Below are 57,671 nucleotides of genomic sequence, written 5' to 3'. Positions count from 1 at the left end.
CCGTGACGATGCGGCAGGCGAAGCACTCGACAAAGCCGGCAGAACCATGGGACTTGAATATCCCGGCGGTATCAGTATTGACAAGCTGTCGCCGAGCGGAGATGAAAACGCTTTTAAGTTCCCCGTGCCGAAAATTCACGATGCACCTTACGATTATTCGTTTTCGGGTCTTAAAACCGCCGTTATCAATATAATACATAACGCAAAACAGAAAAATGAAGAAATCAATATTGCAGATTTGGCGGCGTCTTTTCAAAAAAGTGTTGTTGACCTTTTACTTTCGCATTTTGAGAGTGCGGCGGAAAATTTCGGTTATAATAAACTTGTAATTGCCGGCGGAGTTTCGGCAAACAGCAAGCTCAGAGCCGAAGCAAAGAAAAACTGCGATAAGCACGGTTGGAATTTATATTTGCCGGAACTTAAATATTGCGGCGACAATGCAGCAATGATTGCTTCACAAGGCTATTATGAATATAAAGCAGGTACCGTTGCAAAGGAAAACTTAAACGCTTATGCCACTATGCCGCTTGATGATTTACAATATTGACAAAAAATTGTCAATTTGAAACGGATTAATGTGACAAATTAATGAATTTTGCTTTTTTCTATTGAAATTTAATTCAATTATAAGTATAATCATACTAACAAATCAGTATGCGTTACTGTAACTGATTTTAGGCTGAAAAGCCACAGACCAAATGTAAATTATATAAAGGAGAATAGATTATGGAATCAAAACTCACAAAGAATCCATCTTTACTTGCTTGGCTCGACGAAAAAGTTGAACTTTTGAAGCCTTCAAAAATTGTATGGATTGACGGTTCAAAGGAGCAAATCGACGCTCTTAAGGCTGAAGCTGTTGAAACAGGCGAAATGATTAAGCTTAACGAAGAGCTTCTTCCTGATTGCTATCTTCACAGAACAGCAGAGAACGATGTTGCCCGTGTAGAGGACCGTACTCTTATCTGTACAACAAAGGAAGAGGATGCCGGTCCTACAAACCACTGGATGGCTCCTGACAAGGCATACGATATGCTTTACAAAATTGCGGCAGGTTCTTACGAAGGCAGAACAATGTACATCATCCCTTATTCAATGGGTCCTGTAGGTTCTCCTCTTGCTAAAATCGGTATCGAAATCACAGACTCAATCTATGTTGTTCTTAACATGAACATTATGACAAGAGTCGGTGCAAAGGTTCTCGATGTATTGGGCGACAGCAACGACTGGGTTCGCGGTATGCACTGCAAATGTAATGTAGACCCTGAAAACAGATGGATTGTTCAGTTCCCTGAAGACAATACTATTATCTCTGTTAACTCTGCATACGGCGGTAATGTACTTCTCGGTAAGAAGTGCTTCGCTCTTCGTATTGCTTCATATCTCGGTAAGAATGAAGGCTGGCAGGCAGAGCATATGCTCATCCTCGGTCTTGAAAAGCCAAACGGCGAAATCAAGTACATCTGTGCAGCATTCCCGTCAGCTTGCGGTAAGACAAACCTTGCAATGCTTATCCCACCTGAAGGATACAGAAATAAGGGCTACAAGATTTGGACAGTAGGCGATGATATCGCTTGGATTAAGAAGGGTCCGGACGGAAGACTTTATGCTATCAACCCTGAAAACGGCTTCTTCGGCGTTGCTCCGGGTACAAATATGAAGTCAAATCCTAACGCTCTTAAGTCAACAATGAAGGGCACAATCTTTACAAACGTTGCTCACAACCTTGACAACAACACTGTTTGGTGGGAAGGTCTTGATAAGAATCCGCCTGCAAATGCTATTGACTGGAAGGGTAATCCTTGGAACGGTCAAACATCAACAGAAAAGGGTGCTCATCCAAACTCAAGATTTACTGCTCCTACAGCAAACTGCCCTTGCCTCTCATCAGAATTCGACAATCCAAACGGTGTTCCGATTTCTGCTTTCGTATTCGGCGGTCGTCGTGAAAAGCTCACTCCGCTTGTATATCAGTCAAAGAGCTGGAACAACGGTGTATTCGTAGGTTCAATTATGGGTTCTGAAACAACAGCTGCCGCTACAGGTGCTGTCGGCGTAGTTCGTCGTGACCCTATGGCTATGCTTCCTTTCTGCGGTTATAATATGGGTGACTATTGGAAGCACTGGATTGAAATCGGCGAAACTCTCGATGAGGATAAGGCTCCTAAAATCTTCAATGTTAACTGGTTCCGTAAGGATGAAGACGGCAACTTCTTGTGGCCTGGATTCGGTGATAACTTCAGAGTTCTTGACTGGATTATCGACCGTTGCGAAGGTAAGGTTGACGCTCAGGAAACAGCTATCGGTTATCTTCCTTATGCTAAGGATATCAACCTTGAAGGTCTTGATATGACTGAAGAAGAAGTTGACAAGATTCTTGATGTTGATAAGGACGCTTGGGAAGAAGAACTCAAGGGTGTTGATGAACTTTACGCTAAGTTTGGCGATAGGCTTCCTAAGGAGCTTGCAGACGAACTTGCATCTGTAAAGGCTGCACTCAAAGACTAATTCCTAATCGAAAATATTGATTAATTGAAATCCCCGGAGTAATCCGGGGATTTTGTGCGTTTAAAAATATATTCTTACATTATTGTAATTGAACATGTCACCAAAAATTAATTTCCGTGTTGTATTCTTAATATTAAAGAAAAGGTGAAATTTGTTTATTCTTTTTTAAGATTCTTTATAAGTTTTTTCCTTTTCTTTAACACAATATGAAAAAAGCAATGTTAAACTTTAGAACATAAAGGGTAATGACTTTTCTGCCGATTTAGGTGGCTTTATTCTTATTTATTTGTGAATTGAGGAGATGTGGATATGAATATGTTAGTAACTCTTAACAGCGGTTATGTTTTGCCGTTGTGCACAATGCTTAAATCAATTGCTTGTTCAAACGAGGGAACAAGGATTGATTTGTATATTGTTCATTCTTCGCTTACCATTGCGGATTTTAGGGAAATTAACTCGGTGACAAAAAATACAAATATCAAATTTCATCCTATAAAGGTTGACAATTCGTTGTTTGATTCTGCTCCGACTTGCAAACGAATTTCTAAAGAAACTTATTATAGGATTTTTGCAAGTGAGCTTTTGCCAAGCAACCTTGATAGAATTTTGTATATCGATCCCGACACCGTGGTTATCAACCGTCTTGATGATTTTTATAAATCCGATTTTAACGGCAATGTTTTGATTGCCGCAAAGCATTTTGATGGTGCTATGGATTCGTGGAACAGAAAAAGACTTGGTATCAAAAAATCAAAAAGATATGTCAACGCCGGTATAATGCTGTTTAATCTTGACCTTATGCGAAAGGTTTTTTCGGCAGACAGGGTGTTTGAAATCATCAAAAAGAAAAAATCAATCTTGTTCCTTGCCGACCAAGATGTAATCAACATTATGTATGATGGCTTAATCGGTCTTTATGATGAATATGTAATCAATCTTGATGAGCGTTGCTTTGCACGACTTTTGAAGAAAATGCCTCTTGAAAGAGCAATGGAATATGCAAATGAACATACGGATATTATTCACTTCAACGGCAAGTACAAACCGTGGAAAAGCGGATACAAAGGTATGTTGGACGGCTATTGGCATTATTATAATCGTATGCCAATCCTGCAACCGAGGAGGTATTATGATGAAACTGCTTAAAAAATACTTCAAAGTCCCTCCGAAAAATGTTTGCATAATTTATGGTGTGGCATTTGCTTTTCTTGTCGCTTTGTTTTTGGCGGTGTATTTTACCGTTGGCAAACAGCTGACCGAATTCGTATCCGATACAAAAAGTTTTGACGCTTGGCTGTCACAATACAAGAGTTTCAGTGCGGTTGTGTTTATCTTTATTCGTGCATTTCAAACAGTGATTAAGATTATACCTGCCGAACCGTTGGAGATTGCGTCAGGCTACGCTTTTGGCACTTGGGGAGGGCTTCTTTATTGCTCAATCGGCACATTTATAGGTTCGCTTGTAATCGTCTTTCTTTCAAAAGTGTTTGGACAAGCGTTCATCGGTGCTTTTGTAAATGAAGAGCAAATAAAACAGCTAAGGGTTTTGAGTGATACAGATAATCAAAATCTCTTTTTGTGGATATTTTATCTTATCCCCGGAACACCAAAAGACATTTTTACATATATCGTTTCGGCAACCGATATTAATTTGTTCAGGTTCTTTGCAATAACAACAATTGCACGAATTCCGTCAATAATCACATCAACTGTTTGTGGCAACGAATTGATGAACAACAACATAAAATCCGCTGTGATTATATTTGTTTTGACAGCGGCTGTTTCGGGAGTGTGTGCAATCATTTATAAAAAACATAATGACAAAAAGCAAAAAATTAATGTATAAATAAAAAAGTCAGCCCTTTTGAATCTTTTGAGGACTGACTTTATTATTTGGAGTTTTACTTGTCGTTTTTGTCAAGCATTCTGATTATGTTGAGATTCGTTTCAAATACTTGTCTGTGCTGTTTGCGGAGAACCGAAAGTACAACGCCTGCAAAGAAGTTCATTCCCGATACAATACCGAATGTAACGGAAGCGAGGAATGTCGGAATTCTCGGTACCAATCCCGTTTCAATATATTCAATAAATACCGGGATAAAAAATGCAATCGCCACCGCCATAAGTATAGCGGCTATAATCGAGAAAAACGAAAGTGGTTTGGTATCTCTGAACAGCATTCCGATGGTTTTGAGCACCTTAAAGCCGTCGGAATATGTATTGAGTTTGCTCTCGCTTCCTTCCTCACGGTCTTGGTAATCAATAGGTATTTCAACTATTTTAAAGTTGTTGTCAAGTGCAAAGATGGTCATTTCCGTTTCAATTTCAAAACCTTTGCATAAAACAGGAAATGATTTTGCAAAATCACGGCTGAATGCCCTTGCACCTGTCATAACATCGTTGATTTTTGAATGAAAAAGAAAGTTAATCATATCCTTTACAAGCACATTTCCGAAGTTGTGAAAGCGGCGTTTGTTCATTTCAAAATATGTAGAACTGAGTCTGTCACCGACCGCCATATCGGCTCTGCCTTCAAGTACTTCTTTTTCAAGCACGGGTGCAAATTTTGCCGGATATGTGTTGTCACCGTCTGCCATAATATAGCAGTCTGCGTCTATATCTCTGAACATTGAGCGTACAACATTGCCTTTGCCTTGGCGAACTTCTTTTTTTACGGTTGCACCGGCTTTTTTTGCAATCTCATATGTGCCGTCGGTTGAGTTGTTGTCGTAAACAAAGATTTCGGCATGCGGTAAATGCTCTTGAAAATCTTTGATTACTTTTTCTATTGTTTTTGCTTCGTTGTAGCATGGAATTAATACTGCTGTTTTCATTGTTTACTTCCTAATTTTATTTTATTTTTTTAAATGCGGCATAATATTTGTTTTTGTATATTAATTGATAATCGTCATCGTTGATAAGATTAATATATATCGGCTTTTCGGATGATTTATCAATAATGGCATAGTTAAAGCCGTATTTGTTAAATACTTTTTTGTAATTCTTTTTGCCGTTTGACATCTTCATATATTCCGTTAAGTAATCGTATTCGTGATTTGCTTCTTTAACAAACGAATCCGCACGGGCATCAATGTAGGTAGTATATCCTTTGAATTCAAGGTATCCGCCGGTGTTAAAGCCGTTGTATAGCCTTAAATCCTTAACATTGTTTTTGTCAATGTCCTCCTGCATTTTGTCTATTGTTTTGTCCAAGGCTATTGTTGTTTTGTTTCCGCCGTCATACTTTATGTAAGTTGAAGCCTGCTTGTAAAAGCTGTTTGCAAGTATTCCGATAATGCCTACACAAAATACAATTATTAAAGCAACGGTTATTTTAATAAGACCTTTGGAGTTTTGATTACTTTCCGTCTTTTGATTTTCCCGGTCTTTTTGTATCATTTTTTTGAATATTGCACGAAAATCAACATTGTCAATATATTTAAGTGTTGACGGAATTGCACAGATTATAAAATACGGTATAAGCTTGATGTACATCATCATCATTAAAGCGGTTCCGACAGTCAGCAAAACATATCTTAAATTTGTTTTACCTTTTTTGTAGAAAAGGTAAATTGCAAGGATTACACCAAGCTCAAAGAAGTCGGAAACAGATGAAAAATCAAGTGAAAATGTAAGCGGCTGAAGTTCACCTATGGAGCTGTTTACCTTGTCGCCGATTGAGGTTGTGAATAAGAATGAAAGACCTTTTATTCCGTATGGAGTTATAAGCCCGAACACAGCCATTATTATTGCAACAATTATGAGCGGCATCAGCTTGCAGCAGGCGATTGATTTGCCTTTGATTTTTATAGGCAAAGCGTTTGCCATATACGGCAACAACACTATAAACAGCATTGTCCACATTGAGGCGTGCAGATTAACCACAAGTACTGATAAAATCGGAAGAGGTATCAAGTGCTTCCAATTGTTGTTTTTTACGAATTTTTCAAGGCAAATAAGTTCAATGAGAATTAGTGAATATGTAAAAATCTGAGGTCTTGTAACAAAAAAGTCACCCATTGCAAGAGCGGCGGCAAATGTTGCAAAACTTGCCACAATCGGCTTGTTTGATATTTGCAGGCACAGCTTTTTGAACAAAACTATAAATACGCAATACATTATAAGCACGAGGAGCATAGGACCGAAAAATCCCATAAGGCTGTACAGCTTGTAATATATTATATCCGACAACCATTGTTGAACAACAAGGTCCATATCGGTGTGAAAAGTCAAAAAGTCTTTTGTAGGAATTCCGTTGTTGCAGATGTATTCACCTGTTTTGATAATCCAATAGGTATCGTTGTCAGTTGACCACCTTGCCATAAATAATGATAAAAAAGGCAATACCGATATAACTGCCGTTATTATTTTTATTATTCTGTCGGTCAACTTTTTATCGTTTGTTGCACTTGTCTTTTCCATATTTTCTCCTTTGTAATACTCTTAATGTTAATTATACACATATTAAGACTGTAAATCAATGCTATATTTGTACAAATTGAATACTGTTTTACTGTGTAAGTTTACATATATAATACGATAAGTTTTTCTTGCACATTCGGTTGTAATTTGGTACAATAAAAACGATAATAAAGATTTTTAAAGGAGCTTTTTTATGGATTCATTATGTAAAAAAGAACTTGAGATTTATGCCACAAAAATTCGTATGGGCATAATTGAGGGTACTTATAATGCAAAAGCAGGACATCCGGGCGGCTCGCTTTCTGCGGCAGATGTTTTTGCTTATCTTTATGAAAAGGAAATGAGAGTAGACCCTAAGAACCCTAAGTGGGACGATAGGGACAGACTTGTTCTTTCAAAGGGCCATTGTGCACCGGGTTTGTATGCTGCTCTTGCATACAAGGGATTTTTCCCGGTTGAGGATTTGAAAACACTTCGTCACATTGATTCTTATCTTCAGGGTCACCCTAATATGAATACCGTTCCGGGTGTTGATATGAGCACGGGCTCTCTCGGTCAGGGCATCAGCGTTGCTGTCGGTATGGCAAAGGGTGCAAAGTATCTCGGCAAGGATGTAAATATTTACTCTGTTTTGGGTGACGGTGAAATCGAAGAAGGTCAGGTTTGGGAGGCAATGATGTTTGCTAACCAATACAAGCTTGACAATCTTTGCATTATCATCGACTGCAACGGTCTTCAGATTGACGGTCCTTGCAGTGAGGTTATGTCTGCAGAGCCTATCGACGAAAAAGTTAAGGCTTTCGGCTTTGATGTTATCACTATCGACGGCAATGATTTTGACGAAATCGAAAAAGCTTTTGATGCTTTCCATAAGTCAAGAAAGCCTTTTGCAATTATTATGAACACTGTAAAGGGCAAGGGCGTTTCTTATATGGAAAATCAAGTCGGATGGCACGGCAAAGCTCCTAACGAAGAAGAATATAACATTGCTATGGCAGAACTTAATGCCAAGCTTGCAGAATTGGAGGCGTAAGTATGAGCGAAGTAAAATGTATTGCTACCCGTGACAGCTACGGTAACGCACTTAAAGAACTTGCGGCAAGCGGAGCAGATAAACTCGTTGTTCTTGACGCCGACCTTGCGGCTGCAACAAAAACCGGCATTTTCAAAAAGGATTATCCCGACAGACATTTTGATTGCGGTATCGCAGAAGCAAATATGATTTGTGCCGCAGCAGGTATGAGCACTATGGGACTTGTTCCGTTTGCTTCATCATTTGCAATGTTTGCGGCAGGCAGAGCTTTTGAGCAGGTTCGCAACTCAATCGGTTATCCGCATCTTAATGTAAAAATCGGTGCAACTCACGCCGGTATTTCCGTAGGTGAGGACGGTGCAAGCCATCAGTGCTGTGAAGATTTTGCACTTATGCGTTCAATTCCGGGCATGGTTGTTATTTGTCCGGCGGATGATGTTGAAGCAAAGCAGGCTGTTAAGGCTGCTTATGAATACGAAGGTCCTGTATATTTGAGATTCGGCAGACTTGCCGTTCCTGTATTCCACGATGACAGCTATAAGTTTGAAATCGGCAAGGGTGAGATTATTAAAGAGGGCAAGGATGTAACAATCGTTGCAAACGGTCTTATGGCTGCCGAAGCTGTTGAAGCGGGCAAGACTCTCGCAGAGCAGGGAATAGATGCCGAAATCATTAACATTGCAACTATTAAGCCTCTTGATGAGGAACTCATTGTTGCCTCGGCAAAGAAAACAGGCAAGGTTGTAACCGTTGAAGAACACAATATTATCGGCGGTTTGGGCGAAGCTGTATGCTCTTGCCTTTCGGAAAAATGCCCTACTCCGGTTAAGCGTATCGGCGTAAATGATGAGTTCGGCCATTCGGGCCCTGCAAAGGATCTTCTCAAGCAGTTTGGCCTTTCGGCAGAAAACATTGTAAAGGTTACAACAGAATTTGTTAAATAATTAACATTTATTATTGATTTATCAATAAAGATACTGTATAATACTATTGTTAAAAATTCATAAAGGAGATAAAATCATGGAAGCACTTAACAAAAAGACTATCGAAGATATTGATGTAAAGGGCAAAAGAGTTCTTGCCCGTTGCGACTTCAATGTTCCTCTTATGGACGGCGAAATCACAAATGATAAAAGAATTGTAGCGGCTTTGCCTACAATTAAGTATTTGATGGAACACGGTGCAAAGGTTATCCTTTGCTCACACCTTGGCAGACCTAAGGGAGAATATAAGCCTGAATTCAGCCTTGCTCCTGTTGCAAAGAAACTTTCCGAGTACCTCGGCACAGAGGTTAAACTTGCAGAAGATCCTGAAGTAGTAGGCGAAAATGCAAAGAAGCTTGCCGCTGAACTTAAAGACGGCGAAGTTATGCTTCTTGAAAATGTAAGATACAGAAAAGAAGAAACAAAGAACGAAGAGAACTTCTCAAAGGAACTTGCTTCTCTTGCAGACATCTTTGTTAACGACGCATTCGGCACAGCTCACAGAGCACACTGCTCAACAACAGGCGTTGCGGCTTATCTTCCTGCTGTTTGCGGTTTCCTCATCCAAAAGGAAATCAAGTTTATGGGCGGTGCTCTTGCAAATCCAAAGAGACCACTCGTTGCAATCCTCGGCGGTGCAAAGGTATCGGATAAAATCGGTGTAATTTCAAACCTCATCGACAAGTGCGATACTATCATCATCGGCGGCGGTATGGCTTATACATTTATGAAGTATCTCGGCCACTCAATCGGTGATTCTCTTCTTGAGGCTGACTGGGTTGAAAAAGCAGGTCAAATGATGGCTGACGCAGAGGCAAAGGGCGTTAAGTTCCTTATCCCTGTTGATAACAAGGTTGGTAAGGAATATGCCGCAGATACAGAAGCTAAAATCGTAAGTTCCGATGAAATCCCTGACGGTTGGATGGGTCTTGATATCGGTCCTAAGTCAATGGAAGTTTTCGTTGACGCTATCAAGGGTGCAGGTACAGTAATTTGGAACGGTCCTATGGGCGTATCCGAATGGGATAACTTTGCAGCAGGTACAATCGCAGTAGCAAACGCTGTTGCAGAATCAGGTGCAGTATCAATCATCGGCGGCGGTGACTCTGTTGCAGCTGTTACAAAACTTGGCTTTGCAGACAAAATGAGCCACATTTCAACAGGCGGCGGTGCTTCACTTGAATTCCTTGAAGGTAAGGAACTTCCGGGTATCGCTGCTCTTCAGGATAAAGACTAATTTAATACAAAAGAGGTAATTATAATGAATAAAGCAAAGAGAAAAGCTATCATTGCCGGCAACTGGAAGATGAATAACACTCCGGCACAGACAACAGCTTTGATTAACGAAATGAAACCACTTGTTGCAGATGCAGATTGCGAAGTTGTACTTTGCGTACCTTTCGTAGATATTCCTGCGGCTGTTGAAGCAGCAAAGGGCTCAAATATCAAAATCGGTGCAGAAAATGTTCACTTTAAGGACAGCGGTGCTTTCACAGGCGAAGTTTCGGCTGATATGCTCAACGAACTCGGTGTTGAATATGTTGTTATCGGCCACAGCGAAAGAAGAACATATTTCGGCGAAACAGACCAAACCGTTAACCTTCGTACACTCAAGGCTCTTGAAAAAGGCCTCAAGCCAATCGTTTGCGTAGGCGAAACTCTTGAACAAAGAGAACTCGGCTATACAGAAACTCTTTTGAAGTTCCAAACAAAGATGGCTCTTACAAATGTAACAGCAGAACAACTCAAAAATGTTGTTATCGCTTACGAACCTGTATGGGCAATCGGCACAGGCGTTACGGCAACTGCTGACCAGGCTGACGAGGGCAACGGCTATGTTCGTGCCGCTATCGCAGAAGCTTACGGCGACGATGCCGCACAGGGTGTAACAATTCAGTACGGCGGTTCAATGAACGCAGGCAATGCCGATGAACTCACATCAAAGGAAAATGTTGACGGCGGTCTTATCGGCGGTGCTTCACTCAAAGCTCACGATTTCTCTGTAATCGTAAAGGCAGCTTCAAAATAAGATAATTATTGCAGGCGGTATCGCCTCATCGTAGGGGCGACCTTTGGTCGCCTCTTTTCGTAGGGGAGGATACTCCCGTAAATGTACAAATACCATTGGGCGGATAATATCCGCCCCTACAAGGGGTGCAATAATTCCGTAGGGGAAGATATCATCTTCCCGCAAAATCCGTAGGGGAGGATACTATCCTCCCGCAAAATATACAAATGTCTATCGGGTGGAGGTTATCTGCCCCAATTTTCAAACCAAGGAGATTTAATATGAAAAAGACTAATGTTCTTTGTATAATGGATGGCTTCGGCCATAACAAGAGTGATTACGGCAACGCTGTTGCGGCGGCTAAAAAACCTAACCTCGATATGCTTATGGAAAAATATCCTTACACCTATATCGGCGCTTCGGGTATGGATGTAGGCTTGCCTGACGGTCAAATGGGCAACTCTGAAGTTGGTCACACAAATATGGGCGCCGGCAGAGTTGTTTATCAGGAACTTACAAGAATTACAAAGGCTATTGATGACGGCGAGTTCTTTGAAAACGAAGCACTCAAAAACGCTGTTCAAAAGTCAATCGATTCAGGCAAGGCACTTCATCTTATGGGTCTTATGTCGGACGGCGGCGTTCACAGCCACAATAAGCACATCTTTGCTCTTGTGGAACTTGCAAAGAGAATGGGTCAGGATAAGGTTTATCTTCACTGCATTATGGACGGCAGAGATGTTCCGCCTACATCGGGCAAGGATTATGTTGCCGAAGCTATTGAAAAGATGAACGAAATCGGCGTAGGCAAGGTTGCTACTGTAATGGGCAGATACTACGCTATGGACAGAGATAACAACTGGGACAGAGTTAAAAAAGCTTATGACGCTGTTGTTTTCGGCGAGGGTAATAAGAATACAGACCCTGTTGCTGCAATCGAGGCTTCTTACGAAACTGTAGACGGTGACGGCAAAAACCTTACAGACGAGTTTATTCTTCCAACCGTTACTCTTGAAAATGAGGGCAGAGTTACAGAGGGCGACTCCGTTGTGTTCTTCAACTTCCGTCCTGACCGTGCAAGAGAAATCACCCGTACTTTTGTTGACCCTGATTTTTCGGGATTTGAAAGAAAGTATTTCCCGGTTAACTATGTATGTATGACTCAGTACGATGCAACAATGCCTAATGTTGATGTTGCTTTCAAGCCACAGTCACTCAAAAATACATTCGGCGAATATCTTGCAAACAACGGTATGACTCAGCTCCGTATTGCCGAAACAGAAAAATACGCCCATGTAACTTTCTTCTTCAACGGCGGTGTTGAAGCCGTTAACGAGGGCGAAGACAGAATTCTTATTCCGTCACCAAAAGTTGCAACCTACGACTTGCAACCTGAAATGTCGGCTTATCTCGTTTCTGAAAAACTCAACGAGGCTGTTCGTTCGGGTAAATACGATGTTGTTATCGTAAACTTTGCAAACTGCGATATGGTTGGCCACACAGGCGTGTTTGATGCGGCAGTTAAGGCTGTTGAAGCTGTTGATGAGTGCGTCGGCTCTCTCTATCAGGCTGTTATGGATAACGGCGGCACTCTCTTTATTACCGCCGACCACGGCAACGCCGACCAAATGAAAGAAGAGGACGGCTCACCGTTCACCGCTCATACAACAAACGAGGTTCCGTTTATCGTTTGCAACTGCGGCGATGTAAAACTCCGTGAGGGCGGCAAACTTTCAGATATAGTTCCAACTATGCTCAAGGTTATGGATATGCCACAGCCTGCCGAAATGACCGGTAAGTCAATTATTGAATGATTTTTAAAATTTCGTAGGGGCGACCTTTGGTCGCCTCTTTTTTCTCGGGCGGATAATATCCGCCCCTACAAGGTATACGGTTTTATTGCAATAATCCCGTAGGGGAAGATACCATCTTCCCGTAAAATTCGTAGGGGAGGATACCATCCTCCCGCAAATATACAAACCGCACAAAAACCGTAGGGGAGGATAACATCCTCCCGCAAAAATCTTAAAGAAAAGTGCCGCAAACATCGAATTTGCGGCACTTTTGGTGTTTTTAATTTTTTTTGCCCACAAGCGGTACCGTCGTACAACAAAGTACGCCGCTTGTCTTTGGTGTTGACACAAATGTTAAGATATAATATAATGTCTTTTGGATAAGAAAAACTACCAAACGGTATAGGCGGTCAATCTTGCTCCCGAAAGGGGGCGTTGCCAATGGAACAGTTTGCTTATATTATTCTCGTATTAATTTTTGCAACAGGATACATATTGGTGCTTAAAAAGAAATAAACCGCCACGCTTCCAACATGCGGTTTATTTCTTAAACTCAAATAAGGGAGCGGCCGTCTATCGGCAAGCTTCTTATCTGTTTTTATTATATGCCTTATTTATATTTTTGTCAACAGGTATTTATGTAAAGCATTTCTTTGCCATTTATTAACCTTTTGTTATTATGCCCAAACTTTTGTTTATAATTTTGTTATATTTTATTTATTCTTCCAACAGAAAAGGGTTGAAATGTTTACCTTTTTATGGTAAAATTTTTACAAGTGGAATTCTGCGTCGTTATATATCGATGTACACATGGGCTTTGCCTAACGGTCAGATGTGTTGGCAGAATGTTGAGGGCTTTTAATTTTTTTAATTGGGGGGATATTTTTGAAGTATATTAAACCTAATGCAGAAATTTTAAAATTTAATTTGTGCGATGTCGTTACAACTTCCGATGTTAATATCGGTCCCGGTTATGACGGCAACAAAACAGACACAAATCTTGAAAATTTATAAGCTTATGCGGCTTATGAATGTCTAATCAAAATTATTATTTTTCATATTTTATGCGGTTCCGCCGTAAATTTAAAATGGAGGATGATTATGAAAAAATTTATTAAAAAAACAATCGCAGGCTTAATCGCCGGCGTAATGGCTGTTTCATCAATGCCGTTCACAGCATTGGCAGCACTGACAGTAAATGATTTTACTGTTAGAGAAGCTACAGCCTATGGCTCATTTGAGAGCGACAGCGATTACAATGATGAAGATCACTATAAACAAATCTATAAAAATGTTTTGTATTCTCCAAGCAAAATGGGTACTTGTTATACTTCAGGTGCTGTTTCTGCCGAAGGCAAGGATAAGGTTTATTTAACAGGTAAAGTTTACTATGGAAATACTGTTCTTCTTTATAATGGCGGTACTACACCGGCTATGGGTGTCGGTTTTGCCGTAGTTGGATACTCAAAACCTTGGAACTACGGTTATGGCAATGTCAGAGCTTTTAGATGTAACCTTTCAGGTGATACACAAGGAATTACATTAAGAGATTCAAAATGGCACGGTAATGACGGTCGAATGAACTACACATATATCATGTTCGGTCAGGGCGATACAATCGGTACAACTTCCGATTCGGAATGTGTTCAAGGTGAAAAAGGCTACTATGGTAATGTTCTTCAATATACCGGTGGTGATTTTACAGCTGATTACAAAAAAATCAATCTTGGATTTGAATATGTTGTCGGAACAAATGAAGGCTCACATCAAACTCACCAAACAGGTACAATCAATACAGCTTCTATCTATGTTCTTAACTATAAAAAACTTGTAGATAAAGCAGGTGATATTAAAAAAGAATTGTCGGGAATGGACACTTCGATTTATGAAGAAACTTCATTGAATAATTATTACAATGCAATCAACAATATGTTTGCTTTCAATCCTACATCTTATAATTATTCATCAGATCAAGAGGGAACAGTTAAAACAGCTGCTCAGGATATGAATCGCCTTATGACAGCTGTTGATACTGCAAAAAGCGAGCTTAAAATTAAGTATACTTTTGTTAAGACTGATGGCACAAGCACTGAAGTAGACGCTGTTAACGAAACTGAGGCTTTGGCAAACAAGCCGGATAACACAGCAAGCACACAAAAGACTTATGCAGGTGAAAATCAGCATAAGTGGACTGAGTACACTTGGCCTGCAACAGCTACAAATTACACCTTTACAGAACAAGCATCAGTAAAGTCCGAAGCTTGTACAGAAGGTCCGGAAACAGAAGAAAACAAAGTAGATGCTACTTGTACAGTGAACGGTTCGTATGATAAAGTAGTTAAATGTTCTGTTTGCGGCGGCGAACTCAGCAGAACTTCTGTTACAATCCCTGCAACAGATCACACATATATTTACACAAATACCGACAGTGCAGATACTCACAATGTAACTTGTGAAAAGGGTGACTACACAGGAACAGAACCTCATGATTTTGATGAAAGCGGTCTTTGCAAAAAGTGCGGTTATCAAAAGAGCATGCTTGACTATTCAGCTTGGAACAAAGCTGCACAGGAAAGTGGAACAATACTCACTTCAGGTGCAAGCATATACACTGCTGAATCATTTAACGAATACAATGAACTTTACAAGTCTGCTGTTGAAGTAAGACAAAATGCCGCAACTCAAGAAGATGTTGACAAAGCAACCGCAATGCTTTTGTCTGCTAAAACAGTCCTTCGTAAAAGGTCTGTAACAGTTACTCTTGTATATGATAACGACGGTAATGAAGCAACTCATGAAACAAAGACAGTTGCTTACGGCGACACTTATGATGCTGTGTCTGACAAGAATGTTGAAAAGTGGACTGTTTCAACCGATGACGGTGCAACAACTACAAGACTCAACACCTATGACAAGACAGTATCAATCGTTGTTACAAAAGATGTTGTTATCAAGGCATACCAAACAAATGAAGAACAAACAGCAGCTTCTTCAAAGGTAACTTTCTACGGCAAGAACAATGTTGTTGTTGCAGTTAAGTATGTTGCAAATGGCACACCTCTTGCAACAGATACAGTAGATGTTCCTAAAATTCCTTTCTATGACAACGGCAAGTGGGATAAGGAAACCGTAACAGGTACAGGCAGTGACATCAGCGTAAAGGCTGTTTACGAAACCACACAGGCAGAAGACGAATTGTGCGGCGTTCACTATGACGGTTTTGAAGGCGGTGTAAAGAAATACAGCTACGACAGCTATGTATATCTCACCGGTGCAGATACTACAAAGAAGTATGCACTTTATTCCGACGCAGAGCATACAAAGCTCCTTACAGTTCTTAACGGTATAGACTTCTATGCACCAAAGACAAAGGACATCTATGTTGGCGTATACGAAGGAAAAGATGAGGCTTCAATCGGTATCACAGGTTCATTCAACCAGAGAACAGAAACTACAAAGTCTGCTGTTTACAACTGTAAGTTCTACCTTCCTGAAGGTGCAACAGTTGTTGAATACGGTCTTGAAGTTACTCTCAACGGCAAGACAGCAAGAGTTAAGGCTGAATCAAAGTCTGAAAGAAATGAATACTCAATCAGATTGAATGCTCCTGTTTCATCTTCAATCACTGCAGTTGACGGCCGTGCATATGTAACATATACTTTGAACGGCAAAACAACTACACTTTATTCAGAAACTGTTAATCAAGCACTTTAATTTTAGGAGGTATGATTGTGAAAAAATTCGATTCACCTCAAATTAATGTGGTTAAATTTATGAATGACGATGTTATCACAACCTCGAACACAGGCGGATACAGTGGCAATGTAACAAATAATAATCTTGGTGATTTGTTTGGCTTTACAACACAATCTGCGGCCGGTCAGAATGATGATATCCCGTTTTAACAAAACGACACCCGCTTCTGCGGGTGCTTTTTGTTTGCCTCTTTTTTTTGATTTCACCGTAGGGGCGGACTGTGTTCGCCTAATTATTGCCTCCCCTTGAAGCAAGGGGAGGTGGATTTTTGCATAGCAAAAAGACGAAAGGGTTTTATATTGATGTTTCCTTTTAACCCCTCAGTCGCACATAAAGTGCGACAGCTCCCCTTTATAACATTAAAAGGGGAGCCTTAGTAGGTTTATTGATTTATATCTACGGGATGATTTTATCCTCTCCTACGACTGTTGTATATTTTTGTATAATAATTCTAAAATTTCACTTGCAATACACATTATTTTAGTGTAAAATGAAATAAAAAGGGGATGTTTTTATGAACAAAGTCTATACTATAACCAATCCGAAAAACGAAAATGTGTTTATTCACGCTATGCCGGGGCACTTTATCTCCGCAAATAACCACATCAATTATTATGTCGGCACCTCCGATATTAAACATAATCTCAATGTTTCTGTTGATGCGGCAAAACTTATGGCAGAATATTACAACACAAATGACATTCAGGTTGACACCGTACTTTGTTTGTACGAAACACAGGCACTCGGTGCATATTTGGCAAGAGAGCTTGCAAGCCCGTCTATGATGGCACCTAATCCGGAGCAAACCGTGTATGTTGTAGGCAGTGAATACGATGCCGCCGGCAACTTGATTTTCAGAGATAATCTTCGCAGAATGATTTACGGCAAAAATGTTTTGCTCCTTATTTCCTGTATCACATCGGGCAGAACCATTGAGCGTGCTATCGAAAGCGTTACATATTACGGTGGCAAGGTTGCCGGCATTTCAGCCGCATTTTCTATGCAAAGCCGTATTGCAAATATTCCTGTTAATACTTTGTTTAGCGAAAAGGATTTGCCGGGCTACATTTCTTATCCGTCACACGATTGCCCGCTTTGCCAAAAGGGTATTCCTGTTGACGCAATCAGCAACGGCTACGGATATTCAAAAATTTAAAGGTTTTAATTATCGTAGGGGCGAACTGTGTTCGCCTCTTATATTTTCCGTAGGGGCGGATATTATCCGCCTGACAGGCGTTCGTATATTCACGGGAGGATGGTATCCTCCCCTACAATTATTGTTTGCACCGTAGGGGCGGATATTATCCGCCCGACAGGCGTTTGTATATTCGCGGCGTACCGATGACGCCGCATTCTGTGTGGAAATAAAACAAACATTTAATATTCCTCTTGACAAATCCCTGTTTTTTGGTATAATGAATTTACTGAAAATTAAACAGTACCCTTAAAGATGAAGAAACAGAAAAAGATTGTTTGCTTGCTTCAGAGAGTCGATGGTTGGTGTGAATCGGCGGATGGCGGATAATGTATAGCTCTCTGTGGAGTCGACGACCTGAACAGAAATCAATAGGGTTGTCCGTGTGGCTGCGTTACAGGCTGAGGCATTGATAGATGCTAAAGGGCAGTTTAACCTCTGCTGAAATAGGGTGGTACCGCGTATTTTACGCCCCTATACTTTATGAGTGTAGGGGATTTTTTATATCCCTTTGCACCTAACGGAAGGAGATTTTTACTATGAAAAAAGGTTATGAAAAGTATTTCGGATTCAAACCGATAGACATTCCGGACAGAACTTGGCCGAACAAGCAAATCACAAAGGCACCGATTTGGTGCTCCGTTGATATGCGTGACGGCAATCAGGCACTTGTTGACCCGATGAATTTGGAAGAAAAGCTTGAATTTTTCAAGACAATTCTTGATGTGGGAATCAAAGAAATCGAAGTAGGTTTTCCGTCGGCAAGCGAAACCGAGTACGAGATTTTACGCACACTTATCGACGGCGGCTACATTCCGGACGATGTAACAATTCAGGTACTTGTTCAGGCAAGACCTCACCTTATCAAAAAGACTTTTGAGGCTATCCACGGTGCAAAGAATGTTATCGTGCATTTTTACAATTCAACTTCAACCTTGCAGAGAAAGGTTGTTTTCAAAACCGATATGGACGGCGTAATTGATATTGCCGTTAAGGGCGCACAGCTTATTTACGAGCTTACCGAAGAAGAAAAGAAGAAAAATCCCGACACTAATATTCGCTTTGAGTATTCGCCGGAATCATTTACGGGCACAGAGATGGACAATGCGGTTGAGATTTGCAAGCGTGTTATGGAAGAACTCCATATTACCAAGGAAAATCCGATTATTCTCAACTTGCCGTCAACCGTTGAAGGCTCAACACCAAACGGCTATGCAGACCAAATCGAATATTTCTGCCGTCATTTGCCAAACAGAGATGCCGCAATTATTTCGCTTCATCCTCATAATGACCGAGGCACGGGCGTTGCCGCCGCAGAACTCGGCTTGCTTGCAGGTGCAGACAGAATTGAGGGCACACTTTTCGGCAACGGCGAAAGAACGGGCAATGTTGACATCGTCACTCTTGCACTTAATATGTGGACTCAGGGCGTAGACCCTAAACTTGACTTCCACGATATTAACAGCGTTAAGGAAGTTTACGAGCGTTGCACAAAAATGACCGTGCCGCCTCGTCATCCGTATGCCGGCGAGCTTGTGTTTACGGCGTTCTCGGGCTCTCACCAAGACGCTATCAATAAGGGCAAAATTTATATGGAAGAAAGCGGAACCGATATGTGGGAAGTTCCTTATCTTCCTATCGACCCTGCCGATGTGGGCAGAGAGTACGAGCCGATTATTCGTATCAATTCGCAGTCGGGTAAGGGCGGAACAGCGTTTATCCTTTCCACAAATTACGGCATCAAGATGCCAAAAGCAATGCACCCTGAGTTTGGTGCGGTGGTTCAAAAGGCTTGCGACGAAAAGGGCAAGGAACTTACCGCAAACGAGGTATTCGACCTCTTCCAAAAGGAATACAGAAATGTCAACGGTCCTTACAGACTTGCTAATTATAAAATTACCGAGGAGAAAAACGAGGAAGATACTCTTACAACCGTTCACTTCACCGGTACTCTTAAATATAAAGACGAAGCACCTGTTCAAATTGAGGGCTTCGGTAACGGTCCTGTAGGTGCGTTCTGTGACGCTATGAACAAAACTCCGCTTCGTGAGTATGAGTTTATTGATTATGATGAGCACGCAATCGCAGTCGGCTCGGATTCAAAGGCTATCAGCTATATTCAGCTTAAAACACCGCAGGGCAAAACAATTTTCGGCATAGGCGTAAGCCACAATATCGGCTATGCTTGTATGAAAGGTGTTATTTGTGCAATCAACCGTGACCAGCCTGATACAATGCGTGACGATACCATGCCGGGCATATTTGATGTTTGCTGATTGATATAATATTTTGGAGGACAATGCTATGAAAGAATACAATATTACCGTATTGAAGGGCGACGGAATCGGCCCGGAAATCGTTGATGAAGCAATCAAAGTTTTGAATAAAGCCGGTGAAAAGTTCGGCTTCAAGTTCAATTATAATTATCAGCTTTTGGGCGGATGTGCCATTGACGCAACGGGCGTGCCTTATCCAAAAGAAACCGCAGATGCCTGCAAGGCTTCGCAAGCCGTACTTTTGGGTGCTGTAGGCGGCCCAAAGTGGGACAGTCAGCCGGGTAACAACCGCCCTGAAAAAGGTCTTTTGGCTATCAGAGAAGATTTGGGACTTTTCGCAAATCTCCGTCCGGCAAAGATTTTTGCACCGCTTAAAAGTGCTTCCCCTATCAAAGAAGAAATCATCGGTGACGGTCTTGATATTCTCATCGTTCGTGAACTTACAGGCGGTATCTATTTTGGCGACCGTGGAACTTATGAGGAAAACGGCGTTGTAGGTGCTTACGATACCGAAAGATATACTTATCCGGAGATTAAGAGAATTGTCAAAGCCGGCTTTGAATACGCTATGAAGCGTGAAAAAAGGCTCACCTGCGTTGACAAGGCAAATGTTCTTGATTCTTCTCGCCTTTGGAGAAAGGTTATGGAAGAAACAGCCAAGGATTATCCCGAGGTTGAGGTTTCGTATATGTATGTTGACAACTGTGCAATGCAACTTGTCCGCAATCCTAATCAGTTTGACACTATTGTTACTTCAAACATTTTCGGCGATATTTTGTCAGATGAAGCTTCAATGATTTCAGGCTCTATCGGTATGCTTGCATCCGCTTCTCTTGCAGAGGGTACATTCGGCCTTTATGAACCTATCCACGGTTCTGCTCCCGATATCGCAGGTCAGGGCAAGGCTAATCCGCTTGCAACCATTCTTTCGGGTGCAATGATGCTTCGCTATACATTCGGCGAATCCGAAGCGGCAGACGCTATCGAAAAGGCGGTTGATACCGCTCTTACACAGGTAAGAACTCCTGATATTTTCGAGGACGGCTTCACTCCTGTAAATACTCAACAAATGGGCGATAAAGTAGCCGAGTTGTTGTAAACAATGATTCCGTAGGGGCGACCTTTGGTCGCCTCTTTTTTTTATTCCCTCGGGCGGATAATATCCGCCCCTACGATGTGTATGATGACCCCCCGTAGGGGAGGATACCATCCTCCCGAAATATACAAACCGCAAAACCCGTAGGGGAGGATACCATCCTCCCGCAAACAAACGCCATCGGGCGGATAATATCCGCCCCTACGGTACGCTTCGTTCGGCACCTTTATTAACTTTTTGTTATTATATCCAAACTTTTATTTATTGTTTTATTGTAATTTATCTATTATTTCAACAGATAAAGGTTGAATTGTTTACCTATTTATGGTAAAATTATTATAAGTAAAAATATGTGTAATTGCTATGCACAATTCGGAGGAATGTATATGAAAAAGATTTTTAAAAAATCTCTTGCCTGCCTCATAGCGGTGCTGATGATAGTTTCATCACTTCCGTTTGCAACTCTTACGGCAAATGCGGCAACAACTACATCAACTGCAACAGTTTCCGCATATGGTATAATTAAAGGAAGTGACCAAGGTAGATTTACCGATCCCAATCTTACAATTTGTAATGATGCACAGGACGGGAACTTTACTATCGGTTTTGTTAATTTTGATATTAGCAATATTTCATGTACAGATTTAGATGAAGTCAGTGCGTCATATAATTTTACATCGGCAATGGCAACCGGCTGTTCTGAAAATATGGGTCTTAGTGTATGGTATCCTACAGCCAATTATACCGACTTTGAACAGTCAACCGGTGAATATAAATTAAGTACAATTAATTCGGATAGTTCAAGTGCTGTTTTTAAGGGTGATAATTCAGGCCATATCGGAAATACAACCTCTTATTATTCAATGAAAAAATTGGGCGATTTTACTACTGACGGTTCTTCACATACCGTTGATATTGGCAATGCAATTCAATTTGCAAAGGTAAACGGAAGAAGTGTTGCTACAATATGCTTTATGATTACATCTGCCGGCGGAAAAGCCGATGAAAGTACATCATGGACAGATACTATTGTTACAGTAAATAAAGATAATGTTAATGTAGAAGCAAAACCGGAAGCGGTTGACTTTGAAAAAGTAAAGAATAAATTAAATAATTTTAGTTATTCCGGTGATAATGAATGGGATTATGGCTCTTTTAAAGGAGATGATACAGGTGACTGGGCTACCGGTACAGGTTATACTTATTTTATGAAGAATGTTTTGTACGGTGAAAAGTTAACTTCGTACGAAGTAGGTAACGGAAGCTGGGTTAATAATATTCAAAGTTGGATAAAATATCCTCAACTTGTTTTTTTGTATGATGGAACAACAAAACTTGATGCTCCTATTCTTCTTCAGGTTGCTTCAAATAAATCTTCTGAAAGAAAAATTCAAAGAGCAAATATAGAAACACAAGGTCTTACATTTACAAGATCTCGTTGGAACGGTACGGATCAAAGGGACAACTGGGTTTGGTTGTATTCAAAGAATGTACAAAATGACCAAAACGGAACCGGTACAACAAGTGATCAAAATTCTTGGATTTCTGCTTGGAACTATAGTTCAAAGTACTATAGACACGCTAATATGTTAGAATTTAATGGTTCTTTTGGAACAAGTGAATATGTTAAATCTTTAAAGCCCGTAGTTAAGGCGTATGTTGACGGAAGTAATGTTTTAACAAATTCAGGTACTAAATCTTATTATTATATTAATTATAGAATCATTCTTGATAAGATTAGCCAAATTAAAAACACCGATATAAAAGAAGTTGAAGCAAATAAAGACTATTATACAGAAGCTTCACTTGATAAATATCTTACAGCATTAAATGCAATGCTTTCATTTTCTCCAAGAAGTCTCTCTTTTACTGGTAGCAATCTTGAAAATGAAGTAAATACTGCAGGATTAAAAATTAAAGAACTTGTTGATAATTATAACAAATCAAAGAACGAACTCACTAAAAAGCAATACACATTGAGTTTTAATAAAAATGACGGCTCTGTTATCACAAAAACCGTAACAGCCGGTGAACAAATTGGTGAGCTTCCGGAAAATACTTCTCCAAAGCACTTGGTAAATACTAACACTCACAACTGTTATACTTGGAGTGTTAAATCAACTGATGTTCCAACAGGAAATGCAACATATACTGAGCAATCACATTCTGAAAATTGTACCTATGAATACATATATAAAGATAAGAATGTTCACACTAAAAGATGCACAGAATGTGGTGATAGTGTAGATGAAAGCCATGTGATTAGTACAGATGGTAACGGCACATGTACACTATGTAATCAAAAGATACTTGACTTGGAAGCTTGGAATAAGGCTGCACAGGAAAGTGGATCAATACTTGTTTCAGGTGCAAGTGTATACACTCCTGAATCATTCAACGAATACAATGAACTTTACAAGTCTGCTGTTGAAGTAAGACAAAATGCAACAACTCAAGCTGAAGTTGACAAAGCAGTTGCAATGCTTTTGTCTGCTCAAACAGTTCTTCGTAAAAAGTCTGTAACCGTAACTCTTCAAAAAGTTGGGTCAAACGATAATCCAACTACAATTAAAACTTATGAAAATCAAGCATACGGCACAGCACTTGAAATTGACCTTGCAACAGAGGATTCAACAATTAAAGGCGTTGAAAAGTGGACTATATCAACCGATGACGGTGCAACCACCACAAAACTTTCCTCAACAGATACAAAACTTACACTTTATGTAACAAAGTCCGCAACAGTTACGGTTTATGAACTTGATGAACCGACCGACAGCGAAACCGTTAAGTATTCAAAGGTTGTATTCCTTGGCAAAAACGGCGTTATCGTAGGTATTAGATATGTTGCAGAGAATACAGAACTTGAAACAAATACAGTTACTGTTCCTCAAATTCCTTTCTACGATAATGGCGAGTGGGATACGCCAACCGTAACAGGCACAGGCAATACAATTTATGTAAGAGCAAAATATACCGCTTCAACAAAAGAAGAGGATATGTGCAATGTCCACTTCGGTGAATGGTCAAGAAAATACAGCTATGACAGCTTTGTGCGTCCTGATGGAATCGACCCGAGCAAGCAATATGCACTTGCTTCCGATGCCGAGGGCAACAACATTCTTACCTATCTTGAGGGCGTAGATTTCTATGCACCTAAAACAAGCAACATTTATGTTGTTGAAGTAAGCGAGCGAGTTGCAAAGACAGGTATTACAGGTCACTTTGCAGGCTCCGATGATACACATCGTTGGGCTACATACAACTGCAAGTTCTATCTTCCTGAAAATTGCACCGCAATAGAATGGGGCCTTGAAGTAAAATACGGCGCAAATACCAAGATTATGAAAGCAGAGAGTCTTTCAAACGGCAATGAATACACAATTATTGTCAGAGTTAAGCAAGGTTCGACAATTACAAATGTATCTTGCAGATCATATGTAACATATAAGCAAGGCAACGAAACAAAAACAATTTATTCCGATGTTGCCGTAGATCAAGCTTTTTAAGGAGGGGTTATGATGAAAAAATTTGAAGAACCTATAATTGAAATCATCAAATTTATGAATTCCGATATAATCACCACTTCTTACACAGGCGGTCCGACAATCGGTGATTTGGAAGATGAAATATCGTCCGACGAAAACGCAATTTATTGATTAATGCAAAAATGATACATCGTAGGGGCGACCTTTGGTCGCCTCTTGATTTTTGTTGTTATCAACCGTAGGGGAGGATACCATCCTCCCGTAAATATACAAATGCCCTCGGGCGGATAATATCCGCCCCTACAATGTGCACAATAATCCCGTAGGGGCGACCTTTGGTCGCCTTTTTATTATCCGCCCCAACAAAAAATAAAGGTCCGCTATTGCGAACCTTTTTTCTTTTCCCTTAAATTTTTAAAAAACGCCGTGAGCATTGCCTGTGCTTCGTCTGCCATAACACCGCCGATAATCTCCGGTTTATGGTTATACGGCAGGTCGTTGAAATTAACAACCGAACCGAAACTCCCGGCTTTGTTATCGCTTGCACCGTAACAGACCGTTTTTATTCTTGAATTGATAATTGCACCGGCACACATCGGGCACGGTTCAAGCGTAACATACATATCACATTGCCACAAACGCCATCCTCCGAGCTTTTTGCACGCCGAGTCTATAGCTTCTATTTCTGCGTGATAAAGTGCGTTTTTGCCGTATTCACGCCTGTTTCTGCCTGTGCCTACAATTTCGTTATCTTTAACAATTACCGCACCTACAGGCACTTCACCCTCAAGAGCACTTTGCCTTGCAAGTTCAAGTGCGGCTTGCATAAATTTGTTTTCCGTCATATTTTTGTGACATACTGCTTTGTAAAGGCAATGAGAATTGCAAACGGAACAATCATTCCCGGAATCATACAAGCAATTTTTGTGCCGAAGTTGTTGTCATAAAGGCTTTTCATTTTCTTTTCCGTTGCAAAAGATTTTGTATATAAAAGATAAATCAAAGCGATTATTGCAAGGATAACAAAAATTATCATAATGATTGCCGAAACGGTGTTTGCAAGCTTTTCGCTTGCGGCGGTGGTGATTATATCGCTTACAGCCGACCTTGCGTTATTTAAGCCGTGAATAAACATAGCAATGATTACATTGTCCGTTTGTACCGTGATGTAAGCCAAAATAAGACCTACAAGAAAGGCAAACACAAACTGTATCACATTGCCGTGAATTAAGCCGAAAATAATGCTTACCATAAACACGGCAAAGCCTTTGCCGTACTTTTTCAAGACGCCGAGTGTGCAACATCTAAACGAAAACTCCTCAAATATGGCAGGAGCAATCGCCGTTGCCACAAACATAACAACATATGTTAAAATATCGTCTGAATTGCCGTAGCTGTTTTGAGTGAGTTCGTAGCCGAGTACATTTTTTACAAATGTCATCATAACCGACACAAGGTAATTTGCAACAATGGTGCAACCCATACCGAAAAATACCCAAGCCGTGGCTTTAAGTTTGCCTACTTTTTTTGTGGGCACAAGTTCACCGGTAAAGTTCCTTTTGAGTATCAAAGCCGCAATGCCGAATGCCGGCAAAAGCGAAAGCAGGTCAACACCGATTATGTTAAATGCGTATTTAAACATAACCGAGTTTTGGTATGTGTCATAAAGTCCGAGTGCACTTATCATAGAGCCCCAAACCGCTTGAAGAAGCAAGTACACAATTATTGCACTGCCGAGCACAAAACCGACTTTGACAAGTTCCTTGCGTTGCTCCTTTTTTGCATATGCAATTTGTTGCTTCATCATCAAATATTGTGCATTTTGTTGCTGATAATATTGGTTGCCTTGCGGATTGTAATAGTTGTTGTTCATTCGTGTTCCTTCCGAGGATTACAGAGTTTTTGACAGTTCCTTTATGTAATCCTTCAATTTTTCGGACAGTTCGGGATGCTTGAGCCCAACCTCAATGTTGGCTTGCAAAATTCCGAATTTGTTGCCCATATCGTATCTTGTGCCGTCATAATCAACGGCAATAACGCCTTGCTGTTGTGCAAGTGTACGCATTGCATCTGTCAACTGCAATTCGTTGCACGCACCCTTTGGCGTGTTTTCCAAAATTTCAAAAATTTCAGGCGGCAAAATAACTCTGCCCAAGATTGAAAAATGCGACATTATTTCTTCTTTTTTAGGCTTTTCAATCATATCCGTGCAGTTGTAGCGGTTGTTTTCAAGGTGTTCAACGGCAAGCGAACAATATTTCAAAATTGCTTCTTCGTCAACCTCTTTAACGCCTACAACGCCCTTGTTGTATTTTTTGTATACATCGATAAGCTGTTTTGTAACGGGATTATCCGAGATAATTACATCGTCACCGTACAAAACGGCAAACGGTTCGTCACCCACAAATGCTTTTGCACAAAGCACGGCGTGACCCAAACCGCCTGTTTCTTTTTGACGCAAAAAGTAGATGTTGCCAAAATTTGCACAGGCTTTAACAGAATCCAACAGCTCTTTTTTATCCGGATTTTGAGCCAGCTTTGTTTCAAGCTCAAATGCGTGGTCAAAATGGTCCTCAATAGCTTCTTTGCCACGGTTTGTGATAATCAGCACTTCTTCGATTCCGCTGTTAAATGCTTCCTCAACGATGTACTGAATTGCCGGTTTGTCAACTATGTTGAGCATTTCTTTAGGTATTGCCTTTGAAGCAGGCAACACTCTTGTACCGAGTCCTGCGGCAGGAATAATGGCTTTTCTTACTTTTTTCATGTTTCTCTCTCCTAAAATAATGATGTTACAACATACATTATAAAATATGCTACAAGCGGTGCAAACAGCGTTACTCCGCCTTTGTTGCCAAGGTACATTCTTTTCATTTGTCCCTGGTCAAGGTTTGCTTCCGCACCGAAAATCGACGATTGGATAAAGTTTGCTCCGTTGTCAAGCTGTTCCGATACGGTTTTGATAATATTAAATACCGTGCCTTTGTAAAAATAATCGGCATATGCGGCAATTATTATTCTGATTAAGAGCAATACTGCCAGCAGAATGTACATAACAGTTACTGCTGTTTGTACGTCCGACGCTCCTGTTATTGAAGAAAAGTCGGGCATTGCTGTTGACTTGGGGTCGTAGTTTGTAACCAAATTCTGCATTGCCGCCATATATTTCGGTGCAAATTTAAACAGTGCCGCATCTCCGACCAATACAGCCGAAAACATTATGCAAAAAAACGCAATGCCTTGCTTATACATTTTTCTGAACAGCAGGTAATATGAGCCAAAGAAAAATGCTCCCCAGTTCCAACTGAGCTTGCTCTTTTTTTGTGAAAACTTCTTGAATTTTTCAACAAACCTCTGAGGGTTTGTCCTGACCGTTGCGGCAATATCGTTGATGCTTACTCCGTCAATTTCGCCCTGTTCCTGATATTGCGGAATATCAAACTGAATTGTTTGAAAAGGCTGAAACGGCGGTTGATTTTGTTGTTCACCGTCTTGGCTTTGACCGAACGAACCTTGTTGATTATTTGAATTGCCAACAGGCGGAGCATAGTATTCGCCCGTCTTTGCCTGAGCCTGAACAGTCGGCTCGGGGATAATCGGTTTGTGATCTTGCAAAAAGCTGTAGCCCGTTGCGTGCAAACCTTGGTTTACGCAGTGACCCGAAAGCATGTAGCACTCTCTGTGGTGAGGCGTGCCGCATTCGGGGCAGGTAACTATGTCATCGTCCTTTGTAAACTGCTTGTTACATACGGGACATTTGAATTCTTCGTAATTTGGCATATAATTCTCCCAATTAGTATATATTATTTTTATTATACTTATATAATCATAAAAAATCAAATATTTAATTAAGATTTGATTAACTGTTTATAAATTGTGATGATTTACGGCTTGCACTGTCCGCAAGGTTCGTATCCGTTGTTTATGAGGTTCTCTCTGTGCCCCTTATAGGTCTTTTTGTTGTCGTTCTTGATTTTTTGAACGGCAGGGCAGTCCTCGGTATGGAACTTTTTTGTGTTGAGGTTAACAATGTATGTTTGCTTTTCTTCATCGTCGTTTGATGAAGTTGATTTGGTGCCGATGTAACTGCTCTCTCCGGTTGCGTAATTTATCTCTATATCAGGCTGAACATTGTAGCAATATACATTAAACTTAACGCCCTCGCCTTTATCCTCAATGCTGTAGGCTTCCATTTGTACGCCTCTGGCAATAAGTTCATTACCGTTGAATATAGGAGTCACCCTGTATAGAACATGGTTGTTTGTCTTTTTGATGTAATCCGCAACCTCGTTTTCAAACGGAAGCATTCCGTCAATATTGAGGTATCTTGTGCCGGTAATTAAGTTGTTCGGATTGGCATTTTCGGCTGTCAGCTGGTAGCCTATCAAATGGCAACGGTTATACAGATATTTGCCGTCAACATTGTTGTATTTTGCAATGTGCCATCCGGTCGGTTTAACGGAACCTATTGCACCTCTTTCTTCGGTCGGCATAAGGTCGGTGCCTATGTTTGCAATACACGATGTGCATCTGCCGAGAGAATCAAGTTCTCCGTATTCTTCAAAAGACTGAGTGTAGTCCGTTTTTTCAAATTCCGGAATGTTGTTGTTTACTGTTGTATAAGGATAGTATGTGTACGGCTGAATATTGTTTACGCTGTCGCTGTGAGCAATTTCGGTGTACTGTGTTACCGTTTCTTTTTCTTTGGAAACGGTTTGCTCCACGCTTTTGTATTCACTGCATGCCGTAAGCATCAAAATCGCTAACATTAACGATATTATTTTTGCAAAATTCTTTTTCATTTTTATCACCTAATATACTATAACATATTATATAGGTTAAAGCAATTTTGATTTCTTGCTGTTTAAATCAACAACAATTACTACACAACTTGCAAGAAGCATAAGACTTAAACTGCCGTTAATTTCGCTCATTTTAGGTGTTGCCTGCGATATGTTTGCAAAGACTTCTTCATTCGGTGCAAACCAAAGAGTGTACAGTTTACCCGGGAAATATGCCAAAAGCCCGCCTGCAAGCCTATGAATGAAAAAGTCAAAGTAGCTCATATTTACTTTTTTGATTATGCCGAAAAGTTGAAAATGTATACATATTCCGCCGAAACATAAAAAGAAACACAGATATTCAAACGGTATTGTATTGCTGTTTGCAAATACGCCGTTTGTTATTTCAATCATCGGCATAAGAAAGTTTGGGATTGTGAACAGACCGGACAGTGCGGAAAAGAAAACTATATATCCGCACATTATTGCAATGCTTTTTACGCTCCCTTCAACAGAATTTATCAGTGCCGCAGAAAAATTCATTTTCTTGATTCTAATGCTTGCGTATTCTTCATTTTGTGCAAATAAGCTTTCAATAATGCAAATTGTTACTGATGAAAAAATGTTTGTAAGATAAAGGATTGTTCCTGTTTTGGTACTGCCGAGTTTTATTGTTCCGACAGCGGATATAATAAACGCTATACCTCCGCAAAAGTTGAAGCGAAGCAATCTCTTTGCGGTGCTGTCGGATATTATCCCTTGTTCAAAAAGTTCGTCGGTCAGTATTGCACCCGTAGGGTAACCTCCTATAAGACCGAAAAAGATAACACAAACAGCCGTCGGCGGAAGTTTTAGCAACTTTGCAATCGGCTTGAATATAAATTCAAATATTGTCGAACATTCGCTTTTTATCACTGTATTTGTCAAAATCAGTATGGGCAAAAGCGACGGAATGATTATGTTTAAGCACATTTTCATACCATCAATAGCCTGTGTCTTTGCTTTTGCCGAAAACGCCACAAATAAAATAATTATTGCAAATAAACCCACGGTTTGAAAAACTGTTGCTTCTTTTTTCAAATTAATCACCGATATATTATATTTGTGTTTTGACAAAAATAAAACTTCGGTTTACATACTGTAAACCGAAGTGTTTTAGTGCTTTTAAACTCCCGATGTGAGAAGATTGGCGTTTTTTATAAGAGTGTCAACGGCTTCCTGCCCGCTTTTTTTGATGATTTCTTTTATTCCGTTTTCGTATTCCGGCGGTCTGCTCGTCAGATTGTGGCAGTCGGAGCCGATAAGATGGATATGACCGGTGTCAAGAAGCTTAAACAACTTTTTCTTAATGCCTCTGTGGGCGTCTGAAAAAGTAGAAATGTTAACCTGCGTAAGGCAACCCATATTAATATAATCCTCTAATTTGTATGTGTTTTCCATAAGTGCGGGATATCGTTCTATATGAGCAAGGATAGGCTTTGCACCGTAATCGCAGTACATATTCATAAGCCTGTCATATGCGTTTTCCGAAAAACTGCTTGAAAAAGGGTGCTCAATAAGTATGTAATTTGAGTTGCCGATTTTAAGCTCGTCAATGTTTGTATTGTTAAAAAGATATTGGCTGATGTATACTTCCGCCGCCGGAATCAATGTAGGACTTCCGCTCGGAAGTGCACGCATAAGTTCGTTAAAAGCTTTGTCACGGCGTCTTAAAAAATCATCAAGCGATATATTGTCCGAGTAATAGTGAGGAGTCAGTATTATTTTTTTTGCACCCTGTCTTTGCAATTTTTCAATCATTGCAAGACTTGTGTCAATGTCCTGTGCTCCATCGTCAACTCCCGGCAAAATATGGCAATGAGTTTCTACAAGGTTATTAATAATCACTAAAAATCAATCCTTTGTGTTGTTGTCACTTATCTTCTTCTTGAGTGTGCATCGTACGGCAGGTTGTCATATCCGTAACCGTAGCCGTAACCATAGCCGCCTTGAGAACCGTAATTTCCGCCGTAGCCGTAGCTTCCGTATCCGCTGTAACCGTATGAACCGTAAGAGCCATATGAGCCGTAAGAACCGTAGCCGTAACTGTTTTTGTATTTTCCGTAACGATAACGACCATATTTGCCGTAGCCGTATTTGGAACGGTTTGTTTCGGCAAAGTTAACTACAAAGCCGAGTATTTTTGCATCAATAAATTCAAGTGCCGATATGGATTTTTGAATTTCAGGATGAGTGGATTGGTTTGAACGAACAACCAAAACAACACCGTCACTTTCTCTGATAACAGGCAAGGCGTCCGATACAACATTGATAGGCGGGGTGTCGATAATGATGTAATCAAAATCTTTGCCGATTTCTTCCAAAAATTCAGCCATAGGTTCACTTCCGAGAATTTCGGCAGGGTTAGGTGGGATAGAACCCGAGCATAATACGGAAAGATTTTCATATTCGGTTGCATGAATCACCGAAAACAAATCTGCCTTTTTTGATGAATCGGCACCTACTTTGCTTCCGAGATAGTTTGTGAGCCCCGGTGAGTTGGGAACTGAAAAATAGTGGTGGATTTTAGGCTTACGCAGATCACCGTCAATAAGCAAAACTTTTTGATCTGCCTGTGAAAGAGCAATTGCAATATTGATTGTTGTGGTGGTTTTGCCTTCGTTTGGAGTTGATGAAGAAATGACAACGGTTTTGCAGCCTTTTTTCATAACAGAAAACATAAGGTTTGTTCTTACGCTTTTGTATGCTTCTTCAACTCTGAATTTAAGCGAAGGGTCCATCTCGATGTTTTGCAACAACTGACGGGAAGAATTACTTTGTTTTGTTGATTTTTTGCCGTTTCTTTTTGCCATTACTTTTCATCTCCTTTCTCGGTTGAAGCCACATAAGGCTCATCAATCGATTTAGCTCGAGAACTTACCGAAGCACCTTTGATTTCGTAATTAGGGATACTGCCGAGAACAGGAATGCTGTATCTTTCAACCAATTCTTCGCCCGAGCGAACTCTAATATCAAGGAGATTGCGAAGAATAATGTATGCACAGGCGATGATAATTCCGGCAACGGCACCGATTGCACATTTTTTAGGATAGCCCTTGCTTCCTGCGGTGGAGGCTTTTATAGGCTTATCTTCAACGCTTGCTTGAATCAATCCGTTGTTTGTGCGTTTCATCATTGCAGGCACTTCCGTTTCAAGTTGGTGAGCTATTTCGTATGCCATATCGTTGCTTGTTGAGGTTACGGTAATTACAAACATTGCGGTGTTTTCAACCGCTTCTATTTCCATATCTTTTTTTATGCTTGCTCCCGTGCAACTCGAATTGATTCTGTTATTGAGGTTTTGTGCAACGGTTGAAGCAAATTCATTTGTGTTCATAATCTCAATATATGTTGCAAGCATCATGGTGGTGTAGTTCATTTTGCTTGTGTTGCTTGTTCTTGTTTCGTCGGGATTTGTGTATGTTCCCTTGATTTCGCTTTTGGTATCTACCGCATATGCAAGAAATTCTACCGTAGAGGTGTATGTAAGCTTTGTAACATTTGCGGTGTAAAAAAAGCCGAGCAACGCACCGATAAGTGCAAACGCAACAATAACTCTCCATTTTCTTATGAGAGAAACAAGTATCTTTCGTACATTTTCGTCAATGTTCATTCGCTTTCTCCTTCTAAATATACTTATAGACTATTATAATAACTTTAATAAAATATTTTGTCAACAAATATTGGAATAATTATAATATTTATACATAAAATTCATCATAAAATGTTGACAAATCGGGAATTTTCAATCATAATATCTTGTGATATTTACTTTTTTACAAGGAGACAAAAAATGGCAGAAAAACCGTTTATGCCCGTATGGGGTCCGTATTCAAAAAAATATATGGGCCTTTCAAGAATTATGGGCACAGTTAATAACAAAAACGGCAAATCAAGTGCAGATGCGGTTCGCTTTGATTTTGCCGTGCACCCTACAATTTGGAACTCGTCAACACCCGTTCCCAATGTAACCGTTCCGTCAAGCTATCATTTGTGGAAGTGTGCAACGGATTATTCGTTTTATTCCTACAGATACGAGCTTATGTGGAAAGATATGGTGTACGCCGATGTGTCTTTTTCAAAAATAAATGAAGAAGCATATCTTGCAAGAGTTGAATTTGTAAACAATACCGACCTTTCGCAAAACACGGTTCTTAATTTCTTTTCTTCGCTTGAATTCCCTAATTCAAAGGAATATTACATCAAGGCAAAGAACGGTAATTACAAACTCATTAAAGCAAATGAATATGCCGAATATTCGTATGCAAAAATCAGACCTTGGGAAAACGAAACTCCGGACGGTATGTTCAGAGGTATGTTCAAGAGCGAGGAATTTTATCTCGGCTACGGCTTGGGCGACAGATGTGATAATGCACATGTGCATTATCTCGGCTTAAAGCCTTTCGGTTGCGAAGCAGGGGATAAGGTTGCCTATAAACTTTCGGCAGACGGCATTGAAAACGCTGTTGTTGCTTTGAGATACAAGACCGTTACCGACGGCGACGCAAAATTCAGCGTTAACGGTGCCGAAACTATATTGCCTCACAGCGACAAACTTGCAATAATCGAACTTCCTTTTGCGGAAAATCTTGAACTTGTCAGCCTCGGCGGTGCAGGTGTTGAACTTGACTTTGTTGCCGTGTACTCAAAGGGCAACGCTCTTGAAGTTGTTGAAATGAAGCACGATTTTGAACCCGAAATCAATACGGCTCAAAACGGCAAAGGTTACACCGTTGACATTGACTACAAGTATAACGATTGCAAATTCAAGGTTATCACTTCAAACCCAAATACTCGCTTCCGCACGCTCGACAGCGGAAGCCTTGAGGACGCACTTATCAATCGTCTTTCAAACGGTGACCATACATATGACGATTTGAAAGAAACATTTTCAGGCTCGTTTAAGCGTAAAACTTCGGATGACGGTTTCTTCCAAAATACGCTTATCAAGTCGATTTTCATTGAACCGCACAGCACTCATATTGAGTATGCGGTTGTTGCAAAATCCGATTTTGAGCCTTTGAACTATGATGAATACGAAAAAATTTATAACGAACGCAAAGCAGCGGGCGAAACCGCAAAGTTCAACAAAGACGGTGAAAAATACACACTTTCAACCGATATTTTGCGTGCAACTTTGCTGACAAACACGGTTTATCCTGTTTACAAGCACGGTGAAAATGTTATTCACCACACACCGGGCAAGCGTTGGGACAGCTTCTATACTTGGGACAGCGGATTCATCGGTATGGGACTTCTTGAGTTCAGCAACGAACTGTGCCAATATGCACTTGATATGTATCTTTGCGATGATGATAACGATGATTTTTGCTTCTTGCTTCACGGTTCGCTTGTTCCGACACAGTTTGTGGAATATCTTGAACTTTTGAAACGTACAAACGACAAGGCAAAACTTGACTTTTTGTATAACAAAATGAAGTTGTACTATGAATTTTTGCGTGGCAGAAGCCATAATTCAACCTGTGCAAAGTTTGATAACGGACTTCTTACAACCTATGATTATTGGTATTCATGCTCAGGTATGGACGATTATCCGGCTCAGGTCAAGATGATTGCAGACAAGGCTGAGGAGTATTCTTGCCCTTGCCTTTCCACAAGCCAAATTATCCGTGCCGGTAAGATTATGAAAATGGTTGCGGATTATCTCGGTAAAACAGACGATATTGCCGTTTATGATGCGGATATTAAGTACTCAACAGATGCACTCAACAATTTTGCTTGGGATGAGGAGTCGGGATATTTCGGCTATACAATGTATGACAAAGACGCAAATTCTCCGTATATTATGAAAACCGAGGACGGCGAAAACTGGGATAAGGGCTTTGACGGAGTTTATCCGCTTATCGCAGGTGCGGTTGACGGAGAAAGAAAACAAAAGCTTATTTCTCACATTAAAAATCCAAATGAAATGTGGTCTGCGGCAGGTGTTTCGGCTGTTGATATGTCCGCTTCGTACTATTTTGACGACGGCTATTGGAACGGCAATGTTTGGATGAGCCATCAATGGTTTGTGTGGAAAACAATGCTTGATAACGGCGATACCGATTTTGCGTTTGAAATTGCAAACCGTGCTCTTGAAATGTGGAAAGAGGAAACCGATTTCACCTACTTTACATATGAATGTTTCGGCATCAAAACCCGCCGTGGCGGATGGTTCCACAACTTCGGCGGTTTGTCTGCTCCTATTTGCATTTGGGCAAACGCTTATTACAAGCCGGGTACGGTTACAACAGGTCTTGATGTATGGACCGATTACCAAAATGTAACCGATGACAGTGCCGAGATTTCATTCAAGTATTTCGGCAACAACGAAAAATATTCGATGATTGTTACCCTCAGCGATAAGAATTCGTACAAAGCTACCCTTAACGGAAAAGAAGTTGAATTTAAGCTCCGTAACGGCGGTTCGTTGGAATTTACATTTGACAAAGATGTTGACAAGGGTATACTTAAAATTGAAACTTTGTAATTGAGAGGTAAGAATATGGCAGACAAAATTGTAGGTTCAAATAACGAGCCGCTTAAGGTTCAGTTTATTACTGATGTTCATTATTATTCAACAAAACTCGGCACTCACGGCAAGGCTTATAACAAGATGGAATCAAAGTCGCAAATGGTGATTAAGGATAGTCCTCTTGTTATCAAAAGAGCTTTTGATATGCTTTGCGAAGATACCTCAACAGATATAGTCCTTCTTTCCGGAGATACTACTCACGACGGCGAAATGCAGTCGCACGAGGAATTTATTGAAATGCTCCGTGACCTCAAAAAAAGAGGCAAGAGGGTTTATGTTATAACAGCCACCCACGATTTTCAGGACAACGGTATTGCCTATGCTTATGAGGGCGATGAAAGGGTTGAAGTTCCTGCCGTTGGCGATAGGCACGATTTGTGGGATATGTATTATGAGTTCGGTCCCAATGAGGCTATTGCCGTGCATAAGGAGTCTATGTGCTATGTTGTTCAGCTTGCACCGGGTTATCGTTTGTTTGCACTCAATGACGACACAAATTACAAGCCGGAGGGTGAGCGTGGTTCAGGTTTTTCCGATGATTGTATGGCTTGGATTATGGAACAACTTGAGGATGCAAAAAAGAACGACCAGTTTGTAATTGCAATGACTCATCACCCTATGATTTCACCGTCACCGTTTTATAACATTATCGGCGGCGGAAATATGCAGAGAAATTACGAAACAACACGGGAAATCTTTGCGGATGCCGGTCTTTCCTGTATGCTTACGGGTCACACCCATGTTCACGACATCAGCGATGTTACAACCAAAAAGGGCAACAAGTTTTATGATATTACCTGCGGTGCGCTTATCGGCTGTCCGCCTGTAATGAGAAATGTCACCTTTGACCCGAAAAACGCAAAGATAGATATTGACACTGTTTTTGTTGACAATGTTGACGGACTTGATACCGACGGCAAGAGTTTTCCCGATTATATGAAAAACTTTTTCTTCGGTATGATAAAGGAAGTTTTGTGGGCAATGGGTTATGATATTGACCGCCTTGCAGAAATGACTCCCGCTTTTTCGGTACCGGGCGAAACCGTCAAAAAGTTTGCTTGGATAATAAAACCTGTAGGCAAGTTCCTTAACAAGTTGACTTTTAAGAAAATTTGGCGACTTTGCAAAAAGGAAAGCGGTCTTAAAAAATCCGATATAGCCGATATTGCAAACAATAAGGTTATTGATTTTATTCTTGAACTCATCCAAAACCTGTACTGCGGCGATTCTCCGTACACTCCGGATACAAGGGAATACAAGCTTACCTGCGGTTTTCTTAATGTAATTGACGCATTTTTGAATACAATTCATTTTTCAATCGGCAAGGTGCTCAAAGGTGCAACTTCGGTCAGAGGTCTTGTTGAGCCTCTTCTTTGGAACAGCGGCTATTGTGATGCCGAGGCAACACTTCCGCTTTATCCGATTTATGATGAGCAAAATCCTGCACCTGTTTCCGCTTTTGAGCAAAAGAAGTTTGAAGATACCGTTAATAAGAGCAAAAAAGGTCCTCTTGTGCTTCTTATTCTCATTCTCATTGTAATCCTTCTTCTTGCAATACTTGCCGGCATCGTTGCACTTATCGTGTGGGCGGTTATCGCAATTATTCATGCAATTTCGGGCACCGCTATGCTCGGATTGTTGTTCTCATAATTTTTGTATGTTTTTACTAAAATAATTGTTGCATATTGGAATAAAAATTGTTATAATGATTTAGTAAATTCGCTATTTACATAGAAAACATAATTTTTAAGGAGTAAATTTATGGCAGACGAAAAGAAAAAATTCAGTCTTGGCGGCATTGATAACGCTGCCGAAGAAAAGGGTAGTTTCATCAAGACTCTTTGGCAACTTGTAAAGTTCCTTGTTGTATCGGGTCTTGTAACAATCATTCAGTTGGCACTTGCGGCTTTGCTTCCTTTGGTATGCGACCAAATCCACACATTGCTTCCTGAATTTTTAAGAGGCATTTTCACACCTACAATGTTTACAGCAGGCTCAAAAGAAGCTACAAAGTATGTTATCGACGGTGTAGTAACCTGGGGTTATGTACTTCCGTTCCTTCTTTCAAACCTTATCGCTAACATTTACGGTTTCTATCAGAATAAAAAGACAACATTCAAGTCTGATTCTGCTTGGTACAACTTTGTTATTTACATCGTGCTTCTTCTTGCACTCATCCTCTTCTCAACATGGATGCAGGGTGCAATCGTTGGTGCACTCCTCAAGGTTGAAGCAAGCAACTGGTTCCTCAAGATAGTTACAAACGAGTCTATCGCCCGTCTTCTTGCTTCTATGGCAGCAGGTTTTGTTCAGATGGTAGTTCTCTTCCCAATGGAAAAGTTTGTACTTATGAGAGAAAAGAAAGACGATACAGCAGAGGAAAAGGCTGCGTAAGTCACAATTTTATAGCGAATAATGTTAAAAGGGCGGTTCGGTGGAATCGTCCTTTTTTGTCCTGATTTTTAAAAGGGGTTATTATGGACGAAAGATTAACTTATACAAAAAAAGAAGCCGGTATGTTTTTAACCGGCCTTTTCGGTCAAAATCTTATTTACAATGTTGTTACGGCAGGACTTTACTATTATTTTCAAAATGTAATTTGTCTGCCGGCTGTGGCACTCGGCTGGATTTTTGCAATCGCAAGAATTTGGGATGCAATCAACGACCCGATGATGGGCTCGATTGTTGACAGAACACGAACAAAATGGGGCAAGTGCAAGCCTTATCTTCTTTTTGCTCCGTTTGTAATTTGCGTGATTACCTGTGTTTCATTCCTCAACGGAAATTATGCCGTGGCTAAAGAAAACGGCAATACAACCGCTATGGTGCTGATTGTAACTTGGGCAGCTGTGTCTTATGTTCTTTGGGGTATGTCTTACACGGCGGGCGATGTTCCGCTTTGGGGTGTCATCAGCCGTATGAGTGAGGTTGAAAAAGACAGAGCAAATCTTATAGCACTTGCAAGAATAGTTTCTTCCGTTGCGGCAGGTCTCGGTATTGTGTCGGTTGTTGCTCTCAGTCAGGCGGCTAACAAAGCATTCGGCGAAAGTGAAAGTGCACAAAAGGGCTTTATCGTTGTTGGAATCGCAATGACGATTGTGTCGTCAATTCTTTTTGAATGTGCAGGCTTGGGCGTTAAAGAACGAGTACCTAATACGGATGAAAGAAAAACGATGAAAGAATCGTTTGCTCTTATGTGGAACTGCAAACCGTTCAGAAGACTTTTGATTTCCGGTATTCTCCGTGCTCCGCTTCAGCTCCTCGCAACAGTTGTAATGACTTTGTTTACATATTACTATTGCGGCGGCGATTTAACCAATGCGTTCAGCAACGGCAAAACATTCCTTACCGCTGTTATCATTGGCGGTGCGTTCTTTATCGGTCAGTTCGGTGCAACGGCACTTTGCCCTGTGCTTATGAAAAAGATTGATGTAAAAACGCTTTACAATCTTACAGGTTTTTCCGCTTTGCCTATGGCTTTGCTGTTTGTTACTTATCTTATCGCTCCTACCGAACTTGCCAAAATTGGTTGGGTAGTTATCGACGGCGTGCTGCTCCTTTTTGCCGGAATCGGCTTTGGTGCGGTTATGGTTTGCCAAAGCGTTATGATAAGCGACTGTATAGACTATGAGGACTATCATCACAATTACCGTCCTGACGGTGTGTTTTTTGCAGGTCAAAGCTTTATCCAAAAGTTTTCAACGGGTATTGCTTCAATTATTTCGGCTTATGTCTATGCCGCAGTCGGCTATTCCGATGTTAACATTGAAAAAATGAATACAGCCATTGCCAACGGTGCGTCGTTTGCAACCGATTTTCAAAATTATTCAAAGGCAATGTGGTTCTTGCTCACAATTCCGCCTGCAATCGGTATGGCAATTTCAATCATTCCTACTGTTAAGTACGAGATTACAAGCAAATCTCACCAAGAAATGCTCAATGTTCTTATAGAAAGACATAAAGAAGCGGAATAATAAAAATACAAACGGACTTTCTCGCAATTGTAAGAATGTCCGTTTTTTATGTTAAAAAGAATATGTTTATCGGCGTGTTTCAGGGTCTTTATCGGCAGTTTACACAGTAAAAATTGCTTTCCCACGCAGGAATGTATTTTGAATGCCTGAAATATATTTTGTAGTTTTCGTTAAGTTCCCACACTTTAAGCGGCAGAGCAAATAAGTCCTCGTTTCTGTGATATGCACAGATGTATAGCTTTGGCAGTTGTGATTTTATGGTTCTTTCCATGCCTTCAAGTGCCTTCATTTCGCTTCCCTCAATGTCCATTTTGATGAATGTTGCAGGGATGTTCAGACTGTCAATATCGGTCACTTCAACGCTTGTTCCGCTTGATGAAAGTTTGCTGTTTCGCCCTGCGTCTGCGCTGAAAATCAGCGTGTCTTTTTTGCTCCACGCACCCATGTTCAGCGTTGTCAAATTCTCCATGCCGTCGGTGTTTTTCAGCAGTTTTTTGTAGCTTTTTGCGTCAGGTTCAAGTGCGGTGATGTGCTTGTATTTACCATTTGTTGCGGCTGTAAATTCTCTTATCGTGTCGCCGTCATACGCACCCAAATCAATGATTTCTTCGTTGTCGGTCAACTTCAAAATTTCTGAATAAACCTTGTCTTTTTCTCCAAATGAGCGTAGCAAATATTCAATTTTGCCCGACACCTTGAATGAAAGAATATCAAGATAAACTCTTTTGCTTTCTTCATCCGCAAGTCGAGAATATACCTCGTCAAATTTTGCCTCGTTCTCGGCAATGTATTCACGGGTGAAAAGTCCTCCGCCGGCAACGGGAACATCGGGTGCAAACACCGTGTGCTCGCTGTTTATCTTTTCGATGTGTTCAATAACACTGTCAATGTGGCTTGCAAAGCAAAGAACAATGTTGAAGTCGTCGTGTTTTTCGCAAACCTCACTGTATTTGAGCACCTTGTAGCCCTTGAACGAATGACCTCTTACAAATTCATCACTTGCAAAAACTTCGTCTGCCTTTAGCCCTCTTTGTTCAAGCTCTGCCATAATTTTTTCTGCACCGAGTCCCATTCCGTACAACACAATGGGCTTTTTGCTGTCTTTCAGGGTGTCCCAAATATTTTTGTCTTGTATCTTTTCAAGCATTTTGCCGTCACCTCATTTTGATATATAATAACATATTACTTAACACTTTACAAATTAATATTTATATATTATAATATAGCAGAATGGATTACTGTATAATTTTGTTAAATCGGAGGTATATGCCTTTATGGCTATCGGCAGTTTAAAACGCTTGTTTAAAAAAGAAAGTTCAACCGAAGAAGAAATTAAGCAACTTGTTGATGATGACGAGGGCGAACTTGAAAAATCAACAAGGGACATCATCAACAATCTTTTTGAATTTCACGATACTAATGTCGGCGATATTATGACCCACAGAACGGATATTGCCGCCGTTGAAATTACCGGGGAAATAATCGATGTTGTTAAGGTTGCGATTGATGAGGGCTTTTCCCGTATTCCGGTTTATGAAGAAGATCTTGACAATATCAAGGGCATTGTTTATGTTAAAGACTTGCTCAAGTTTGTCGGCACGGAAATTCCTAAAGGCGAAAAGATCGAAGATTATATCCGCACTCCGCTTTTTGTTCCCGAAACTATCCCTTGCGGCAAACTTTTTGCTCAAATGACCGAAACGCATATTCAACTTGCCATTGTTGTTGATGAATACGGCGGAACCGCCGGACTTGTTACTTTGGAAGATATTATCGAGGAACTTGTAGGCGAAATTGAAGACGAGTACGACGATGAGGAACAATCGGTTACAAAGATTGATGACGACACCTTTGTTTTTGACGGTGCGTGCGATATAGAAGATGTTGAGGAAGCACTTGGTATTAATTTGCCGGAGGGTGATTATAATACTGTTGCGGGATTTGTTATCAACAGGCTTGGCACAGTTCCTAACGAAGATAGCAAGGGCGAAGCCGTGGAATACGGCGGAGTAAGATTTACCGTGCTTGAAGTTACGGACAGAAAAATTGATTCGGTAAAGGCGGAAATATATGACAGAACAAACAATAACGATTGAGGCAATGGACCAGGCGGTATCGCTTTTCGGCTCGTTTGACGAAAATATCCGTATGATTGAGCGTGAGTTCGGCGTAAGTATTGTGTCACGAGGTTCGGATTTAAAGATTATGGGTGATGCCGAAGATGTGTCAAAGGCTGTCAGAACAATTAATTCGCTTCTTGTGCTTATCGGCAAGGGCGAGGCTCTTACCGACCAAAATGTAAGATATGTTCTTTCGCTTGTCAATGAGGGCAACGAAGATAAAATCGCTTCAATGACAAACGATTCTATTTGTATAACCGCAAAGGGCAGACCGGTTAAGCCTAAAACTCTCGGTCAAAAGAAATACACTCAGGCTATCGATGACCACACAATCACATTTGGCGTTGGTCCTGCCGGAACGGGTAAAACCTATCTTGCCGTTGCCATGGCGGTTACGGCGTTCAGAGCAAAGCAGGTTAACAGAATTATTCTTACAAGACCGGCTGTTGAGGCGGGCGAAAAACTCGGATTTTTACCGGGCGATTTGCAAAGCAAGGTAGACCCTTATCTCCGACCGCTTTATGATGCTTTGTTTGATATGCTCGGTGCGGAGAATTTTCAAAATTATCAGGAGAGGGGAGCAATCGAAGTTGCACCGCTTGCATATATGCGAGGCAGAACTCTTGACGACAGCTTTATTATTCTTGACGAAGCACAAAATACCACACCGGAGCAAATGAAAATGTTTTTGACCCGACTCGGCTTCAGGTCAAAGATGGTTGTTACCGGCGATATTACACAGATTGACTTGCCCGACGGTAAAAAATCGGGACTTAAAACCGTTTTGAATATCCTCAAAGATGTTGATGATATTGAGATTATCAAGTTTACTCAAAAGGATGTGGTTCGCCACAGACTTGTTCAGGATATTATCAAAGCGTATGAAAAATATGACGAAAAGCAAATGAAAAAAAGAAAAGGAGAAGATAAGTAATGAATAAAGTAAAAGTTATAATCTCCGACGAACAAAAAGAAATTACTGTTCCCAGAGGAATAAGAATGTTGATTCGCCGCTGTTGTAATGCGGTTTTGCAGGCTGAAAAATTCGGCTCGGATGCAGAAGTGAGCGTTTGTTTTGTGGATAATGAGAGAATTCACGAGCTTAACGCACAATATAGAAATGTAGACAGAGAAACAGATGTGCTCTCATTCCCTATGGGCGAAAACGGAGAGTACGATACAAATATGGATACAGGTGCAAAAATTCTCGGCGATATCGTTATAAGCGTGCCGAAAGCTATGGAGCAGGCAAAGGCTTATAACCACTCTCTTCAAAGAGAAATCGGATTTTTGACTGTTCATTCAATGCTTCACTTGCTTGGATACGACCACGAAAACGGCGGTATCGAGCAGGTACATATGCGTGAAAAGGAAGAGGAAGTTCTTACCAAAATCGGACTTAAGCGTGACAACAGCTATTATATGGGAGAATAATTAATGACAAAAACAGCATTTATTGCTATTGTAGGTTGCCCTAATGTGGGTAAATCATCTATACTTAACAAACTTTTGGGTACAAAAATCGCCATTGTGTCCTCAAAGCCGCAAACTACCCGCACAAAGATTATGGGCGTTCTCACCGAGGGTGAAACACAGCTTGTCTTTACCGATACTCCGGGCTATCACAAGCCTCATAACAAACTCGGTGAAAAAATGAATCAGGCTGTCGGCGACTCAATCGGCGGTGTTGATGCTTGCCTTTTTGTTGTTGAATCAAAGGGCGACATCAAAAAAGGCGAATATGAGCTGATTGAAAAATTTAAAAAACTTAAAGTGCCCGTAATCCTTGCAATTAATAAAATCGATATGATTAAGGATAAGGAAGAACTTCTTGAACGCATAGTGGAACTTAACAAGTTGTTCGATTTTGAAGCAATCGTTCCTGTTTGTGCTTCAACAGGCGAACATATTGATGAACTTGTTGACGAGATGAAAAAGCTTGCGTTTGATTCTCCGCACTTTTTCCCTGATGATACTCTCACCGACCAGCCCGAAAGAGTGCTTGCCGCAGAGATTATCAGAGAAAAAATTCTCAGACTTATGGACAAAGAAGTTCCGCACGGCATTGCCGTGTCTATCGAAAAAATGCGTGAGCGTGACAATCAGGATATTCTTGATATTGAAGCAATTATTTATTGCGAGCGTGAAAGTCACAAGGGTATGGTTATCGGTAAAAAGGGTGCCATGCTCAAAAAAATATCAACTTATGCCCGTCAGGATTTGGAAAACTTTTTTGGCATAAAAGTAAATCTTCAAACTTGGGTAAAAGTAAAGGAAGATTGGCGTAACCGTGAGGGATTAATTCACAATTTCGGTTTGGATTAATTTGGCACAAATCATTTAAAGCACCATAGGATAAAATAGTAACGGTGGTGTTTTTTATGGATAATTTGTGGCAAAACTTTGTGTCTACGGGAAGCGTTTCGGACTACTTGAAATATAAACAATCAGAAAATAAAAACGAGGTTGTGCAGACTGATGCAGACAAAAACAAAGGGACTTATAATCAGAGAACAGACGGTGGGGGAGAGCGATAAACTCGTTACCGTTATCACCGAAGATTTTGGGCTGATTAAGGCTTTTGTCCGCCGTGCAAAGACTATTAAAAGTCAAAATTTATCTGCAACCTCGCTTTTTGCATACAGCGAGTTTTCGCTTTACAGAAGCAAGGAAGCGTATGTTATCGACAATGCAACCTCAATCGAGGTGTTTTTTAATCTCCGCTCGGATATAGAAACCTTGTCGCTTGCACAGTATTTTGCACAGCTTGCCTGTTTTTTAGGCTCGGAGGAACAGCCGATGCCGGGTATGCTCAGATTGCTTTTAAACGCCTTGTACCTTTTGTGCCAAGGCAAAAAAAGTCACTCGCTCATTAAGGTTGCTGTTGAACTGCGTATGCTTGCACTCGGCGGATATATGCCCGATTTGACGGCTTGTTACCGTTGCGGTACATACGAAACCGATATTATGTATTTTGACCCCGAGGAAGCCTGTATTTATTGCAAGGATTGTTATCGTAACAATGCCGTTGAACTTCCGCTTGCGGTCATTACCGCTATGAGATTTATTTGCTTTGTTGATCTCGGCAAGGTGTTTTCATTTTCGCTTAGCGATGAAAATATGGCTCTTCTTTGCTCAACTGTTGAAAAATATCTGCTCTCCCGTGTTGACGGAAAACTGACTACTTTGGAATTTTATAAAGTGATTATATAATTATGGAAAAGAATTATGAAACTCTTGAACTTGACAAAGTTCTTGAAATGTTAAAAAACGAAACTTCGTGTGAGGATGCCGCCGAAATGGCACTTAATATTAAGCCCACTTCGGATTTTGTTGCCGTGTGCAATATGATTAATCAAACAGAGGATGCTTATTCGCTCCTTGCACGCTTCGGTGCTCCGTCATTCGGAGGTCTTTATAATGTAAACGGCTCTCTTGCCCGTGCTTCGGCAGGCGGCGAGCTTAATACACGTGAGCTTCTCAATATTGCGTCAACTCTGCGTTCAATCCGTACACTTTATGAGTGGCATGGTCATTGCAGCGGGGTTAGGACAACGCTTGATAATTTGTTTGAGAGCATAACGGTTAATAAGTATCTTGAAGATAAAATTTTTACTTGTATCATCAGCGAGGAGGAAATTTCCGACAAGGCGAGTGAGGCTTTGTATGACATTCGCCGCAAAATCAGAGCAAAATCCGCCTCGATTCGTGACAAACTTGACGCTATGATTCATTCGCCGCATTATACAAAGTTTTTGCAGGAGGCTATTGTTACTCAGCGTGACGGTCGATTTGTTGTGCCTGTAAAAAGCGAATGCAGGGGTAATGTTCAAGGCTTGGTGCACGATACATCTTCTTCCGGCTCAACCGTGTTTATCGAGCCGATTTCCGTTGTTGAGGCGAATAATGATATTAAAGTGCTCAAGGGCAAGGAAAGGGAAGAAATCAACCGTATTTTGTTTGAACTGTCGGTTGAAGCAGGCAATTTCGGCGAAAGCATAAAGCACAGCTATGAAGCCGCAGTTGACCTTAATCTTATTTTTGCAAAAGCCCACCTTGCAAACAAAATGAAGGCGGCAAAACCTATAATCAATACCGACGGCGTTATTGATTTGAAGCAGGCAAGACATCCGCTCATTGATAAAAACAAGGTTGTGCCGATTGATATTTCTCTCGGCGAAAAATATGATACTCTTGTTATTACCGGTCCGAATACCGGCGGTAAAACCGTGTCGATTAAAACAGTCGGACTGCTTACTCTTATGACTATGTGCGGACTTCTCATTCCGGCATATCAGTCAAGCAGAATTTCGGTTTTTGATAAAATTTTGGTTGATATAGGCGACGAGCAGAGTATTCAGCAAAATCTATCAACCTTTTCGTCACACATTACCAATGTTGCAAATATCTTAAAGGCAGCGGATGAGAGTTCGCTTGTACTTATCGATGAACTCGGTGCCGGCACAGACCCTATCGAGGGTGCCGCTCTTGCCGTTGCGATTATTGAAAAATTGAGGCAAAAGGGCGCAAAAATACTTTCAACCACTCACTACGCCGAGCTTAAAGCCTATGCACTCGATACCGATGGGGTGGTTAACGGTTGTTGCGAATTTGATGTTAAAACATTGTCACCTACATATCGTTTGCTTATCGGCGTACCGGGGCGTTCAAACGCTTTTGCGATTTCAAGGCATATCGGTATTGAGGACGATGTTATCAGCCGTGCCGAAGAAATTGTAGGTTCGGATAACAGAGATTTTGAAGCGGTTCTTGATAAACTCGAAGCCGCACGCCACGAGCTTGAAAACGAAAAGAAATCCGCCGAAAAAGCAACCGAGCAGGCAAGAAAGATGGCTTCTAAGGCACAGTCCGAAAAAGATAAAATAGAAACCTTGAAGGCTCGTGAACTTGAAAAAGCAAAAAAAGAAGCCGAAAAACTTATTAATCAAGCAAAACGCCAATCGTCTGATTTTCTTCTTGAACTTGAAAAAATGAAAAAAGAAAAATCACCCGAAAACGCAACGGAGCTTGCAAAAAAGACCCGCCGTGCGATTAAAAATCAAATGGGTGAGATGGACGACCTTATCAATCCGCAGGAGATTGCGGATAATTGGGATGACGATTACAAACTTCCCCGTCCCGTTGTTGTTGGCGATGCCGTTATTATCAGGGGTATCGGCGAGGGCGAAGTAATCGAAGTTAAAAATAATAATGTCACCGTAAAGTCGGGACTTTTCAAAACAAGAGTTAAAATGTCCGACCTTATGCTGATTGAAAAGAAAAAGAAAAAACCGACCAAGCCGCAGAGAAATCTTTATCGCACAAGTTCCCGTGCAGATGCGGATGTAAAAACCGAACTTGATTTGAGAGGTCAAACAGCCGAGGAGGCTATCAGCAATCTTGGCATATTTATTGACAAATGCGTGCTCAACGGAATTTCAGAGGTTCGCATTATTCACGGCAAGGGTACGGGTGTACTCAGAAGCGTTGTAACGGAAGAACTTCGCCACCATCCTAATATTGACGAGTTCCGCCTTGGCAAGTACGGTGAGGGCGAGGACGGCGTAACAATAGCAAAATTGAAGTAGATATTGCTTAAAGGGGAAATTATGAAATTCAAAATTAAAAACGATAATTATAAAAACTTTGATGTGTTTAAAGATAATGTGCTGACACCCCGTTCGTATTTTATTCCGTTTTCGTCACCCGAAGAAATGGCAAAAACGGATATAAGAACCGAGCGTTATTCATCATCGATGGTTGAAGTGATGTCCGGAGAGTGGGACTTTGTTTATTACAAAAAAGAATCCGAACTTCCGAGCGAACTTGATATTGATAAAACGGATTTTGACAAGGTAAGCGTTCCGTCGGTATGGCAACATACGGGATACGAAAAGCCGTATTACCTTAATTCCCGTTATCCGTTCAAGCCGAATCCGCCGGAGATTCCCGTTGATTGCCCGGTAGGCGTTTATCACAGAACCTTTACTATTGACGATTTGGATAAAAATTATATCCTTTCGTTTTTGGGCGTTGCAGGCGGACTTGATGTTTTTGTAAACGAAAAGTATGTCGGCTACAGCGAGGGCAGCCATAACACTGCTGAGTTTGAACTTGACGAATTCCTTGTTGAGGGCGAAAATCACCTTGTTGTTGTCAATCACAAATGGACAAACGGTACTTATCTCGAATGTCAGGATATGTTCCGTGACAACGGCATATTCCGTGATGTTTTGCTTTTCAAAAACAATAAAAATTCCGTTTATGATTTTGAGGTAAAAACCAAGTTTAACACCGACCTTACATATGATTTAACCGTTTTGCCGTCACTCAAACTTGTTGATGAGTGCGAATTTTCGGCAACTCTTTTTGACGGCAACGAGCTTGTTTCGTCAAAATCCGTAAATGTTGATTCAAAGCAGATAGATAAAATCGTTTTTTCGTCGCTTGATGTTAAGGAATGGTCTGCCGAAGAACCTAATCTTTACACTCTTGTTGTGTCGCTTTCAAAGGACGGCGAGATTGTCGAACTTATTCGCCGACCGATAGGCTTTAAGCATATTAAAATTACAGGTAATGTGTTTACTTTTAATAATAAAAACATCAAACTTTTGGGCGTTAATCATCACGATACCAACCCTAAAACAGGCTATGTTATGACTGTTGAGGATATGGAAAAAGATGTTAGAATTTTTAAGGAGTACAATGTCAACTGCGTTCGTACTTCTCATTATCCGCCCGACCCGATATTCCTTGATTTGTGCGATGAATACGGTGTTTATGTTGTTGATGAGGCTGATATAGAATCTCACGGATGTGAAGTGGAACTTCACAAACCCGGCGTATGCTCTCATAACGAAGCTTGGCAACCTCGCTATTGGGACAGAGTGTACAGAATGTTTCAGCGTGATAAAAACCACGCAGGCATCACAATGTGGTCACTCGGCAACGAGGCACACGGATATTTAAATCAGGATTATTGCTATGAACAACTTAAAAAACTCACCGATATTCCTATTCATTACGAGGGCGTTGTGCGTACAAGAAGATGGGCATACGATGTGATTTCCATGATGTATCCGTGGCAAAAGCAGGTTAACAAAATCGCAAACGGCTCCGGACTTCCTAAAAAGTTTTATACAAAGCCGTTTTATATGTGCGAATATGCTCACGCTATGGGCGTAGGTGCAGGCGGACTTGAAGATTATGTTCAGGCAATTTTGCGTGGAAACAATATGATGGGCGGCTGTATATGGGAATTTGCGGACCATGCGATTTATCATGAAGACGGACCGATTAAATATACATACGGCGGTGACCACGGCGAAAACAAGCACGACAGTAATTTCTGCGTTGACGGACTTTTCTTCCCTGACAGAACTCCGCATTCGGGTGCTTTGCAAATGAAAAATTGCTATCGTCCCGTTCGTATTGTTAAGCATAACGGCGACAGCTTTGAATTTCATAATTACAAGTGCTTTACTAAGGCAGATTACACCGTAAAATGGGATTATCTTGTTGAAGGCAATGTGGCACAAAGCGGTGAATTCTCCCTTGATGTTGAGCCGCATTCTCATCAAACTGTTAAGCTTGAGATTGAGCATGCAAAAGGTGACGAAGCGATAGTATTTACATATCTTGACGGCGATTTTGAGGTTGCAAGTGAACAGATTGTCAACTTTGCGGATGATGTTAAGGTGTATGAAAATACCGAAAAAGACGCTCCTGTTGTTGAAACAAGCGAAAAACGAATTTATGTTTATTTTAACGGCGGCGAGTTTGTTTTCGACACCGCTTCGGGCGAAGTAATCAGCTATAAAAAGAACGGCAGAGAATATATTAACACTGCACCGTTCGGAGGTACAAAGGGCTTTGGCATAAGCGTTTACCGTGCACCGATTGATAACGACCTTAATATTAAGCGTATATGGAAAGCGTTTGCACTTGATACCGAAAAATTACTTGTTAAGAAGCCGAAAGCCGTTGCCGATGTGTTCAAAACAGACGGCAACAGAGTTGTTATTACATCAAATTACTTTGTTTCAACAGTTAAGAAAAAGAATGTTTGCAAGGTAACCGTTACTTATGAAGTTTATAATGACGGTGCAGTTAAGGTAAGTGCCGAGTGCACAAAATCAAAGAATTTGATTTTTGCCCCTCGTTTCGGCTTAACTCTTGAAATGCCGAAAGTATATTCAAATGTTGAATATTACGGTATGGGCGACAGCGTAAATGCACCTGATTTTTGCGAACACGCTATGCTCGGTATTTATAAAACAAAGGTTGCCGATATGCACGAAGAATATATCAAACCGCAGGAATCTTCTATGCGTTCGGGCGTTCGCTGGGCAAAACTTACCGATGATGACGGAAACGGTCTTATGTTCCTGTCGCTTAACGACAGAATGACTTTTTCCGCAGACCATTACACTTCGCAGCAATGTGCAAAGGCTCAGCATATCGAGGAACTTCAGGAATGCAACACAACATTTTTGCATTTTGATTCTTATCACCTCGGCGTAGGCTCAAATGCCTGTGGACCTACTCCTACAAAGGATTACAAAAAATCAAAACTTACAGGTGAAAAGATTACATTGCTTGTTACACCGCAGTAAATAAAAACCGTAAAGAGTTTTGTGCTCTTTACGGTTTATCTTTATATTATAATTCCGCCGTTAACGCCTAAAATCTGACCCGTGATGTACGGACTTTCTGCAAAAAACAGCACGGCTTTTGCAATTTCTTCCGGTGTGCCGAGCCTGCCGAGAGGTACTTCCTCTTTCAATTCTTCGGCGTCAAACATATTGTTCATTCTTGTGTCGATTATTCCCGGGGCAATACAGTTTACGGTTATGTTGCTTGGTGCAAGCTCCTTTGCAAGTGCCTTTGTCAGTCCGATAACCCCTGCCTTCGTCATGGAATACAGCGTTTCGCACGAAGCACCGACCTGCCCCCACATTGAGCTGATGTTGATTATCGCACCGCTTTGTTCTCTTATCATTTTAAGTGCGGCAAACTTGCTTGCAAAATACACCGCTCTTTCGTTCACGGCAGTCATTTTTTCGTAGTCCTCGGCTGTGATGTCGTTTATCATTTTTATGATAGACACACCTGCGTTGTTCACAAGTAAGTCAATTCTGCCGATTGATTCAACGGTGCTTTCTATTTCGTCAATGTTTTCAAGATTGCATTTGATTGCGTTCACTTTATAGTTCGGCTCTGTTTTGTTGTATGTAATATACACATCATATCCGTTTTGTTTCAACAAAATTGCCGTTGCCTTGCCTATTCCCGTTGCACCGCCTGTTATTAATGCTTTTTTCATATCGTCACCTGCTTTTTATTATATTATCATTTATTGTTGAAATTTTCAATTATATATTATATAATTCTATATTATACTGAATTATTCGGAGGTTTGTTATGGACAGAGAGTTTTACACAATTTCGGTTTATGTTGACGAAAATGAAAACTTAATCGGCATTCCTTGCGGCGAAAGTGACAAATACGGAATTGCCGATATTGATACTGTTTTGCTTCTCAAAGCACCTTACACCGATAAGGCACTTGAGGATTATATTGAAAAGGTAATCAATGCATGCTATACAAAAAAGCACAACGACAGCGTTGACACTTCAACTATCGAGCGTTACACAAAGAAAAAAGGCTTTGCCAATGCTACCAAGGATTTCACTATGATTTCGATAGTAAAGACAAAGACCAATTATTCGCTTATGCCGACTTTCAACGATTTTGAAAGAGGTCCGCTTGCCATTGATGATGACGAGCATATTCTTCTTCCCAATTACAGAGAGGGCGAAATGGCGGAAGTTATCCGTGGCTTTATCGAAATTTATCTCAAGGCTAATATGTTCTATAAGGAAAAAGCAGAACTTGAAGCCGAAAAGAATAATAAAAATTAACAGGAGTTTATTATGCACTTATTAGAAGTTGACAAGGAAAATTATCTCGGTCAGGCAGACCCATTTATATTAAAATCGGGCGGCAGATACTATATTTACACTACCGGTCACACGGGTATTTACGCCTATTCGTCGGATGAATTGACAAAGGGCTGGAAGTTTGAGGGAATGGTTCTAACAGACGGCAAGCACGATTCGTGGTGGGCACCGAGCGTTATAGAGCTTGACGGCAAATTTTATATGTACAATTCGTTTGAAATTGAGGGCTACACACCCGACAAGGGCGGTCACAGAGGAGCAATGCATGTTTCCGTTGCCGACAATCCGCTTGGTCCGTTCAAGGTTGTAAAGCAACTTATAGACCCGTTTTCTATTGATTCCCATGTTGTTCAAAATGAGGCGGGGCTTTGGATTTTCTATTCAACAAACACCTTTGAGGGCGACCGAATCGGCACTTATATTGTTGTTGACAAACTCCTTGACCCGTTCACGGTTGAGGGCAAGCCTGTGCCTGTTGTTGTGCCTACTCTTGACGAGGATATTTTTCGCCGTGACAGATATAAAAAAGGTCAGCATTGGCATACTATTGAGGGAGCGTTCTATTTTAAAGATGGCGATTGGCAGTATGTTATGTATTCGGGCAACTGCTTTGAACAGCCGACCTATTATATCGGCTATGCAAGAGCCAAAACAGACGAAACCGACCTTCGCAAAATTAAATTTGAAAAATATCCCGATGACCACACCTATTGCCCTGTGATGAAAGCAAATGATTTTGAAGAGGGCACAGGTCATCATTCCATGATTAAAGAAAACGGTCAGTGGTACGCAATTTATCACGCAAGGGATTATGATGACGGCTTGGGAGCAGATGCCTTTGACGCACGCAATGCACGAATTTGCAAGCTGAATGTAAATGACGGTATCATAACAGCCGAACAATATAAAGACCATATTTAATATAGTTTGAAAATGTAAATTATCAGTCCGTACAAAAAGGAAGTCGCAGTGCCGTAAACAATTACAGGTCCGGCAATGGAAAACATCTGTGCCGCCGTGCCGAGTATATATCCCTCGTGCCTGAATTCAAGTGCAGGGGAAACAACGGAATTTGCAAAGCCTGTAATCGGCACAATTGTTCCTGCTCCGGCATAGCGTGCGATTTTGTCAAACACTCCTATTCCGGTCAGGATTGCCGTTATTATTATGACGGTTGACGGTGTTGCAAGTTTAACTTCGTCTGCATTCAATCCGATTTTTTCAAACAGTGTGTTGAGCAGTTGAGCAAACAGACATATTCCTCCGCCAAACAAAAACGCTCTTATGCAGTTTGGCACAACAGGGGAATTGGGGCTTGCTTTGTCTGTCATTTTTGAATAATCGCTGTTTGATATGCTCATAGTAACACCTCATTTTTTGTTTATGTATATAGCATTTGTAAATGCTGTGTGAATATTCACTCCTTATTGTTGACTTTGAATATTAATAATTGTATAATTTTGTTATACTTATAGTAAAGGAGCAGTTCTATGGAACACCTTGTTGATGTAAGAAATGTGTATAAGATTTATAATCCGGGTGAAAATCAGGTTAACGCACTCGACGGCGTCAGCCTTACTATCGACCGTGGCGAATTTGTTGCAATTATCGGTCAGTCAGGCTCGGGTAAATCAACCTTTATGAATATGATCGGCTTGCTTGACACTCCGACAGAGGGTGAATATTATATCAACGGCAAGCTTGTTGACGACCTTACAGATGACGAAATGTCTGTTATTCGTAATGAGGAAATCGGCTTTATTTTTCAGGGTTTCAACCTCATTCCGTCACTTACGGCACTTGAAAATGTTGAACTTCCGCTTGTTTATCGTGGAATGAAAAAAGACGAACGCAGGAAGATTTCTATCGCAGCACTTGAAAAAGTTGGGCTTGGTTCTCGTATGGACCACTTGCCAAAGGCTTTGTCAGGCGGTCAGCAACAGAGGGTTGCGGTTGCCCGTGCCATTGCGGCGGCTCCACCTGTTATTCTTGCCGATGAGCCGACAGGTAACCTCGACACTCGTTCAACAAAGGATGTAATGAAGATTTTGCATCAACTCAAGGACGAGGGCAGAACCGTTATTGTCATCACTCACGATAATGAGATTGCCATGGAGGCGGAACGAGTTGTTCGTATTCGTGACGGCAGAATCGTTGAGGACTATATTAATCCAGGATTTGAAGAAAAGTACGGCAGAAAAGCGAAGTACGACAATGAAAATCCGATTGACCTCGGCTAATTAAACAATGTAATAAAATCACCTAAATCGGTTAAAATAGATTTAGGTGATTTTTTATGTTGTTTTTAAAAGCGTTTGTTGTCGGCGGATTAATATGCGTTGTCGGTCAACTTTTGATTGATTTAACCAAACTCACTCCGGCAAAAATCCTTGTTTCGTTTGTGTGCCTCGGCGTTGTGCTCGGCGGTATCGGGGTTTATGACAAGTTGATTGATTTTGCGGGTGCAGGTGCAACGCTTCCGCTCACAGGCTTCGGTTCCGCTCTCGCAAGCGGAACAAGAGATGCAATCAGAGAAAAAGGCTTTTTAGGCGTTGTGACGGGTCCGCTTTGTGCTTCGGCAGGCGGTATAACCGTTGCACTTTTGTCGGCACTCGTTGTCAGCCTTGTAACAAAACCCAAGGATAAGTAATAGTATATCCTGTGGTGATATTTATGCTCAAAATCAAATCAATAAGCACCGTCGGCTTTGTCGGCGAAAGTGAGAGCCTTGTACACGAACTGACCTGTCCGCTTTCTCGAAAAAGAACAGGGGATAGGTTTTATTACAAATCCTCCCTCTATCGTGTTGAAGCACCCGATGATGCAAATGTCAGGGTTGTTGTGTTTTCTGCCGTGGATGTCTTTTGCTGTTTTGAAACTCTTGTGGATTTGGTCGATTTTCAAAAATGTGTTTTGTATCTGACCGATGTAAAAAAGGCAAGGCGAATGGGTATGAAAATAGATAAAACACGCCTCTCCTATGCTCTTGAATGTCCCGTGGTGTTTGCCACAAAATCCGCAAGAGGGCTTAACCGTTTGCTTGATGCAGTACATATGGTTTCGCAAACTCCGAATTTTATTACGACATTTGAAAATCCGTCTGTTGCCAAAAAATCCGTAATAAGTTTTAAGCAAAGTAAATTGTCGTTTTTGGCAAGAAAAATACACGATTTGTTTTTAATTATAAAAACCTCTTGTTAATTTCTATATAATCTGTTATTATATATATAATATTTAAAAGGGGTGTAAAAATGAATTCAAAAGCTAAAACCTATACCAAAAAAGAGGCGGCAGGATATCTTGTCGGTATGTTTGGTCAAAACCTTATTTACAACATTGTTGCAACAGGTCTTTACTTCTATTTTCAGAATGTAATTTGTTTGCCGGCAATGGCTCTCGGTTGGATTATGACTATCGCCAGAATATGGGATGCCATAAACGACCCGATGATGGGTACTATTGTTGATAAAACTCATTCAAAATGGGGTAAATGCAGACCGTACCTTATTATTTTTCCTGCAATTATAGGTGTAATCACTATTTTAACATTTATCAACGGCAACTATGCCGAAGCATCGTCAACCGCACAAAAAGTGCTTATTGTAGGCTGGGCGGCTGTATCTTACATCGCTTGGGGTATGTGCTTTACTGTTTGCGATATTCCTCTTTGGGGTCTTACTTCTCTTATGACAGAGGACGAAAACGATCGTAGCAAGATTTTGGGTCTTGCCCGTATGGTTGCAGGCGTCGGCGGTATCGGCGTTCTTGTTGTTCAAGTTGCACAGGCTCTTGCAGGTGCGTTCAACGGCGATATGCAAAAGGCATTTATTGTAACAGTTGTTATTATGACTGTTGTTGCAACAATTCTTTTTGAGTTTGCCGGTATCTTTACAAGAGAGCGTGTTGAAAAATCCGAAAAGAGTTATACTTTCAAGGAAAACTTCCAAATTATGTTCGGTAACAAGCCATTCAGACAAATCCTTATTTCAGGTATCCTCAGAAGCCCGATTCAGCTTCTTATGATTGTTGCCATGACTCTAGTTACATATTATTATGCAAACGGCAACATTATGAACATCCTCAAGTATAACGAGGACGGTTCTCTTGCCGGTATTAATTTCAAGATTCTTATCGGTCTCGGCAGCGTTGCAGTCGGTCTTTTTGTAGGCCAGTTCGTTGCAATGGGCGTTACTCCGCTCATCATCAAAAAGGTTGAAAAGAAAACTCTTTACAATTTCTATTCAATCGCAGGTGCTGTTCCTTTTGCTCTTATCTTTGTATTCTTCAAAGTTTCGGGCGGTGACCTTACATCTACAGCTTGGTCAATCGTTATCGGTATTTGCATGCTTTTTGCAAGTGCGGCTTTCGGCGGTATCAATGTTCTTCAGTCAGTTATGATTGCCGACTGTGTAGACTATGAGGAATATTACAACGGTATTCGTACCGATGGCGTATTCTTCTCAGGTCAAAGCTTTATTACAAAACTTGCAGCAGGTATTTCAACAATCATTTCATCTGCCGTATACGCTTTTGTAGGTTACAGCGGCGTTAATGTTGACAAGCTCAACAAGGCAATCGAAAATGGTGCAAACTTCATCACATATGACGGCGGTTCCGGTGTCGGCAAATATGCTGAAGCAATGTTCTTCCTCATTTCAATCCCACCTGCAATCGGTATGTTCCTTTCGGCTTTGCCTACTCTTAAATATGCAATGACTGATAAAGAACACAAGCAAATTCTTGCAGAACTTGTTGCAAAGAGAGGCAATAAGCCACAGGATTGAAAAGTGCTCAATGAAGAAGATGACGAGCAGGCAAAAGAGCTTGAACAGAATCTCCTCAACATTGTTGACGAAATAAATAAACTCTAAATGAAAAGCTATCCGATTTTTTCGGATAGCTTTTTTTGTGTTGTGACACTTGTATTAATATTTCAAAATTACAGTTTTGCAATTCTCACAAATTGAAGCGGCGATATTAGTTCTGTGACTCGGTTTAACTTCGGTAATTTTAACAAATCCGTCAGCTTTTTTCGCATCCGTAAACACACCCGGTACTTCGTTTGCAAAGCTGAAAGCACCGTCTTTACTGCAAAACAAATAACCGTTTCTCATTTCTTTGCCACACTCCGGACATTTCATAATTTTCACCTCCGTTTTAATATTCGGCAGAGCGTTGTGAACGCTCCAACATTTCTTGCATTTGCTTTTCAAAAATTTCTGCTTTGATTAAAGCGATACCCTGCGACTCGTCTCCAAGCACAACAAGACGGTCGCCCTCTTTTATATCAAATGTATCTCGTGCGTTTTTTGGTATTACAATTTGTCCCTTGCTTCCGATAGTAACTGTTCCCCAAAGGTGTTTGCCGATGGGTGCAGGTGCTATCTTTGTTTTGCCTATTTTTTCATCGGCGTGAATCAGCGAGTCAATTGTAATGCCGTAAAATTCTGCCAGCTTATCGCATTTATCAATATCAGGAAAAGTATCTCCTTGTTCCCATTTGGAATACGATTGGCGGGAAATACCAACTGCTTCGGCAACTTGTTCCTGCGATAAGCTTTTAAGGTTTCTTAAGTATAATAAATTATCCGAAAACATAAATACGCCCCCTTAACTATAAATCATTATAGCATTTAGGGAGCGTACTTTCCACCATATAAACTTGTCAGATAAGTAATTCTTTTGTTAAGTTTAACTGCAT

At 40.8% G+C, this 57,671-nt stretch carries 50 protein-coding genes and 1 other annotated feature (1 of these 51 running past the window's edge); of the genes, 34 read left to right on the top strand and 16 right to left on the bottom strand.

Going from position 1 to position 57,671, the window contains the following annotated elements; genetic code table 11:
- The 4 genes from tsaD to Q0E08_RS03620 form a co-directional block, all read left to right on the top strand.
- Positions 1 to 547: the 3' portion of a tRNA (adenosine(37)-N6)-threonylcarbamoyltransferase complex transferase subunit TsaD gene (gene tsaD, locus Q0E08_RS03635; protein ID WP_294777113.1), read on the top strand. The gene continues 467 nt to the left of window position 1, outside the view; the window shows 547 of its 1,014 coding nt (coding positions 468-1,014); its start codon lies off the left edge, out of view; it ends in the stop codon at positions 545 to 547.
- 179 nt (positions 548 to 726) lie between these two features.
- Positions 727 to 2,508, top strand: coding sequence for a phosphoenolpyruvate carboxykinase (GTP) (locus Q0E08_RS03630; RefSeq protein WP_294777110.1), 1,782 nt, complete (start codon positions 727 to 729; stop codon positions 2,506 to 2,508).
- 309 nt (positions 2,509 to 2,817) lie between these two features.
- Positions 2,818 to 3,654, top strand: coding sequence for a glycosyltransferase family 8 protein (locus Q0E08_RS03625; RefSeq protein WP_294777109.1), 837 nt, complete (start codon positions 2,818 to 2,820; stop codon positions 3,652 to 3,654).
- A complete protein-coding gene (locus Q0E08_RS03620; protein WP_294777107.1) occupies positions 3,638 to 4,354 on the top strand; it encodes a TVP38/TMEM64 family protein in 717 nt (238 codons plus the stop codon). Before Q0E08_RS03625 ends, Q0E08_RS03620 begins: the two co-directional genes overlap by 17 nt.
- 55 nt (positions 4,355 to 4,409) lie before the next feature.
- On the opposite strand, the gene Q0E08_RS03615 is transcribed toward Q0E08_RS03620, so the two are convergent.
- A complete protein-coding gene (locus Q0E08_RS03615) occupies positions 4,410 to 5,342 on the bottom strand; it encodes a glycosyltransferase family 2 protein (RefSeq protein ID WP_294777104.1) in 933 nt (310 codons plus the stop codon).
- 16 nt (positions 5,343 to 5,358) lie between these two features.
- Positions 5,359 to 6,930 carry a hypothetical protein gene (locus Q0E08_RS03610; protein WP_294777101.1) on the bottom strand — a complete coding sequence of 524 codons (1,572 nt, stop codon included), beginning with the start codon at positions 6,928 to 6,930 and terminating at the stop codon, positions 5,359 to 5,361.
- A 193-nt stretch (positions 6,931 to 7,123) separates the two neighbouring features.
- Here Q0E08_RS03610 and Q0E08_RS03605 point away from each other — a divergent pair, with 193 nt between their 5' ends.
- The 13 genes from Q0E08_RS03605 to Q0E08_RS03545 all read left to right on the top strand — a co-directional run bounded on the left by Q0E08_RS03605 (position 7,124) and on the right by Q0E08_RS03545 (position 24,729).
- Positions 7,124 to 7,963: a transketolase gene (locus Q0E08_RS03605; RefSeq protein WP_294777098.1), complete on the top strand. Its 840-nt coding sequence runs from the start codon at positions 7,124 to 7,126 to the stop codon at positions 7,961 to 7,963.
- Between the two features lie 2 nt (positions 7,964 to 7,965).
- Positions 7,966 to 8,907, top strand: a complete 942-nt coding sequence (locus Q0E08_RS03600; protein WP_294777095.1) for a transketolase family protein — start codon at positions 7,966 to 7,968, stop codon at positions 8,905 to 8,907.
- Between the two features lie 76 nt (positions 8,908 to 8,983).
- Positions 8,984 to 10,183 (top strand): phosphoglycerate kinase, encoded by a 1,200-nt coding sequence (gene pgk, locus Q0E08_RS03595; RefSeq protein WP_294777092.1) that lies wholly within the window; start codon positions 8,984 to 8,986, stop codon positions 10,181 to 10,183.
- A 24-nt stretch (positions 10,184 to 10,207) separates the two neighbouring features.
- A complete protein-coding gene (gene tpiA, locus Q0E08_RS03590) occupies positions 10,208 to 10,975 on the top strand; it encodes a triose-phosphate isomerase (protein WP_294777087.1) in 768 nt (255 codons plus the stop codon).
- 260 nt (positions 10,976 to 11,235) lie between these two features.
- Positions 11,236 to 12,768 (top strand): 2,3-bisphosphoglycerate-independent phosphoglycerate mutase, encoded by a 1,533-nt coding sequence (gpmI, locus tag Q0E08_RS03585; RefSeq protein ID WP_294777084.1) that lies wholly within the window; start codon positions 11,236 to 11,238, stop codon positions 12,766 to 12,768.
- A gap of 864 nt (positions 12,769 to 13,632) precedes the next feature.
- Positions 13,633 to 13,761, top strand: coding sequence for a hypothetical protein (locus Q0E08_RS03580; RefSeq protein WP_294777081.1), 129 nt, complete (start codon positions 13,633 to 13,635; stop codon positions 13,759 to 13,761).
- 87 nt (positions 13,762 to 13,848) lie between these two features.
- Complete coding sequence (locus tag Q0E08_RS03575) at positions 13,849 to 16,461, top strand: hypothetical protein (protein WP_294777078.1); 2,613 nt, start codon at positions 13,849 to 13,851, stop codon at positions 16,459 to 16,461.
- Positions 16,462 to 16,478: 17 nt separating this feature from the next.
- Positions 16,479 to 16,652, top strand: a complete 174-nt coding sequence (locus Q0E08_RS03570; protein WP_294777076.1) for a hypothetical protein — start codon at positions 16,479 to 16,481, stop codon at positions 16,650 to 16,652.
- 365 nt (positions 16,653 to 17,017) lie between these two features.
- On the top strand, positions 17,018 to 17,659 hold the full coding sequence (locus tag Q0E08_RS03565) for an orotate phosphoribosyltransferase (protein ID WP_294777073.1): 642 nt from the start codon (positions 17,018 to 17,020) through the stop codon (positions 17,657 to 17,659).
- Positions 17,660 to 17,947: 288 nt separating this feature from the next.
- Positions 17,948 to 18,177: a binding site (T-box leader), on the top strand.
- Between the two features lie 60 nt (positions 18,178 to 18,237).
- Positions 18,238 to 19,974 carry a 2-isopropylmalate synthase gene (gene leuA / locus Q0E08_RS03560; protein ID WP_294777070.1) on the top strand — a complete coding sequence of 579 codons (1,737 nt, stop codon included), beginning with the start codon at positions 18,238 to 18,240 and terminating at the stop codon, positions 19,972 to 19,974.
- A gap of 28 nt (positions 19,975 to 20,002) precedes the next feature.
- On the top strand, positions 20,003 to 21,073 hold the full coding sequence (leuB, locus tag Q0E08_RS03555) for a 3-isopropylmalate dehydrogenase (protein ID WP_177665007.1): 1,071 nt from the start codon (positions 20,003 to 20,005) through the stop codon (positions 21,071 to 21,073).
- A 383-nt stretch (positions 21,074 to 21,456) separates the two neighbouring features.
- Complete coding sequence (locus Q0E08_RS03550) at positions 21,457 to 24,579, top strand: hypothetical protein (RefSeq protein ID WP_294777065.1); 3,123 nt, start codon at positions 21,457 to 21,459, stop codon at positions 24,577 to 24,579.
- 9 nt (positions 24,580 to 24,588) lie between these two features.
- The gene (locus Q0E08_RS03545) at positions 24,589 to 24,729 is read left to right on the top strand and encodes a hypothetical protein (RefSeq protein ID WP_294777063.1); all 141 of its coding nucleotides are present in this window, start codon (positions 24,589 to 24,591) and stop codon (positions 24,727 to 24,729) included.
- A gap of 209 nt (positions 24,730 to 24,938) precedes the next feature.
- On the opposite strand, the gene Q0E08_RS03540 is transcribed toward Q0E08_RS03545, so the two are convergent.
- The 9 genes from Q0E08_RS03540 to Q0E08_RS03500 form a co-directional block, all read right to left on the bottom strand.
- Complete coding sequence (locus Q0E08_RS03540) at positions 24,939 to 25,403, bottom strand: nucleoside deaminase (protein WP_294777060.1); 465 nt, start codon at positions 25,401 to 25,403, stop codon at positions 24,939 to 24,941.
- Positions 25,400 to 26,431 carry a CPBP family intramembrane glutamic endopeptidase gene (locus Q0E08_RS03535; protein WP_294777057.1) on the bottom strand — a complete coding sequence of 344 codons (1,032 nt, stop codon included), beginning with the start codon at positions 26,429 to 26,431 and terminating at the stop codon, positions 25,400 to 25,402. The genes Q0E08_RS03540 and Q0E08_RS03535 overlap by 4 nt, the downstream gene beginning before the upstream one ends.
- Before the next feature lie 18 nt (positions 26,432 to 26,449).
- Positions 26,450 to 27,325: a UTP--glucose-1-phosphate uridylyltransferase GalU gene (gene galU, locus Q0E08_RS03530; protein ID WP_294777054.1), complete on the bottom strand. Its 876-nt coding sequence runs from the start codon at positions 27,323 to 27,325 to the stop codon at positions 26,450 to 26,452.
- An 11-nt stretch (positions 27,326 to 27,336) separates the two neighbouring features.
- On the bottom strand, positions 27,337 to 28,338 hold the full coding sequence (locus tag Q0E08_RS03525) for an RING finger protein (RefSeq protein ID WP_294777051.1): 1,002 nt from the start codon (positions 28,336 to 28,338) through the stop codon (positions 27,337 to 27,339).
- A 104-nt stretch (positions 28,339 to 28,442) separates the two neighbouring features.
- Positions 28,443 to 29,360, bottom strand: a complete 918-nt coding sequence (locus tag Q0E08_RS03520) for a DNA/RNA non-specific endonuclease (protein WP_294777049.1) — start codon at positions 29,358 to 29,360, stop codon at positions 28,443 to 28,445.
- Positions 29,361 to 29,396: 36 nt separating this feature from the next.
- Entirely contained in the window at positions 29,397 to 30,419 is a 1,023-nt protein-coding gene (locus Q0E08_RS03515; protein ID WP_294777046.1) for a hypothetical protein, read from the bottom strand.
- Between the two features lie 84 nt (positions 30,420 to 30,503).
- Positions 30,504 to 31,226, bottom strand: coding sequence for a tyrosine-protein phosphatase (locus Q0E08_RS03510; protein ID WP_294777043.1), 723 nt, complete (start codon positions 31,224 to 31,226; stop codon positions 30,504 to 30,506).
- A 29-nt stretch (positions 31,227 to 31,255) separates the two neighbouring features.
- Entirely contained in the window at positions 31,256 to 32,191 is a 936-nt protein-coding gene (locus tag Q0E08_RS03505; protein WP_294777040.1) for a CpsD/CapB family tyrosine-protein kinase, read from the bottom strand.
- Positions 32,191 to 32,991, bottom strand: coding sequence for a YveK family protein (locus Q0E08_RS03500; protein WP_294777037.1), 801 nt, complete (start codon positions 32,989 to 32,991; stop codon positions 32,191 to 32,193). The genes Q0E08_RS03505 and Q0E08_RS03500 overlap by 1 nt, the downstream gene beginning before the upstream one ends.
- Positions 32,992 to 33,171: 180 nt before the next feature.
- On the opposite strand from Q0E08_RS03500, the gene Q0E08_RS03495 reads away from it, so the two are divergent.
- The 4 genes from Q0E08_RS03495 (at position 33,172) to Q0E08_RS03480 (ending at position 39,887) form a co-directional block, all read left to right on the top strand.
- Positions 33,172 to 35,868, top strand: a complete 2,697-nt coding sequence (locus tag Q0E08_RS03495) for an MGH1-like glycoside hydrolase domain-containing protein (protein WP_294777035.1) — start codon at positions 33,172 to 33,174, stop codon at positions 35,866 to 35,868.
- Positions 35,869 to 35,883: 15 nt separating this feature from the next.
- A complete protein-coding gene (locus Q0E08_RS03490) occupies positions 35,884 to 37,563 on the top strand; it encodes a metallophosphoesterase (protein WP_294777032.1) in 1,680 nt (559 codons plus the stop codon).
- A gap of 111 nt (positions 37,564 to 37,674) precedes the next feature.
- Positions 37,675 to 38,307, top strand: coding sequence for a hypothetical protein (locus tag Q0E08_RS03485; protein WP_078768923.1), 633 nt, complete (start codon positions 37,675 to 37,677; stop codon positions 38,305 to 38,307).
- A gap of 83 nt (positions 38,308 to 38,390) precedes the next feature.
- The gene (locus Q0E08_RS03480) at positions 38,391 to 39,887 is read left to right on the top strand and encodes an MFS transporter (protein WP_294777027.1); all 1,497 of its coding nucleotides are present in this window, start codon (positions 38,391 to 38,393) and stop codon (positions 39,885 to 39,887) included.
- Positions 39,888 to 39,975: 88 nt separating this feature from the next.
- Here the strand turns inward: Q0E08_RS03480 and Q0E08_RS03475 are convergent, their stop codons facing one another.
- Positions 39,976 to 41,034 (bottom strand): FkbM family methyltransferase, encoded by a 1,059-nt coding sequence (locus Q0E08_RS03475; protein ID WP_294777025.1) that lies wholly within the window; start codon positions 41,032 to 41,034, stop codon positions 39,976 to 39,978.
- A 127-nt stretch (positions 41,035 to 41,161) separates the two neighbouring features.
- On the opposite strand from Q0E08_RS03475, the gene Q0E08_RS03470 reads away from it, so the two are divergent.
- From Q0E08_RS03470 to Q0E08_RS03440, 7 genes are all read left to right on the top strand, one after another.
- Positions 41,162 to 41,983, top strand: coding sequence for a hemolysin family protein (locus tag Q0E08_RS03470; protein WP_294777022.1), 822 nt, complete (start codon positions 41,162 to 41,164; stop codon positions 41,981 to 41,983).
- The gene (locus Q0E08_RS03465) at positions 41,958 to 42,941 is read left to right on the top strand and encodes a PhoH family protein (RefSeq protein WP_294777019.1); all 984 of its coding nucleotides are present in this window, start codon (positions 41,958 to 41,960) and stop codon (positions 42,939 to 42,941) included. The genes Q0E08_RS03470 and Q0E08_RS03465 overlap by 26 nt, the downstream gene beginning before the upstream one ends.
- Positions 42,941 to 43,441 (top strand): rRNA maturation RNase YbeY, encoded by a 501-nt coding sequence (ybeY, locus tag Q0E08_RS03460; RefSeq protein ID WP_294777014.1) that lies wholly within the window; start codon positions 42,941 to 42,943, stop codon positions 43,439 to 43,441. Before Q0E08_RS03465 ends, ybeY begins: the two co-directional genes overlap by 1 nt.
- 3 nt (positions 43,442 to 43,444) lie before the next feature.
- Complete coding sequence (gene era, locus Q0E08_RS03455) at positions 43,445 to 44,332, top strand: GTPase Era (protein ID WP_294777011.1); 888 nt, start codon at positions 43,445 to 43,447, stop codon at positions 44,330 to 44,332.
- Between the two features lie 153 nt (positions 44,333 to 44,485).
- A complete protein-coding gene (gene recO / locus Q0E08_RS03450) occupies positions 44,486 to 45,220 on the top strand; it encodes a DNA repair protein RecO (RefSeq protein WP_294777008.1) in 735 nt (244 codons plus the stop codon).
- Between the two features lie 2 nt (positions 45,221 to 45,222).
- Positions 45,223 to 47,595 (top strand): endonuclease MutS2, encoded by a 2,373-nt coding sequence (locus tag Q0E08_RS03445; protein ID WP_294777005.1) that lies wholly within the window; start codon positions 45,223 to 45,225, stop codon positions 47,593 to 47,595.
- A 21-nt stretch (positions 47,596 to 47,616) separates the two neighbouring features.
- On the top strand, positions 47,617 to 50,622 hold the full coding sequence (locus tag Q0E08_RS03440; protein ID WP_294777003.1) for a glycoside hydrolase family 2 TIM barrel-domain containing protein: 3,006 nt from the start codon (positions 47,617 to 47,619) through the stop codon (positions 50,620 to 50,622).
- A gap of 41 nt (positions 50,623 to 50,663) precedes the next feature.
- Here the strand turns inward: Q0E08_RS03440 and Q0E08_RS03435 are convergent, their stop codons facing one another.
- Positions 50,664 to 51,332 carry an SDR family oxidoreductase gene (locus Q0E08_RS03435; RefSeq protein ID WP_294776999.1) on the bottom strand — a complete coding sequence of 223 codons (669 nt, stop codon included), beginning with the start codon at positions 51,330 to 51,332 and terminating at the stop codon, positions 50,664 to 50,666.
- Between the two features lie 98 nt (positions 51,333 to 51,430).
- On the opposite strand from Q0E08_RS03435, the gene Q0E08_RS03430 reads away from it, so the two are divergent.
- The gene (locus tag Q0E08_RS03430) at positions 51,431 to 51,931 is read left to right on the top strand and encodes a hypothetical protein (protein ID WP_294776996.1); all 501 of its coding nucleotides are present in this window, start codon (positions 51,431 to 51,433) and stop codon (positions 51,929 to 51,931) included.
- A gap of 12 nt (positions 51,932 to 51,943) precedes the next feature.
- Positions 51,944 to 52,891 carry a glycoside hydrolase family 43 protein gene (locus Q0E08_RS03425; RefSeq protein WP_294776993.1) on the top strand — a complete coding sequence of 316 codons (948 nt, stop codon included), beginning with the start codon at positions 51,944 to 51,946 and terminating at the stop codon, positions 52,889 to 52,891.
- On the opposite strand, the gene spoVAC is transcribed toward Q0E08_RS03425, so the two are convergent.
- Positions 52,888 to 53,331 (bottom strand): stage V sporulation protein AC, encoded by a 444-nt coding sequence (gene spoVAC, locus Q0E08_RS03420; protein ID WP_294776989.1) that lies wholly within the window; start codon positions 53,329 to 53,331, stop codon positions 52,888 to 52,890. The genes Q0E08_RS03425 and spoVAC overlap by 4 nt on opposite strands.
- 129 nt (positions 53,332 to 53,460) lie before the next feature.
- Here spoVAC and Q0E08_RS03415 point away from each other — a divergent pair, with 129 nt between their 5' ends.
- From Q0E08_RS03415 to Q0E08_RS03400, 4 genes are read left to right on the top strand one after another with little or no spacing between them, the layout of a single operon-like run.
- A complete protein-coding gene (locus tag Q0E08_RS03415) occupies positions 53,461 to 54,210 on the top strand; it encodes an ABC transporter ATP-binding protein (RefSeq protein ID WP_294776986.1) in 750 nt (249 codons plus the stop codon).
- Between the two features lie 56 nt (positions 54,211 to 54,266).
- Positions 54,267 to 54,620, top strand: coding sequence for a stage V sporulation protein AE (spoVAE, locus tag Q0E08_RS03410; protein ID WP_294776984.1), 354 nt, complete (start codon positions 54,267 to 54,269; stop codon positions 54,618 to 54,620).
- Positions 54,621 to 54,643: 23 nt separating this feature from the next.
- Entirely contained in the window at positions 54,644 to 55,171 is a 528-nt protein-coding gene (locus tag Q0E08_RS03405; RefSeq protein WP_294776981.1) for a FeoB small GTPase domain-containing protein, read from the top strand.
- 50 nt (positions 55,172 to 55,221) lie between these two features.
- Positions 55,222 to 56,754, top strand: coding sequence for an MFS transporter (locus Q0E08_RS03400; RefSeq protein WP_294776966.1), 1,533 nt, complete (start codon positions 55,222 to 55,224; stop codon positions 56,752 to 56,754).
- 141 nt (positions 56,755 to 56,895) lie between these two features.
- Here the strand turns inward: Q0E08_RS03400 and Q0E08_RS03395 are convergent, their stop codons facing one another.
- Together Q0E08_RS03395 and Q0E08_RS03390 are read right to left on the bottom strand one after the other, a co-directional pair.
- Entirely contained in the window at positions 56,896 to 57,111 is a 216-nt protein-coding gene (locus tag Q0E08_RS03395) for a PF20097 family protein (RefSeq protein WP_078768905.1), read from the bottom strand.
- 16 nt (positions 57,112 to 57,127) lie between these two features.
- Positions 57,128 to 57,568, bottom strand: coding sequence for a helix-turn-helix domain-containing protein (locus Q0E08_RS03390; protein ID WP_294776941.1), 441 nt, complete (start codon positions 57,566 to 57,568; stop codon positions 57,128 to 57,130).
- Between the last annotated feature and the right edge of the window lie 103 nt (positions 57,569 to 57,671).

This window comes from uncultured Eubacterium sp. (assembly GCF_934561735.1).
In the GTDB taxonomy this organism is placed as follows: domain Bacteria; phylum Bacillota; class Clostridia; order Oscillospirales; family Acutalibacteraceae; genus Eubacterium_R.
The sequence above is the reverse complement of the archived record's forward strand: the minus strand, read 5'-3'. Positions and strand labels throughout refer to the sequence as shown.

Coding starts and splice junctions, on each gene's coding strand:
- Q0E08_RS03485 (WP_078768923.1), top strand. CDS start 37,675: ATGGCAGACGAAAAGAAAAAATTCAGTCTTGGCGGCATTGATAACGCT.
- Q0E08_RS03480 (WP_294777027.1), top strand. CDS start 38,391: ATGGACGAAAGATTAACTTATACAAAAAAAGAAGCCGGTATGTTTTTA.
- Q0E08_RS03495 (WP_294777035.1), top strand. CDS start 33,172: ATGGCAGAAAAACCGTTTATGCCCGTATGGGGTCCGTATTCAAAAAAA.
- Q0E08_RS03465 (WP_294777019.1), top strand. CDS start 41,958: ATGACAGAACAAACAATAACGATTGAGGCAATGGACCAGGCGGTATCG.
- Q0E08_RS03540 (WP_294777060.1), bottom strand. CDS start 25,403: ATGACGGAAAACAAATTTATGCAAGCCGCACTTGAACTTGCAAGGCAA.
- Q0E08_RS03520 (WP_294777049.1), bottom strand. CDS start 29,360: ATGAAAAAGAATTTTGCAAAAATAATATCGTTAATGTTAGCGATTTTG.
- gpmI (WP_294777084.1), top strand. CDS start 11,236: ATGAAAAAGACTAATGTTCTTTGTATAATGGATGGCTTCGGCCATAAC.
- Q0E08_RS03600 (WP_294777095.1), top strand. CDS start 7,966: ATGAGCGAAGTAAAATGTATTGCTACCCGTGACAGCTACGGTAACGCA.
- pgk (WP_294777092.1), top strand. CDS start 8,984: ATGGAAGCACTTAACAAAAAGACTATCGAAGATATTGATGTAAAGGGC.
- Q0E08_RS03445 (WP_294777005.1), top strand. CDS start 45,223: ATGGAAAAGAATTATGAAACTCTTGAACTTGACAAAGTTCTTGAAATG.
- Q0E08_RS03505 (WP_294777040.1), bottom strand. CDS start 32,191: ATGGCAAAAAGAAACGGCAAAAAATCAACAAAACAAAGTAATTCTTCC.
- Q0E08_RS03575 (WP_294777078.1), top strand. CDS start 13,849: ATGAAAAAATTTATTAAAAAAACAATCGCAGGCTTAATCGCCGGCGTA.
- Q0E08_RS03405 (WP_294776981.1), top strand. CDS start 54,644: ATGCTCAAAATCAAATCAATAAGCACCGTCGGCTTTGTCGGCGAAAGT.
- spoVAC (WP_294776989.1), bottom strand. CDS start 53,331: ATGAGCATATCAAACAGCGATTATTCAAAAATGACAGACAAAGCAAGC.
- Q0E08_RS03490 (WP_294777032.1), top strand. CDS start 35,884: ATGGCAGACAAAATTGTAGGTTCAAATAACGAGCCGCTTAAGGTTCAG.
- Q0E08_RS03440 (WP_294777003.1), top strand. CDS start 47,617: ATGAAATTCAAAATTAAAAACGATAATTATAAAAACTTTGATGTGTTT.
- Q0E08_RS03400 (WP_294776966.1), top strand. CDS start 55,222: ATGAATTCAAAAGCTAAAACCTATACCAAAAAAGAGGCGGCAGGATAT.
- era (WP_294777011.1), top strand. CDS start 43,445: ATGACAAAAACAGCATTTATTGCTATTGTAGGTTGCCCTAATGTGGGT.
- Q0E08_RS03395 (WP_078768905.1), bottom strand. CDS start 57,111: ATGAAATGTCCGGAGTGTGGCAAAGAAATGAGAAACGGTTATTTGTTT.
- leuB (WP_177665007.1), top strand. CDS start 20,003: ATGAAAGAATACAATATTACCGTATTGAAGGGCGACGGAATCGGCCCG.
- Q0E08_RS03605 (WP_294777098.1), top strand. CDS start 7,124: ATGGATTCATTATGTAAAAAAGAACTTGAGATTTATGCCACAAAAATT.
- Q0E08_RS03470 (WP_294777022.1), top strand. CDS start 41,162: ATGGCTATCGGCAGTTTAAAACGCTTGTTTAAAAAAGAAAGTTCAACC.
- Q0E08_RS03550 (WP_294777065.1), top strand. CDS start 21,457: ATGAAAAAGATTTTTAAAAAATCTCTTGCCTGCCTCATAGCGGTGCTG.
- Q0E08_RS03430 (WP_294776996.1), top strand. CDS start 51,431: ATGGACAGAGAGTTTTACACAATTTCGGTTTATGTTGACGAAAATGAA.
- ybeY (WP_294777014.1), top strand. CDS start 42,941: ATGAATAAAGTAAAAGTTATAATCTCCGACGAACAAAAAGAAATTACT.
- Q0E08_RS03535 (WP_294777057.1), bottom strand. CDS start 26,431: ATGAACAACAACTATTACAATCCGCAAGGCAACCAATATTATCAGCAA.
- leuA (WP_294777070.1), top strand. CDS start 18,238: ATGAAAAAAGGTTATGAAAAGTATTTCGGATTCAAACCGATAGACATT.
- Q0E08_RS03425 (WP_294776993.1), top strand. CDS start 51,944: ATGCACTTATTAGAAGTTGACAAGGAAAATTATCTCGGTCAGGCAGAC.
- spoVAE (WP_294776984.1), top strand. CDS start 54,267: ATGTTGTTTTTAAAAGCGTTTGTTGTCGGCGGATTAATATGCGTTGTC.
- Q0E08_RS03475 (WP_294777025.1), bottom strand. CDS start 41,034: ATGCTTGAAAAGATACAAGACAAAAATATTTGGGACACCCTGAAAGAC.
- Q0E08_RS03500 (WP_294777037.1), bottom strand. CDS start 32,991: ATGAACATTGACGAAAATGTACGAAAGATACTTGTTTCTCTCATAAGA.
- Q0E08_RS03625 (WP_294777109.1), top strand. CDS start 2,818: ATGAATATGTTAGTAACTCTTAACAGCGGTTATGTTTTGCCGTTGTGC.
- Q0E08_RS03620 (WP_294777107.1), top strand. CDS start 3,638: ATGATGAAACTGCTTAAAAAATACTTCAAAGTCCCTCCGAAAAATGTT.
- Q0E08_RS03630 (WP_294777110.1), top strand. CDS start 727: ATGGAATCAAAACTCACAAAGAATCCATCTTTACTTGCTTGGCTCGAC.
- Q0E08_RS03615 (WP_294777104.1), bottom strand. CDS start 5,342: ATGAAAACAGCAGTATTAATTCCATGCTACAACGAAGCAAAAACAATA.
- Q0E08_RS03610 (WP_294777101.1), bottom strand. CDS start 6,930: ATGGAAAAGACAAGTGCAACAAACGATAAAAAGTTGACCGACAGAATA.
- galU (WP_294777054.1), bottom strand. CDS start 27,325: ATGAAAAAAGTAAGAAAAGCCATTATTCCTGCCGCAGGACTCGGTACA.
- Q0E08_RS03435 (WP_294776999.1), bottom strand. CDS start 51,332: ATGAAAAAAGCATTAATAACAGGCGGTGCAACGGGAATAGGCAAGGCA.
- Q0E08_RS03415 (WP_294776986.1), top strand. CDS start 53,461: ATGGAACACCTTGTTGATGTAAGAAATGTGTATAAGATTTATAATCCG.
- Q0E08_RS03390 (WP_294776941.1), bottom strand. CDS start 57,568: ATGTTTTCGGATAATTTATTATACTTAAGAAACCTTAAAAGCTTATCG.
- Q0E08_RS03525 (WP_294777051.1), bottom strand. CDS start 28,338: ATGCCAAATTACGAAGAATTCAAATGTCCCGTATGTAACAAGCAGTTT.
- tpiA (WP_294777087.1), top strand. CDS start 10,208: ATGAATAAAGCAAAGAGAAAAGCTATCATTGCCGGCAACTGGAAGATG.
- Q0E08_RS03565 (WP_294777073.1), top strand. CDS start 17,018: ATGAACAAAGTCTATACTATAACCAATCCGAAAAACGAAAATGTGTTT.
- recO (WP_294777008.1), top strand. CDS start 44,486: ATGCAGACAAAAACAAAGGGACTTATAATCAGAGAACAGACGGTGGGG.
- Q0E08_RS03545 (WP_294777063.1), top strand. CDS start 24,589: ATGATGAAAAAATTTGAAGAACCTATAATTGAAATCATCAAATTTATG.